The sequence below is a fragment of the Sphingobacterium sp. UBA865 genome, assembly GCF_002295765.1.
Classification (GTDB): domain Bacteria; phylum Bacteroidota; class Bacteroidia; order Sphingobacteriales; family Sphingobacteriaceae; genus Sphingobacterium; species Sphingobacterium multivorum.
Genome location: NZ_DBGB01000035.1, coordinates 1 through 57,671 on the forward strand (window position 1 = coordinate 1; position 57,671 = coordinate 57,671).

The following is a 57,671-nucleotide window of genomic DNA, read 5'->3' on the forward strand; positions in this document are numbered from 1 at the left end:
CCTTTTTGAGACAGCCTCTTTTGATTGCGATATGATCCACATGCTATTGCATTTGTATGCCTTCCATTGAATTCTGGTTTTTGTTTTTCTTAAACATGTTCATATCCATTTTTCCGAAACGGTAGGAAAGATTCAATTTGATCAACTGCGGATTGGAAAGTCGATAATAGGTTTGAGAGAATCCGTCACCCGATGAAACAATGGTATTGCCACGTGTTCTGAAGATATCATTGATGGCCAATGTTGCGGAGGCAGCCTGATTTTTCAAGAAGCTTTTCTTGATGGCAAAGTCGATACCATAGAATGGTTTGATATAGCCTTGGGAAGAGCTTTGTGCCTGGTTCATTGGTGGGCCGAATGTCTGGCCCTGTGTAACTGGCATATTTGTTTTGCCTTGATATTCAAAAGCAAGCTGTAGGTTCCAGTTTTTCTGTAAGTTGAATGTATTGTTCAATTTTCCAAATACTGTCCATATACCTTCCGACGGTGTTTTCTCATCAACTTCAATTTTAGAATTGTAGAAGTTGAGGTCTGCTGTCAGATCCCACCATTTTTTGAGATTATTGGTATACGTGAATTCGGCCCCATAATTTTTGCTGGAATTGGCATTGATATAGGTATTAATGAAGTCCATTTTGTTCGTCACCGGATTGAGTTCCTGTGTCAGGTAACGTGTAATTAGGTTGTTTGTAGATTTATAGTATACCGTTGCCAAAAATGTACCTTTTCCATGTGTACGACTGTAAGAAAGTTCGCCCGAAGTGGTGAATTCTGGTACAAGATCGGGGTTTCCACGTGTAATATTTAAGCTGTCTGTGTAGTCAACAAAAGGGATAAGCTGAAAGAAGTTCGGACGGTTGACACGACGGGTTACGCTCATCTGTATTTGGTCTTTTTCGGTTAGCTTTTTGCTCAGGAACAAAGAAGGAAATAAGCTAAGGGGGTACTTGTTGTGAAACTTTTCATTTGTATTCAAAAGTTCGCCGTCGTACGTTGAGCTTTCTGCGCGCAACCCAACTTTATAGGATACCCAGTCTTTGAGATTTCCTCCAAGTGAGGCATAAGCTGCATAGACGCTGTTTTTGTTATTATAGTTTGCTGAAGCTGCGGTGATATTTTCAAAATCCTCCTTATCCACTGCTTTTAAGGAATTCGTGTTGAGGTTTTTGAGTTTATTGATCTGGGCACGCACACCGGTCTCGAGTTTCATGCCATTTTTGAACGGTTTGACATAATCTGCCTGCACAGTCATAAATTTATTGTTGCCGGAGCCGTTGTTTTTTTGGATCTGCGTTCCGCTGACCTCATCGCTGGCATTGCGATAATTGGTCGTATATAGACCATTTGAGGTGTTATTACCGCCAAAGTAATTGAAATCGACAGACAATTCTTCGCCTTCAGTTTTGAATTTTTGGACGAGACCAGCTTGCAGGCCACGTGGTTTAAAGCTTCTTTCAGATTCGGAAATGCGATCGCTCATTGAAGTATTGCCCCCTGAAGTGGTGGAAATTGCTGAATTTTCATTAGGCTTAAATTTACCCTGAACCAACACTCCGGCGACAGATAGCGTTGTTTTGGGACTTAAGTCGTAATCTACGCCAAGCCGGCCAAAGGTAATCATACCTTTTGTTTTGCCCTCGATATCTTGATCTACTGTCGATTCTATGCCATTAATTGTACTGGTACGGTGGCTGTCGCCCTCGGTGTTGGTCCGCATGCGCATATTCATTCCCGTCAGTGAGATGTTGAATTTATTCTGACGCAGATTTAAACTACCCATAAAGTTGGTCCCGCCAAAGCGGTCAGCTCCTAAGGTGACCATACCATTGTATCCAGCTTTCTTATTTTTTTTCAGAATAATATTGAGGATACCGGCCATACTTCCAGAAGCGTCGTATTTGGCAGATGGATTTGTGATGATCTCGATTTTATCAATGACATCAGCCGGAATTTGATCCGGTGTAAGCGTGGTCGGTTTTCCGTCAACAAAAATCGTTGGCGCTGCATTTCTCAATTTTACATTACCGTCGATATCTACTTGTACAGAAGGCATATTGCGGAGTACATCGATTGCTGTACCGCCAGCCGCGACGATATTTTTCTCTACGTTGAAGACCTTTTTGTCGATGTCCATTTCGAGTAATGCCTTACGGCCAGTCACGGTGACTTCATCGAGCTTACGGTTGTCATTTTCCAGTTTGATCGCGCCGATATCTTTGGTTGTTTTTCCATCGGTATAGTCTACAGCTAGATCAATCGGTGCATAGCCTACAGAGCTAATTTTTAGCTTCCATTTTTCTTTTGGTGAAATGGCTGCGAAATTGAATTTTCCATTTTCTGAAGAACTGGTACTTTTTACGAGAATTTCCCTTTCTTTACCAGTAGCTTGATCCTTGATGACCTTCAATAAATTCACGGAAGCTTGCGCGATCGGTTTCCCGGTGTTGTCCACAATTTGGCCGGAGAGCTGGCCTTCGGACATGGCGAAAGTAGGACGACCGCCTGCAGGGGCTTGAGCGTGTACAGAAGCAACCGCAGTTGCCATTAGTGCTATTGCTATAAATCTTTTCATTTTTTCTTTGCTATGCTATCGGCTACGCGGATTAGGCTGTTCGATAGTACGCAAATTTGAAAAGGATTTTTTAGCTATGCAATCATCTGTAGACCGAAGCGGCGAATGTGTAGACGAACGGATAATTGTATCGATTCAATTTGTACCTGTAGCATTAGATAAACTGTTCGATATTTTTAATATATTTTTTACCGATAGGAAGGGCAGTTTCGGGTAAGGTGAGTTTGCTTTGACCGACCTGTTCAATACGATTTTTGTTGACAATAAAGGAATTATGTATGCGTAGAAAATCGACTGTAGGTAATATTTTTTCCATCCCTCGGAGGTTGCTGCGCGTAAGAAGTGGCGATTCACGGTCGACCAGGTATATTTTCACATAGTCTTTCAAGCCTTCGATGTAGCTGATTTCATGGAGAAAAATTTTCGTCTTTTTGTATTCTACATTGACGATAATATGATCCTGTTCGGGTAGCTGTTTTGCACGGAGCAGCATACTTTCTTCCACTTTTCGGACTGCGGCTGCGAGTCGTTCTTTTGAAATGGGTTTAAGCAGATAATCTACGGCATTTAGCTCGAAACCTTCAACAGCATATTGGTGATAGGCCGTGGTGAAGATAACTAAGGGGCGTGGAGTGAGTTCGCGAATAAACTGCGTACCCAATTGATCGGGCATTTCAATATCCAGAAAAATCAGATCGATAGCGTGATCTTTTAAATAGTCTTCAGCTTCGGCCGTCGCATTAAATTTACGGGCGACTTCGATTTGCTCAAAATTCAATAAGTCGTCTTCTAAAATGTTGAGCGCGAAGGGTTCATCATCGATTAGTATACATTTAATCTTCATCGGTCATCAGTTTTAAAGTCACTTCGAAATCTCCAGCATCGGTTTTTCCGATCCTGAGGTCATGTCGGTTGGGATACAATAATTGTAATCGTCTGCGTACATTGGTCAGTCCTATCCCTTCGTTTGGACGCGGTTCCGTATGTTGTAAAATGCTATTTCGGGATATAAAGATAATGCCACCTGGAGTATCCTGAAATTGAAACTGTATCTGTGGTTCAGTTTTGCTATCCACACCATACTTGAATGCATTTTCCACAAAATGGATGAAGAGTAATGGGGGGATCATTCTGTTTTTGACTCTGTCTTCGATATCCAGTGCTACATTTCCTTGAATAGGAAGACGAAGGGTCTGTAAGGCGATAAAATTGCGCATATGGTCGATCTCTTTAAAAAGTTCGACTTTGGGGCCGTCTACTTCGTAAAGTATGTAGCGTAGCATTTCGGACAACTTAACAATAGTGTCTTCGGAATCTGATGATTGTTTACGAATGAGCCAACGGATATTATTGAGCGTATTGAATAGGAAATGTGGGCTGATCTGAAGTTTTAACATCGTTAGTTCTGCCGTTGTTTTTTCAAGCGCAATCTGTTTGTTGAGCTCCTTTTGTCGGGCTTGCTCATTGTAGAGAAAGATCATCGAAGAGGTGATCATACAGAGTGAGTAAATAATGCCCGGGCCGATAACTAATCGTACGAAAAGAATATTTTCCTTGGTCAGATGAGCTAGCTCCCCATCTGGATTAAAATAGACTATACAGTAGTTCAGTGCTACATAGGTGGCAAATCCAAGTGCCATTAATAGTACAAAGATCTTTCTGCGACCAAAAAAATAGGTGGGTGCAACAACGTAGCAGTGCAAGTAGAAATGAGTAGCCAGGAATACAATATTTACTAAATGCGATAATGCCGAATAAGGCTTGAAATCAGCGATTTTATCCGGCTGGTAGAGGTACGTAATAAAGGGCAAAAGCAGTAATATGGTCCAGATGACAATATGTAAATAGAATTTTCTGAAGAATCTGCCAATCATGTTATATCTAATTAATCCCCTTACTTTTGGATAAGACCAAACTTAGATAAATTGCTTTTTATATGCAATATAAATACGTTTATAGGTAAAAACAATTCTTCATCAAAGCTGTTCTCCGATGCTTATCATGGTCTGTTGTCAATCGATATGGTGTTATAAACATGAGCAGCTATTAAATGAAATGATGTTAAAAAGAGGTTCAGGAAAGAACACGAAAACGGGAAATAGGCTGGACTGTTGGAAATAGTTTTGTATTTTGCAGGTATAAACTTTGTAACGTGACGTTCAATCCAAACCGATATCAGCATATGCCCTACAGACGCTGTGGGAAGAGTGGCATTCTCTTGCCAGCCATTTCATTGGGGCTTTGGCAAAATTTTGGTGAAACCGATATTCAAGCGGTGTTCCGCAAAACTTTGGTGACCGCTTTTGATCACGGGATTACCCATTTTGACCTTGCCAATAATTATGGTCCGCCTCCGGGAAGTGCAGAAGAGAACTTTGGACATATATTGCGTAGCGATTTTGTGGGCTATCGTGATGAACTTTTAATTTCCACTAAAGCGGGATATACCATGTGGCCGGGTCCGTATGGTGACTGGGGAAGTCGTAAATATTTGATGGCCAGCTTACATCAGAGCTTAAAACGGATGAAGCTCGATTATGTGGATATATTTTACCATCATCGACCGGATCCGAATACACCGTTGGAAGAGACGATGGTCGCATTGCGAGATATTGTTCATCAAGGAAAGGCCTGCTATGTGGGTTTGTCCAATTATCCTCCTGATCTTGCTCAGAAAGCTGCTGCGTTATTGCGTGCAATGGGGACACCATGCCTTATTCATCAGCCTAAATATTCGATGTTGGTGCGGACACCTGAGGAGGGGCTTTTGGATGTGCTGCAGGCAGAAGGAATCGGAGCGATCGCTTTCTCTCCTTTGGCACAGGGACTGTTGACCAATAAATACTTAGGTGGCATTCCGGCAGATTCGCGCGCTTCGAAAGAGCATTTTTTGAAAAGTGACATGATCACTGCTGAATTGATGGAGAAAATAGACCGGTTGAATAATCTGGCGATACAAAGAGGCCAAACATTGGCTCAAATGGCAATTGCATGGTTGTTGAAAGATGAACGTGTAAGCTCCGTTTTGGTAGGGGCGAGAAATAGTGAGCAACTGGTTGATTCACTCAAGGTCCTGGACAGGCTGGACTTTACGGCGGATGAATTGGCACTTATTGATGCTATTCTGAAGTATAATTAATCACCTAATTGATCGTGTCATGTTTGCCTTTGAAGCACAATTGGAAATTATCGGTATCAATCCTTTTGTTTTTGTTCCTGCTGATATTCTGGAAAACCTATTTAAGGATGCGGGAATGAACAAAGGTTATATTCCTGTGAAGGGAAAAGTTAATGAAAAAGATTATGTTCAGACCTTGCTGCGATTTCAGGGGGAGTGGAGACTGTACATTAACACGGTTATATTGGCGAACTCGCCGAAACGAATCGGCGAGACGTTAACCATAACAATCGCTTTTGATCCGGAAGACCGGACTATTTTGCCTCATCCAGAACTCGAAGCAGCATTTGCGCTAAATAAGGATGCACTAAAGGTGTTTGATGGATTGTCTTCATCAAAGCAAAAGGAAATTATCCGTTATATTTCTAACTTAAAAACTGCGGATAGTCGAAGAAAAAACATCCAAAGGGCGATCGGTTTTCTATTGGGTAAAAATCGATTTGTGGGGCGTGAAAAGCCCTAAGAACTCAGACGAGTACTTCCATGTATGTCCTGTAATTACGGCCAGATATAGGGAGGATTGGTTAGAATTTTAGTGATAATTTGAATATACTTATGGACAATCCTAAAATAGTATGGGGTATCATCGGCTGTGGTGATGTCACAGAAAAAAAAAGTGGACCTGCGTTTAATCGGATAAATAATAGTCAGCTAATGGCTGTCATGCGAAGGGATGCGGCGAAAGCTGCTGATTATGCTAAGCGACATCAGGTACCCCTATGGTATTCAGACGCTGACGATTTACTTGATAATATCGATCTCAATTCGATTTATGTCGCAACGCCACCGTCCTCTCATCTCGCGTATGCACTATCAGCCCTTCGTAAAGGGAAATCTGTTTACGTTGAAAAGCCCGTTACGTTAAATGCGATAGAGGCTGAATCATTATTGGCGGAAGTAAAAAGCAGTAACGGGAAATTGGTTGTTGCGCATTACCGTAGACAATTGCCTTTGTTTCTAAAGGTTAAAGAGCTTGTTGAAAACGGTGAAATTGGCCAGCTAAGGACGGTGCAACTCCGTTTATGGCAAAGAAGAACCCCCGACCTGGTAACTAAAAGTGGCGGAGATTGGCGTACTGATCCTGCTGTTTCGGGCGGCGGCTACTTTTTTGATTTAGCCCCTCATCAATTGGATTTGATGCTTTACTTTTTTGGAATGCCGATTTCATACGATGGTTTTAGCTTAATTCAGGATAGGGACAGTGCTGTTGCCGATCAAACCACAGGGACCATTTTATTTAATAATCAGCTTGTTTTTCATGGAAGTTGGTGTTTTAATGTTGCCAAAGAAAATCAGGTAGACAGTTGTGAAATTGTTGGAAGCCTTGGTCGTATTTGTTTTTCCATTTTTGGAAATTCAGTTGTTATCGAAACAGGGGATGGAGAGCAGGAATTCAGATTTGACCATCCCGAAAATATTCAATTGCCGATGATTTCGCGTGCGGTAGAGTATTTCAGCGGCATTGGGCCAAATCCATCTCCGATTGAGGAAGCCTTGGTCCTGATGCAGATCATCGATAACTTTTCGACAATAAGGCAATAATATTTTGCTTTGCTGATAAGCTGTAGTCTTTAAGGATGAAGCAGGTACAATGGAAAGCCTATTTGGAAGATAGGTATGATTTCGGTCTTCCAAATAGGCTTAATTTTTCTGACAGTGTCTGATCTTATTAGCCACAAAGAACCTTCAGTTTGCTTTCATTGCTGTTGGTGTCGGCGAAGTTAAGAAGGTTTTATTAAGTATTCTTTCTTTTGAATGGACCCATTGGAGCAATGAGTTCTAAGTTGGTGCCATAAAGAGGTGCACCGAACTGATCTTAAAAGCAATTAATAGATCGCTACTGGATTGACATTGACCTGTGTGGATCCTACATATAAGGGCTGTCCAAGGACAAATAGAAATTCCCAGACTTTTTCTTTTACCAAGGGGCGTGTATCGATTAATTCAAGATTGTATATGCCACGTTTGGCCAATAAAAACTGATTGATTGGAAATTCCTCGTTGGTATTGGGGTTTGGATATACTTCGGATGCCCACGTGTCACCACCAAAAGCAACGATACCTTGATCTGCTAGCCATTTTGCTGCATCCATGCCGATACCGGGTTCAGTTTCCAGGAACTGTTGGTTGTTGTTGCCGATCAATTCCAACCAGCCCGTGTTGAATAAGACGATGTCACCTTTTTTGATCGTGATCCCTTGTTTTTTTAACACCGATTGAATGGCTTCAACGGTAAATTCTGTACCACCGGGAACGATATCTTTTCCATAATAGGCTGTCATATCCAAGACAATAGCACGGGTTACCAGTGGTGGGACTTTTTCTATTCCAAGTTTTTTAACGCCTTCTACCGTAACGAAATCCTGCGCTTTGTTGCCATTGTAGTAGATATTGTTGATTCCGATATGTCCAATACCGTTCAATTGGGTGCCGACACCGGTCCAGGCATTTACCAATTCGTCGTTGAAAGTGAATTTATTGGGACCAAGTGTTGCACCAGCCTGTTCTCCGGGTTGTATATTATACAAGTTAAAACTACGGTGGCGGAAAGCTGGGAGCTGTTTGTTTACAGGGACAGCAAGAGGGACAGTTTTTCCCTTTTTGACAAGTTTTAATGACTGTAGCACCAATTTTGGTGATATTAAATTGGCAGCTCCGATCTCGTCGTTCTTACCATAAGCAGCATGATGCCATGTACTATCTGTTGGGTCTACCAACAGTGTTTTATTTTGCGCATTGCTTTGCAATGCTGTGAGTGACAGTACCCCCATGAGGAGTACTGTCAACTGATTGAATTTTTTCATCGTTGAATATTAAATTTTTGCTAATGCAAGATTGATAAAGGATAGTTCTTCTGCGGTAAGCGTGATGTCGATGGCCTGCGCATTTGCGATGGCCTGCTCTGCATTTCGGGCACCTGCCAAGACCACAGTGATCGCCGGCTGCAAACTAGTCCAGCGTAATACCAATTGGGAAAGCGTGACACCTTTGTTTGCGGCAATTGGACTGATGGTATCCAAGAAAGTCTTTACCTTGGCCAGATCAAATTGTTGGAAATAACCATTGCGGTGATCGTTTTCTTTTAATTTACCAGTATTGAAATATTTACCGGTTAACAAACCACGCTCCATAGGGCTATATACAATGATACCCAGATCATTTTCCTTTGCGTAAGGAACAAGGTCCTGTTCGATACCTCGGTTCAGCATGCTGTAACCAACTTGATTACTCGCTATATTGAGGGTTTTTCGTGCTTCTGAAACTTGATCAACGCTATAATTGCTGACGCCGGCAGCACGGATCTTACCTTGTTGTAAAAGAAGATCCAAGGCTTCCATCGTTTCGGAAATCGGAGTTGTACTATCTGGCCAGTGAATCTGTAGTAGATCGATATAGTCGGTGCGTAAGCGTTTTAGGCTATTCTCTACTTCCTTAATTACACTAGCTTTTGATGCATATTTATAAACTGGAATAGTTTTACCAGCTTCTTCTGCGTCAAAGAAAAATTCACCTTTTCCTTGGTTACTACCGTCCCATACCAAACCAAATTTGGTCAATACCTGTATTTTGGTCCGATCATAACCTTGAATTGCCGCACCGATCATTTCTTCACTCAAACCAAAGCCATAAAACGGGGCTGTATCTAATGTAGTGACACCGTTGTCGATCGATGCTTTCACAGAATCAATAGAATCTTTCTTTTCATTTCCGCCCCACATGTTGCCGCCAATTGCAAAAGCTCCGTACGTAATTGCTGATAATTCTAAATCTGTTTTTCCTAATTTTCTGTATTCCATTTTTTATTTTTTATGTCTCTTGTTAAATTTTATTTGTCGTTCTGATGCACCTTTTTTTACTAAATAAATCTGTTCGAAAGGATGCTTACTATTATCTGAATGATTGATGGCACAAAGTTATAACGCTATTTTTTATTATTAAAATAATTTAAATTAGGTTATTCTATTATTTTTGTGATATAACACTAGCGTCTTTTTTTGAAAAGCGCCAGCAGGTTTCTGTTAACTTTTTCTTGTACATTCCTACACAAACTAGTAGATTTATATAGTGTGGTAGGTCTTGTTAGTACTTACATTTTTATTGGGATAACCGTTCAGTAAAAGAATATCTATGCAAACAGTTGAACAATTTAAACCTGATGTGATTATTATCGGAGCGGGTTTAGCAGGGCTTACAGCAGCAATGGAGGTTACCAATGCTGGTAAGAAAGTGCTTCTTGTGGATCAGGAGACAGCTGAAAATCTTGGTGGTCAGGCCTATTGGTCCTTTGGTGGGCTTTTTCTTGTCAATTCATCTCAACAACGTCGTATGGGCATCAAGGATTCTTTTGAACTGGCTCGGCAGGACTGGATGGGAACTGCAGGATTTGACCGCGAGGAGGATTATTGGCCGCGACAATGGGCAGAGGCCTACCTGAAATTTGCGACGGAAGAGAAGGCTGCTTACGTCGCTCAGCTCGGTATTAAGCTGATGTTTATGGTCGGTTGGGCTGAGCGCGGTGACGGATCGGCCTCGGGGCATGGTAATTCCGTTCCTAGATTTCATGTTAGTTGGGGGACTGGAACTGGCGTTGTGAAACCTTTTGTGGATAAAGCTTTTGCTGCGCAGGAAAAAGGTCTGCTGCGGTTTTGCTTTCGACATCGCGTGACAAAATTGCTAACGCAAGATGGCGCGGTCTTCGGAATTGCGGGCGATGTTTTGGAAGATGATAACAAAGCAAGGGGTGTTGCTACCAACAGAAATATTCTTGCATCGTTTGAATATTATGCAGATCAGGTCGTTATTGCTTCGGGAGGGATTGGAGCAAATCATCAATTGGTACGCGAAAATTGGCCTGAACGATTAGGGAAAGCACCAGTGCAAATGATTTCAGGTGTTCCCGCCTATGTCGATGGAAAAATGATTGGAATTGCCGAAGAGGTTGGGGCTCATATGATAAACCGCGATCGCATGTGGCATTATACGGAAGGGATTGAAAATTGGAATCCAATATGGCCTATGCACGGCATCCGTATTTTACCTGGGCCGTCTTCATTGTGGTTTGATGCCCGCGGTAATAGGCTTCCAGCTCCTTATTTACCTGGATTTGATACCTTGGGTACACTCAGACACCTGCAAGAAACAGGCTTTTCTTATTCCTGGTTTATCCTGACACAGAAGATTATCAAAAAGGAGTTTGCTCTTTCAGGTTCAGAACAGAATCCAGATATTACCGACAAGGATTATCGGTTATTTTTGAAACGCATTTTTGGGAAAAATGCACCTGGACCAGTTGAGGCTTTTAAGGAAAAGGGACCTGATTTTATTGTTTCGGACAATCTAAAGGATCTGGTCGCTCGTATGAATCGTTTGACAGGCGAAGATCTTTTGGATTATGAAACGATTAAAACGCAAATTGAAGCGCGTGACCGGGAGGTCGATAATAAGTTTTCAAAGGACACGCAAGTAAATTACATTCGAAATACACGAAACTACCTTGGTGATAAATTAGGTCGAGTGGCAGCCCTCCATAAAATCCTGGCGCCGGAAAATGGACCGCTCATTGCGGTACGTCTCCATGTGTTGACGCGTAAAACCTTAGGCGGTCTCAAAACGAATCTCCATTCGCAAGTACTAACAAAGGATAACAAGGTGGTAGCGGGTTTGTATGCAGCGGGTGAGGTGGCTGGATTTGGTGGTGGCGGCATGCATGGTTATCGAGCGTTAGAAGGTACTTTCTTGGGCGGTTGTATATTCTCAGGCATGAAAGCCGGACAACATATTGCGCGTTTGGCAAAGGCAGCATCTACCTAAAAAATGTTATGAAAGACGATTCTTTTCTTTATAATGCCAGTTTTTCCACCCGATGTTGTTGCCGGATAGCGTCGGCCCAAGCCATCGGTGGTTACATTTAACGTTAAAACAACATTTCTAGTAGGCAATCAATGCGATGTTTGCCTATTGAAAAAGAAATTATTAAGTTTTATTCCGGATAGAGCGCAGCGTTTGAAGAAGAACAGAAACAAGTACAAAAGCGAGCCCCACATAGAAAGAAGCATTGACTTGTTTGCCTTCGTTGAAGAATAAAAAAGCAATGATAATCGAATAGATGGGCTCAAGATTGAAACTCAAATTGACCGTAAATGCAGATAGCTTCTTGAGTGATTCGGCAAAAAGAACATAAAGACCAACCGTACAAAATAAAGACAGCAAGATTAAATAGATCCCATCAGAAAAGCTTGGTATAAAACGTTCGGTGGGAAATAAATAATAGAAAATAGGCAGTCCAAGTCCCAATACAATGGTTCCACTAAGCATTTGATAATAGTTGAGTAATTTACTATCATATTGTTTGACCAATCGCTCATTGTAGATGGTATATAGGGCCGCGAAAATAGTTGAAATTACACCCAAAATAATGCCCACTTGATAAGAGCTATCAAAATGAAAGATTAAACTGATTCCGATCAAGGTCAACATGCTTAACATCAGCTGCGCCGCACTAAATCTTTTTTTATTGATGATAGGTTCTAGAATGGCTGTGAAAAAACTGGTCAGGCAATAGCACACTACGCCAATGGAAATATTGGAAAACTTGATACTTCCATAGAAAAATATCCAATGGATGGTGAGCAATAATCCACCTCTTGCAATATTCAGTATATCTTTTGTCGATTTTAATCGCTCAATCTTGAATAATTTGAGGACAACGAAAAGAATAAGTGTTGAAAGTAAAACCCTAAACCACACGAGTGGTATCTGATTGAGGGTAATGAGTTTGCCGAAAACTCCGGTGAAGCCTGCGAGCAGTACCGCGGTATGAAGTACTAAATATGATTTTTTCATAAAAAAAATGTCTTTCCCATAAAGGGAAATTTAAAAGCTAAATAAATAGTTAATCCTTGTATCATCCGAATTTGCTCCTGATCAGATATCATTATTCGTTTGACATTGCGCTATGTTATTTTGCTGGTGGAGAAAGACAAGTTCTTCGGTCCATGGTTTTATGCTAGTTTTTAACAAATATAGAAATTATCTACGGTATTCAAAGTCCTTTATTTCAGCCATTTTGTTGGATTAATATTCTTCATCCTAAAGACTAAATCTTATATTAGTGATCTCACTAGGGGGATGCCCAAGATAATCGTCTTCCTAGTATTGAATATGCAATATCAATATAAACCAAACTAAACAATGAAGAGGAAAGAATTTATTCGAAATACGAGTCTGTTGGCGGCATCGGCACTTTTTGCACAGACGAAAGTATTCGGTTTTCAAGCTGATACGGTCCGTGTGGGGCTGATCGGTACCAACGGTATGGGTTGGTCTAATCTGAACGCTATCTTGAAAGTACCAGGCGTGCAGTGTACGGCATTATGTGATGTCGATGAAAATGTTTTGAAGAATCGCGCTGAGGAATTAAAGAAACGCAATATTGATGTGAAGACTTACATCGATTATAAAGATCTTCTGAAAGCAAATGACGTTGATGTTGTTATTGTCGCTACGCCCGATCATTGGCATTGCATGCAAATGGTTGATGCTGTTGCGGCAGGAAAAGATGTATATGTCGAAAAACCAATTGGCAACTCCATTCGGGAATGTGAAATTATGGTTGCAGCTGCTAAAAAGTATAAACGTGTTGTACAGGTAGGGCAGTGGCAACGAAGCCAACAACATTTTAGAGATGCGTTGGATTTTGTTCATAGCGGAAAATTGGGAAAGATACGCCTTGTTAAGGCTTGGGCTTATCAAGGTTGGATGAAGAGTATTCCGGTTCAGGCAGACGCTCCTGTTCCTACTGGAGTACATTATGATAAATGGTTGGGGCCAGCCCCAAAACGTGCATTTAATCCCAATCGTTTTCACTTCAATTTCAGGTGGTATTGGGATTATGCGGGTGGCCTAATGACCGATTGGGGTGTACATATGTTGGATTATGCGCTGATCGGAATGAAAGTGTCAGATCCTGTTTCGGTAATGGCTGCTGGTGGTAAATTTGCTTATCCCGACGACGCCGCTGAAACACCAGATAGTCTAACAACGGTGTATGAGTTTGATGGATTTAATGTTCAATGGGAACAGGCGACAGGTATAGATTTGGGCCCTTATCAGAAGACTCACGGCGTTGCTTTCATTGGTAATAATGGTACCTTGGTCGTTAATCGTGAAGGCTGGGAAGTTATTCCCGAGAAAGGACGAATGGACGCTGTCTCTTTCCAACGTTCGCAGGACAATGGACTGGACAAGCATATGGTTAATTTCGTTGAAGCTGTTAGAAAGAAATCAGTAGAAGGTCTTCATGCTCCGATAGAAGCGGGGGCTCATATTGCGATATTCTCACAGATGGGAAATATTGCATACCGTTCTAAAAAGAAATTGTTTTGGGACAAACAAAAGCGCAGTTTCAATGATAAAGATGCGGACGGGTACTTAGCGAAAGTTTATCATAATGGCTATAATCTGCCCAAAGTCTAGGGAAATATGGGTATGAAAGGTATCGTATTGGGGCTCGCTCTGGCGACATTGTCTGCAAAGCAAGTTTCGGCGCAACAGATGGAAAAAATGTGGGATGGTCAAGGAGGAAAAAATTCCATTTCCCAAAATAGAGGGAAATTGTTCCGTGACGGCAAATATGCGATGTTTATCCATTGGGGAATCTATTCGCAGCTGGCAAATACCTGGAAGGGGAAAACGTTTTATGGCATAGGGGAATGGCTCATGAACAAGAGCATGGCCAATATCCCCGTCGCTGACTACATGGCCGCGGCGGCGTCATTTCATCCAGATCATTTTGACGCTAAGGCGATTGTACAGCTTGCAAAAGATGCGGGGATGCGCTATATCGTGATTACAAGCAAACATCACGATGGATTTTCGATGTTTCATTCGAAAGTGAATTCGTTTAATATTGTTGAGGCGACCGATTTTAAACGTGATCCGATGATTGAGCTCGCGAAAGCCTGTAAGGAAGCGGGGATCGGTTTTGGCTTCTATTATTCGCAAAATCAGGATTGGACTTATCCCGGCGGAAATGGAGGTCCCAAGGTGGACGCAGCCGGTCATTCGAAAACATTTGACGATTATTTTTGGGAGAAATGCTATCCTGAGGTGAACCAGATTACGACGCAGTATGGGCCGATAGAATTGGTCTGGTTCGATACGCCTGGTGGGATGGATAAGAAATACGCCCAAAAACTTGTCGAATTGGTTCATAAAAATCAACCTGGGGCTTACGTGTCGGGACGTGTTGGACACGGACTTGGTGATTATTCTACTTTGGGGGATATGGAAGTACCACGGCAGAATGTTCCAGGTCTTTGGGAGGCAGTCGATGTAACCAATGACTCTTGGGGGTATGCTTGGTACGACAATAATTGGAAGAGTGCCCGTGAAATCTTGTCTCGTACATTGTCGACTATTAGCCGGGGCGGGACTTACATGTTAAATGTTGGGCCTAAACCAGATGGGACTATTCCTGAGCCAGCGAGCTTAGCTTTGCGTGGTGCTGGTGCGTGGATCCGAAAGTATCCAGCGGCCGTTTATGGTGCGCAAGCTTCACCTTGGGGGCACGCTTTGCCTTGGGGGGATGCTACTGTACAAGGGCGTAAAATTTCATTATTGGTCTATCACTGGCCAACTAATGGAAAGTTGTTTGTTCCGGGCCTAACAAAGGGGATAACGTCGATCAATCTTTTAAACGCAGATGGGAAGAAAAAGTTAAATTATACGACCGATGGAAAATGGTTGGAGATCAATATCCCATCGATAGCTCCAGATCCACTGGTTTCTGTGATTGAGGTCGTTATGCAGGGGACACCTGTTATTGATAAAATGTTGGGGGTCGATCCGGCGATGGAGACAATTCTTCCTGTAGACTTTGCCGAAGTTGAAGGATGCCATAAAACCGGGAAATCCTGGATGGAGAAATTCGGTGAATGGAAACATGTCGTTCAAGTAGGGCAATGGACTGGTCAAAGTAAACTAACGTATGCTATAGACATTGTTAAGCCAGGCTATTATCAAGTTGGCCTAAATTATACAGGGCAGGGGAGAGTGGTGTGGAAGATCGAAAACTCGGCTGGAGAGATCGTGCAGAATCAACAAGCCGCTGCTTCAGTGTATAATTGGTACCCATGGGGATGGATGAAATTTAAAGCCCCAGGAAGATACAGCGTTACTGTTTCATTTCTTGAAGGTGATGGTGACAAGGTCAGTCTCAGTGCACTTCGATTTAAACCTGTAGAATAGGCTGTTGCTGTCTATTCTACAGGTTTTTCAATCATCAATTTCTGTGCTTTCTGCCTTAATTGATGATATTCCCAAAAAATCAAACAGGGATTTTTAGGCAGGCATTCGATTCAGCTAGTCTTGCATAAGAGTCTGTATTTTCTCAATAGAATCCTCATTCTCCAAAAACTCAAGATACGGTAACAAAGGTTCGATATCTTTTTTGTCCATTGTTTCTATGTCTTCAAATAAAGCATTTACAAAATCACTGCAAAAAGATTTGCCAAAGCTATACGTGATGATTCTCGCAAGATCATCACAATCGATTTCCGTGGCATTCAGATTAAATACAAGTTCAGGTATTTCGTAGTCGCCTTCTGCCGGATAGCCGATATACCTAAACATGCTTTCCTTCCATACACGAAATAGAATTTGATGCGAGACATGTTTTCCAAAGTATTCGAACACCTTGGAAAGTAGATCGCAAGCTGCCTCCTTCTCAAAAACACCGGCAATGCTTTTGTCTATCAATTCAGCATAAGGAATGAAAATTGAGCTATCGAAATGAACATCAAAATTAGCGGTAAGCATAGCCAATATATGTTCTTTGGGCTGCATTCTTAGAAGTTGTCTTGCTGTTAATGAGGTTAAGTTGTGCTTTTGTTCTCGACCGTGGCTATCGGGGAGGAGCACGGTGTGTTCTTTGTCGAGGAGCGAGATGACGAATTTCCAATCTTCGGGCCTTTTGAGAATCCTGCAGTTCTGAGCGAGATAACCGCGTCTTTTTGGGTCAGGTTTCTTGTCTCCGACAATAACTTCTCCAGGTTGAATAACATGTTCTGGAGGAACTTTAAACCTGCGTATATGCACAAAGAGTTCTTCTCCGGAAGGTAACGCAAGAGTACCAAATCCTTTGTTATTGTCGAACCATTTGACAGCGCCGATAAACATGGCTGGAGTTGAGTTTTGTTTCAATAGCATAAAGGTAATGAATAAATGCATTTATTATGCATTGAAAATGAAATATTTGTAATTATTTGCCGTGAAAGACTTTTAACGGATCCGATGGATTCTTAGTCTACATGGTTAAGAACGCTTTCTAAACAGCCAAAATGTTCGTAATTTCAATAGAAAGCGACAATCAAATTAGTGGGACGGAATTGGACAGGAGTCAAAAGGCGTTTTGAAAAATCGATTGAGAGAATAATTTCATAGCATTTTTTGTCGCCTAGGCGTAATTTTGAGTTAACTTAGTCTGTTGAAATCTGTTCTATAAAATCGTTCATTAATATAACGTACCCTATGCAGTCTGTAATTGTCAAATCTATTCTCAATAAAACAAAACAAAGAGATCCTTGGTTTCTTGACGATTACACCGTCAATCCTTATAGCGGATGCTCGTTCAATTGTTTATATTGTTATATCAGAGGTAGTAAATATGGTATTAATATGGCCGAAAAGCTAGGTGTAAAGCGCAATGCGGTGGATTTGTTGGACCGAGCCTTAGCGCTCCGTGCCCGTAAAAAACAATATGGAATAATTGTATTGTCGTCTGCAACGGATCCTTATTTGCAATTTGAGCAAACGGAGCTACTGACGCGCCAATTATTGGAAATTATAGTACATTATCGCTTCCCAGTGCATATTATCACCAAATCGGATCTAGTAAGTCGGGAATTTGATTTGTTGAAGCAGATCGATGCTGAAGCGATACTTCCATTGGATCTGCAGGGTAAATTGACACATCGCGCTTTTATTACTTTTTCCTTTTCAACCATCGATATGGAAATTGCCAGCATATTTGAACCAGGTGCACCATCGCCTGAGCTTCGTTTGAATACATTGAGTGAAGCACGTAAGATGGGATTGTGTAGTGGCGTAAGTTTAATGCCTTTGTTGCCCTTTATTTCGGATACCGGAACTCATCTTGATCAGATGTTTGGGACTTTTCGATCCATTGATGCAAATTATATTTTTCCAGCAACCTTGGCCTTGTATGGTTCTGATCCTGGTGACAATCGGACGTTGGTTATGCGTGCGGTTGAAAAACACTATCCACAACTCGTGGAAAAATATCAACGATTGTTTGGTGCGGACGGCAAACTTCCTAGCTATTATCGACAGGCATTTGCGGAAAAGGCTAAGGGACTATGTCTGCAATATGGACTTAGGGACCGGCTGACGAATAATGATCCCTTATAAATTCCTGGGTATTTTTGGCGGTTGATCAATACCAAAGTAGCTTTTTCTCCTTCTCTGTGATGTGTGTTAAGTTGAGCCTTTTGCATTTTTTCCTTATTGATAGGCCATTTAAGTTGAATGTGACGATCTTGATTCTAATCTTTTTAATAAGCAATCTTATTCCGTAGTAAATACAGGTTTTTAGGTATGCTAACTGTTTGAATTTTAGCTTTTAATTGTATGTTTTCGCCCTGACTAAAACCGGTAGAAAACAGATGTATTGGATAAAGGATTTTTTATGACGAAGTTTTACGTTAAAACGAAGAAAATAATTAACCTAATTGTTTAAGTGTTTTGTGAAATAAGTGATCCCTCTCTTTGTTGTTTTTTGTATTGTATTGTTTCAAATATGTTACATTTTATTTCGTATAAGGTTTTTGTGAATATTATTTGTTTAATATTATTTAACATGTTGATTGATAGTGTTTTGATTCATTATGTCAAACTGATTGGTTCTTTGTTTTATTAAAAAATTAAAAAAGACATTCTGTTTCGTGTTAAAATTGTATTATCTTAATATTGATTTAACCAATTGTCGTTTAATTGTTTAGTAATGCTTTGTTAATAATTTACAAATATTAAATAACCTTTCTTTGTAACCGAAGAAAAACAAAACCAAATTCATGAAAACGAAACACGTATTACTTCCTGTAATGATCGGGATGTCTCTCGGCGCGTGGGCCAAGAGCAAACCTGTCTTTCTGACATCTATTCCGGATGTTGAAATTTCCGCCAAATTTCAGGGGCCTATTCGAGGCATTGTAAAAACAGCAACCGGTGAACCTATCTCGGGTGTGTCAATTTTTAATTCAACTACTGGCAAAACTACGCAAACTGACCAAGAAGGTGCTTTTGTCATCGAAGGGAAAACTGGGCATACATTGCGCTTGTCGATGATCGGTTTTGAAACACAGCACGTAAAAGTAGAGGCAATACCTTTAACCATTCAGTTAGTTTCGACAGATCAATCCCTTGATGAAGTAATTGTTGTCGGGTATGGTAAGCAAAAAAAGGTAAACTTAACAGGTGCTGTTACACAGATTGATGCGAAGATACTTGAAAATCGCCCAGTTGCCAATGCAACTCAAGCTTTGCAGGGAGCAATACCAAATTTGAATATTACATTTACCAATGGCAGGCCAGGAGGGGAAGGAAACGTTAATATCCGGGGTTTCGCTTCGATAAACTCAGCTAATGCTCAACCTCTTATTCTCATAGATGGAGTTCCAGGAAATATCAATACGATCAATCCCCGTGATATTGAATCGATATCCGTTTTAAAGGATGCTTCGGCAGCAGCGATTTATGGCGCTCGGGGGGCATTTGGTGTTATGCTCGTAACAACTAAAAAAGGAAAGGCCGGAAAAATGAACATTAATTATAGTAATAATTTTGGTTGGTCTGGACTGACGGTGCGGACAGATTTTATGACGAGCGGTTATGATGCTGCTAAACTAAATGATGAAGCTTTTATTCGTGCCACCGGTAATAGTTATACGGGATATACAGAAGATGACTATGCTGAACTATTGAAACGAAAAACAGATCCTAGTCTGCCTTCCGTAGTGGTTCAGAATAGAAATGGAAAAGATCAATATGTATATTATGGCAATACAGATTGGTGGAATGAGATGTATCGAAAAACACAGACCTCAATGGAACATTCGTTAAATTTCTCTGGCGGTAGTGAAAAAATTGATTACTATGTGTCGGGGCGACTTTATGAAAAAGGGGGGCTAATGAAAATTAACCAAGATAAATTCGATGCTTATAATGTTCGATCGCGCATAAATGCGCAGGTGACCCCTTGGTTGAAGGTAAGTGCAAATACCCAGCTGAATTACCAAAACTACACCTATCCAGGATGGGCGACAAGTCCAGATAATAACAATAATTTTATTTCAACAACGGTACACGCTTTACCATCTTATGTGCCCATGAATCCCGATGGTACCGCAACCTATAGGACGGAACTGAACAATTATAATATTGGCGATGGTATATATGCAGATTTGTTGCATGGAAAGTCAAAAGGTGGCGAGGATAAATATGAGTTTATCAATATGTTTGAGACTGTATTTCAGTTGGCGCCAAACTTGACCTTAACGGGTAATTATACCTTTACTTATAATCCGATCCATAACTGGAATAGAAGAACGGCCGCTCCTTGGTCTGTTTTTCCTGGTGTGATCAATTACTTGGGAAATGATACATATACCGAAACGATCATCAATAGGCCAAAACATTCACTCAACCTATTCGCCAATTATAGCAAGCAATTTGGAGATCATCAGTTTGCCGCCACGGTAGGCTTTAACCAGGAAACCACAGGATACAAACGAATCGGCGGTACGCATACTAATTTGCTGTCGGAGGATTTGAATGATTTTGCGCTGGGGACTGGTCAAATGCAGTTACTCGGGAATGCAAATACCTGGGCATTACGAGGCTATTTTGGAAGGTTGAATTACAATTATAAAGGGAAGTACCTGTTGGAGGTGAATGGTCGCTACGATGGAACGTCTAAATTTCCATCCAGTCAGCGATATGGTTTTTTCCCCTCTTTCTCGGGCGGATGGCGGATTTCGGAAGAGTCGTTTATGGCTAATCTGAAACCAGTTTTAAATGAAGCTAAATTTAGAGTCTCCTATGGGGCGTTGGGTAACGCACAGGAAGCTACTGAGTATGGTTACATCCAATTGTTGAATGCGGGATTGTCCAATTACATAACCAATGGTACAAAAACACAATATCTGAGTGCACCAACTCCAATTTCGGCTGATTTAACCTGGGAGAGAACGAATACATTAAATTTCGGAACAGATCTCGAATTTTTTAGAACTCGATTGAGTGTATCTGCTGACTATTTTATTCGAAATACGCTCGATATGTTGATCCCGGGCAAAACCTTGCCAGCGGTTTTTGGTTCGGCGTCGCCTCGGACAAACGCTGGAGACCTAAGAAATAAAGGCTGGGAGATTTCTGTGGCTTGGCGTGATCAATTTGACTTGGATGGAAAATCTTTTGGCTATAATATTGGGCTGGGATTGTCAGATTCTAAAGCGAAGATCACACGTTTTGACAATAAGGAAATGTTGCTAAGTAACTATTATGTCGGCCAGACTTTGGGCGAAATTTGGGGGTATAAGGCTGATGGTTTTTTTCAGTCCCAGACGGAAATCGACAATTGGAAAGTTAACCAGGATTATGTGGATAAACAACGGTTGGCAGCACCGGGAGACTGGTCCAAACTTCATCCTGGAGATTTGAAATTTGTTGACATTGGTGGAAAGGATGGCGTTCCGGATGGAAAGGTTGATGCTGGAGACAATACATTGATGAACCCTGGGGATCAAGTGATCATTGGGAACAACAGAGCCCGTTATACATTTGGTTTTAATTTGGGGGCAAATTGGCAAGGATTCGATATTTCGGCCTTCTTTCAGGGGATAGGTCGACAACATTGGTGGCCTGGAGCAAATGCAGATAAGTTTTGGGGACCATACTCAAGACCGTACTATTCGTTTGTGCCGAAGGATTTTGAACAGGATATTTGGACGCCAGAAAATACAGATGCCTATTATCCATTGTTAAGAGGCTATATTGCCTTGAATGATCGTGGATCTTTGAACGTCAAATCGGATCGTTACTTACAGGATTTGGCCTATATACGACTAAAAAATCTAACCGTAGGCTATACGGTTCCTCAGGCCTGGCTAAAGCGCGTGAAATTGGCCAATGCGCGGATTTATGTGTCTGGTGAAAATATTTGGACGGCGACTAAGCTCCGTTCCAAATATATTGATCCCGAACAGTCGGCTCAAGAGGTCAACGGAAGATCATATCCAATCTCTAAAACATTTTCATTTGGTCTAGATTTAACATTTTAATAGTATGAAAAAGATAGTATATATATATGCATTGTTGAGCTGTGGCATGATGGCTTGTAGCAAAGATTATTTGGAACGTTTGCCTGAATCGTCGGTTACTCCTGAGGCTTCCTTTAAAACAGAAAAGGATTTGGCGTTATTTACAAAGTCATTTTACGATGCCGCACTACCTTCGGCCGAAGGAGTTTATAACGAATCGGTCGATAATATCGTTAAGACAACATTGGATGATGAATTGACCGGAAAAAGACAGGTTCCGATAAGTGGCGGTGGATGGACTTGGGCAAATCTTCGTAATATCAATTACTTTTTGGCGAATTGCTTTAATACAGTTTCAGAAACGACTGCTGCGCCCTATGCTGCCGAGGCGCGCTTTTTTAGGGCATATTTTTATTTCGATAAACTGAAACGTTTTGGAGATGTGCCCTGGTATGACAAGGTCATTGATCAAAATGACGAAGAACAACTTAAGAAGGCGAGGGATCCGAGAACTTTGGTTGTATCAAACATTCTCGCTGATCTGGACTATGCGATTGCCAATCTACCGGCTACCAAAAGTGATGAAAAAGTGACCAAATGGACTGCATTGGCCTTAAAGTCCCGGGTCGCACTTTTTGAAGGAACATTTCGTAAATATCATACAGAATTTAATTTACCCGATGCAAACGGCCTGTTGGAGAAGGCGGCCGATGCAGCCAGCAAGCTTATGGAGGGAGCGCAATACAGCGTATACAATGCCGCGGGAACAGACTCTTATGGTGCATTGTTTTATAGTGTTAATAGTTTGCCACAAGAGGTTATTTTAGCGCGGAAATTCTCGGATGCTTTGCAAATCTGGCACAATGTAAATTATTATACGATTACAGCTTCCTACGGAAAACCCGGATTGGATAAAAATTTGGTGGATTCTTACCTGATGAAAGATGGAACGAGATTTACCGATAAATCAAATTACCAAACAATGACGTTTAAGGAGGAGGTCCTAAATCGCGATCCACGTCTAAGCCAGACGATTCGTACGCCGGGCTATAAGCGTATTGGAGGTGCCGCTGCTGTTGCTCCGAACTTTGGGAATTCAGTGACGGGATATCAATTGATCAAATTTGTGGGAGATGTAAAGTATGATAACTTCAATCGTTCTGAAAATGATATGCCGATTTTTAGGTATGCCGAGGTTTTATTAAATTATGCTGAAGCGAAAGCAGAGTTAGGCACATTGAGCCAGGCCGATTTGGACAAATCAATTAAGTTGTTGCGCGATCGTGTAGGCATGCCAAATCTAAATCTGCAGGCGGCTAAATCAAATCCAGATGCATTTTTAGCGAAAGACTATCCGAATGTAGTTGGTGATATGAAGGGGGTACTATTGGAAATAAGAAGAGAACGCCGTATTGAATTGGTGATGGAATCTTTCCGTTGGGATGATATCTTAAGATGGAAAAGCGGCCAGTTGGTCACGAGACAATTTAAAGGGATGTATTTTCCGGGTACAGGCAAGTTTGATTTAGATAATGATGGTAAAGATGACGTTTGGATTTATGAAGGTGACAAGCCGAGTGCCTCGGGAATTCAGCTATTGAAATTGGGCTCGGAAATCTTATTGGAAAATGGGAATAAAGGAAATGTGATTATTAATGCGCATATCAAAAAAGTTTTCGATGAAAAGAAAGATTATTTATATCCAATTCCTGTCCAAGAACGACAATTAAATCCTAACCTTACCCAAAATCCAAACTGGGGAGAATAATACACCTTAAAAAATGCGATCAGTGGTCGAGTGCTTCTCCCGCTGATCGTATTTTTAATATTACTATATGTTTTTTTTAACTAGCTGTATTTTAACTATATAGGTTGTGAAAAATGCGTTTAATTTATTTTTCGTACCTTTGTATCGTCAAAAGACAGAATGGCGTGAGTTTATTCCGCTATGGCTTTGTGCCTTTGGCACAGCCTAGGTTGTTCGTTATACTTGTTGAAGTATATTTTGGAGATGCTTTATAAATGGAGCATTTCGTCTTTAAAAGATTAGTTTCTTTTTCATCATTGCTCTTACCGAACCGAGAGTAAAGTATGTTAGTTAATAAGTTGATTGAACTGTACGAGTAAGATTTCGATCAAACGGACTCAACTGTAGGGATATTTTTTATTTGTAAGAAAATAGCGTAGGCGTATGGCCTTAGTGGATCACTTATGCCCTTTTGGTTTATTTATGTTTAAAAAAATTAAAGAATGGATAAAACAAGCAAGGTAAAAGTAAAAGTTGAAGACTTGGTACTTGTTTTCGGAAAGCAAAAGAAACAAGCTCTGCACTTACTGAACGAGGGTTTCTCGAAGAAGGATATTTTAGCGAAAACGGGCTGTACTATTGGGATTAACAAAGCTAATTTTGAAATCTTCGAGGGGGAATTTTTCGTTATAATGGGGCTTTCGGGAAGTGGGAAATCTACCCTGCTCCGTTGTCTGAATCGATTGAACGAACCGACATCAGGAAAGGTTTATATCAATGGTGAGGATATAACAGGGAAAAATAATAAAGATCTTCTTGAAGTCCGTCGAACAGAAATGAGTATGGTCTTTCAAAAGTTTGGTCTGTTGCCACATCATACCGTGTTGAGCAATGCTGCTTTCGGTTTAGAACTACGAGGGGAAGAACGGGACAAACGGGAATCTAAAGCGCAGCAAGCGCTTGATGTCGTCGGGCTCAGTGGATTTGAACAACAGCTACCTTCTCAGTTATCGGGTGGTATGCAACAGCGGGTTGGACTGGCTCGGGCACTTGCAAATGATCCTGAAGTACTACTGATGGATGAGGCATTTTCAGCTCTGGATCCCCTGATTAAAACAGAAATGCAAGATCAGTTACTGGAGTTGCAGGATAATCTACAAAAAACAATCGTATTTATTACCCATGATCTCGATGAAGCGATCAAATTGGGCGATCGTATTGCTATTATGAAAGATGGTGTCATCGAACAGATCGGTACTGCGGAAGATATCTTGACAAATCCAGCAAGTGAGTATGTTAAAGCCTTTGTTGAAAAAGTGGATCGCAAGTCGATCATTTCGGCAGGTTCACTGATGTTTGAGAAACCTACTGTTGTACGTTTCAAAAAAGATGGCCCTGAGGGGGCGCTGCGGAAAATGCGGGCGACAGGAATTGAAATTCTCCCTGTAGTCGATGCGCATGATACTTTCCTTGGTTTTGTTCATATGAGTGAAGTCATTCAATCGGCAAAGCGTAGGGAACCCACCGTAGAATCCATTATACATGCCAACGTTCCAACCGTATCAAAAGAGGTGACCGTTGAAGAAATGTTGCCCCTGATATCGGAGATCCGGTCGCCAATCGCTGTGGTGAACGAACATAATCGTTTATTGGGGATCGTAACACAGACGTCGTTGATTATTGAAGCGACAAAGTATAATGAAGAGGAAATTATTGAATTAAAAGAGAAAGCAAATAATCAGTAGAAATGAATAAAGTAATCGATATAGGACAATACATCACTGTAGCCGTCAATTGGCTGACAGATCATTTAGAGCCATTTTTTAACCTGATAAAAAATACAGGGAATGCATCCATTATTGGACTGGAATGGGTGTTAACAACGATACCTTTTTTTATTATCATCGCATTATTTACAGCATTAGCCTGGTGGAAATCTGGGAAAGGGGTCGCACTGACGACATTGTTGGGATTAACATTGATCTATCTGATGGGATTTTGGATTGCAACAATGGAGACTTTGGCGCTGGTATTGGTCGCTACCTTGACAGCCTTGGTTATATCAGTTCCTTTGGGTGTGTGGGCTGCAAAAAATAAGCTAGCGGCCAAGATCATTCGTCCCTTGCTTGACTTGATGCAGACAATGCCGGCCTTTGTCTATTTGATTCCGGCAGTGTTATTTTTTAGTATTGGTAAAGTCCCAGGAGCTTTTGCGACCATTATTTTTGCTATGCCACCTGCTGTACGTTTGACGACCCTAGGGATTGATGCGGTTCCAAAAGATATCGTGGAAGCTGCACGTTCATTTGGAGCAACCAATAGCCAGATCTTATTTAAAGTAGAATTGCCCTTGGCTACCAAAACAATTTTAGCAGGGATCAATCAAACCATATTACTGTCTTTATCGATGGTTGTTATTGCCGGAATGATTGCTGCCGGTGGTTTGGGAGAAAAAGTACTTGAAGGTATAAACAACTTGGATATTGGTCTTGGTTTTGAAAGCGGTTTGTCCGTTGTGATTCTCGCTATTATTTTGGATCGGATCACACAGGGCTTTGTAAAAAAGAAAGCATAGTATGAGGAAAATAAAAAGTATGGTATTGTGCCTGATGGTGTTATTACTTGGGGCATGCAGCAAGGGCCGGAATAAAAATATTATTCATATCGGCATGGTCGATGGCTGGGCAGAAGGAGTTGCAATGACAGAGGTCGCAAAAGTAATTATGGAAGAAAAGGGGTATCATGTCGTTATCCAACGAGCTACGCCCGATATGATCTTAGCCTCTATGAACAATGGCGATACAGATCTATATATGGATGTTTGGCTGCCATTGACCCATGGAAGTAAAGTGGCTAAATTTCCAAATATTGAAGAGCTCGGAACGAGTTATAGCCATGCGCGAAATGGACTTGTTGTGCCAGATTATGTAACAATTGATCGGATTGAAGAGTTGAGAAAACATGAACGAGAATTTGATAAAAGGATTATCGGTATAGAAAAGGGTGCTGGAATAACACGTGCTGTAGATCAAGTGATCAAAGAATATGAACTCGATTATAAACATGTGAATTCATCTACGGTTGCCATGATTACGGAATTGCAAAACGCGATTAAAGCAAAACGATGGATTGTGGTAGCTGGCTGGCAACCACATTGGATGTTTGCTAAAATGAAATTGAAGTTTTTGGAGGATCCTAAAAAGACATTGGGTGATGCCGAGCAAATCAAAATTTTTGCACGAGGAGACTTTCGCATGGAGCAACCGGAGCTTGCCCAATTTTTTTCCAAAGTCTACTTTGATGAATCGACAATGGCTGATTTGTTGTCACAAATGCAAGGAAGCCAAAACAAAACAGATACGGCAAAAGAATGGATCAAGAAACATAACGATCTCGTAAAGGGCTGGTTAGAGTAAACTGCGGCAATTCATAGTTATGGATGAACACAGCGCTTTTGCTTTTGCAAAATAGCGCAAGATTCTTTTCGTGTGGATTTTGGCAAAAATGGGATTTGTGTCTCTTGAGTCAAAACGTTATTTTTATGGTTTGGATCGTAGTTCCTTACTGCGAACTACACATCATGACGAATATGGAGGAGCAAAAAATTATTTTGGTTGAAGATGAGCAGGATGTTGCCGATTTGATCGTACAAGGCTTAGGCGAGGATGGTTATAGGGTTATTCATCTGGGGCGTTCGGAAGGTCTGGAACAGCTCTTGGCGAAGCAAGATGTCTCCCTTGTGTTACTGGACATTCTTTTGCCAGGAACTAACGGGCTGGATATCTGTAAGCAGATCCGGCAATGGGGCTATACAGATTTACCTGTTATGATGTTGACCGCACTTGGTACTCCTGAGAATGTGGTGCTCGGACTCGATAATGGTGCTGATGACTATCTTTCCAAACCCTTTAAGCTCATTGAATTGAAGGCTCGGATACGTTCATTGATCCGCAGACAACAGTCTATCGTACAGGCAACGCAACGTGAATTGCTACCTTCGAAAGACACATTTAGTTATGGTTTTCTGCGTATCGATGATTATAAAAAAATAGCCTATTGTGACGGGCAGGAACTCAATTTGACAAGTACCGAGTATCGTTTGCTTTTGTTGTTTATTCAGAGCCCCAAAAAGGTATTTGAGCGCACGGAGCTTTTGGACAAAATATGGGGTATAAATTTCGATATCGGATCAAATGTTGTCGATGTTTATGTGAATTATCTGAGAAAAAAGATTGAAAAAGTAACGAGCAAAAAAGCGATCCATACGGTTATTGGTATGGGATATGTTTTAAAAATAGAAGACTGAATATTTAAACATGCACAATTATAACCGAAAGCTTACTTATCTCATTGCAATTCTAGTCATTTATGTGAGTTGTTTTGTTGGCTTTATTTTTTATTCCATTACGAATTTTGCTTTTACAGATTTTTATAAGCGGCTGGACCTGCGGCGAAATATTGCTGCAGAGAAATTTCTGAATAGTAAATCTGCCTCCCAAACTGATCAGTGGAGCCTTGATTTTATTGAAAATCTCAATAATCAGCATGAATTTTTGGTGGAATTTGATAGCAATGGTGCTATTGTAAGAAGCCAGGGATTCCATCAAGAGCTTTGGGATAAAATCAATAAAAAGGGAAGCTCAAATTTCAAGTCGGGCAATCAATTCTATTCAACTAAATACTTTTCGCAAAATGGTCGAAAGTATATCGTGGGCGCTTCTGCTGAAAATTACTTTTATACACACCATTTGGCCTATCTTCGTAATCTCCTTATTATAAGTCTAATTTTGGGAATTCTCTTTATATTCGTTGTTTCGGTTTTTATGAAGCGCTCGTTTTTAAAGCCCATATTGACCATGATGAAAGAGGTGCAGGAGATTGGTTCTGAAAATCTCTATAAACGATTGGATGAGGATAAATATAAAGGGGAGCTTCATGGTCTGGCACTCACCTTTAATCGGATGTTGACGCGCTTGGAAACCTCTTTCGAAACACAAAAGAACTTTATCAGCAATGCATCACATGAACTGAATACGCCATTGACATCCATCATAGGACAGGCAGATCTTGCTTTATCAAAAGAACGCACAACGGAGGAGTACCAACGAACATTATTTAAGATCATTGAGTCGGCAGAGCATTTGGAAAAGAAAACAAAAGCACTTTTATTGCTGGCGCGTACAGGTTTTGTTAATAATGCGACTGCATTTAGCCCCGTTCGTATTGATCAGATTGTGATGGATGCCGAACTAACAGTTAAGGCCATCAATGACAAGTTTAAGATTATTACAGATTTCAGTCTATTACCAGATGATAGTATGCGACTTAAGGTGAATGGAAATGCAATTTTGCTACAGCTTGCGCTATCCAATATTATCAGCAATGCATGTAAGTATTCATCGGATAGAACAGCATACATTGCTTTGGGTGCATTGGACAATAAAGTCTTTATTCTAATAAAAGACAAAGGTATCGGAATACCTTCCCGTGAATTGGACCATATTTACGATCCCTATTTTAGAGCTTCCAATACGAGTGGGATAGATGGTTATGGTATAGGACTTCCCTTAGCCAGAAATATTATTAAGCTGCATGGTGGGACATTGAAAGTCAATTCTGTTGTGAGTGAAGGCACCACTGTAGAAATTGAACTACCCACTTACCTTCGATTCTAATGTAGTTTTAATTTAGATGGCATTTCTAATCTCATTTTAATACAGTTGCGAGCTTTCTAATGGAAAGCTAATTTTAGATTCATTCCGTTGCCATATGTGCGTTTTAACTTTGCTAAAAAAAAGCATGGCTAAAACAACGCGTATATTAATACCCAGTGATTTTACAGTCGACTCCCTTCATTTTGTGCGTCAAAGTATTGAAGAGTCAACGGCAGATTCTATCGATATTATCCTTGTGTATGGCAATAAAAGCAGTACTTCTGCGAGTGAATTACTCGGAATTGGATTGGAAGATCAACTGGAGACACTTCAATCGGATTCTTTTTTAAAAGGCTGCAGCGTAATCTATCAGCGCTATAAAAACCGTGGGCTCAGTATTTTTGCAGATATCTTGGGTACCGATAACAGTCATTATTTGCAGCATTATCTTAGGGGACAGTCTGTTGATGAGATCATAATACCGCGAGATTATACCTATAAAAAGAAAACACGCAATTTTTTTAATGTCGCTAATGCACTCCGTAAGGTTGAGGGCCAAATTTGTTCTACGATTATATTTAAAGAGCAATCAAGTATCGGAAACAGAGCAACCGGACTAGTTGAATGATCGCTCGGAGTTTTTTACTATTGTTTTAGCTGAAATTATCATTTCTAACTTATCTTCTATCTATTTTTATGGGGCATATACAAGGCGGACCATCCCCCTTACAGCGGTTGGCAAGCCTATTACATACTGAACGGAAAACGATCAATTATATATTTATTTATGCTATTGTGATCGGTATTTTTAGTTTGACTATTCCAATAGGGATAACAGCAATATTTAATTTTTTAAGCAATGGAGCGATGTATAGCTCTACCTATATCTTAATTGCTTTTGTGTTATTTGGCGTGATCGTAGGTGGAGTATTATTGATCGGACAATTGACCTTGGTCGAGTATTTGGAGCAGAAAATCTTTCTAAAATCAGCGATTGAATTTTCGTATCGACTGCCAAGAATTAAACCTAAAAAGTTACTTGGAAAAAACCTAGTGGAGTTGGTCAACCGATTTTTTGATGTCATCATTATTCAAAAGGGAATTATCAAACTTTTGATTGATATCATCGCCGCGGTCGTGACAATTTTCTTCAGCGTGGTTTTATTATCTTTTTATCATCCCGCATTTTTGGCCTTTGGCCTTATTGTCATTTTTTCTGTCATTACGATACTTGTTTTATATTATAAAAGAGGCTTGAAAACAAGTATTGAAGAGTCTGAATACAAATATGAGACGGTAGCCTATTTGGAAGCTGTTGCCGGACAAATCGACCATTATCGTGGAGATGAGATGAAAATGAACGAAGTGACGAGAACAACAGATTCCATTGTCAGTAAATATTTATCGGCGCGAAACGATCATTTTAAAGTTTTAAAGCGTTTTTTTCTAGGGTCTGTCCTGCTTCGGACCCTGTTGTTTGGAGCGATGCTCTTGCTTGGATCCTATTTTGTTGTCGAGCGGCAAATGACTTTTGGTCAATTTGTAGCTGCTGAAGTTGTGATCGTTCAAATTGGTTATGCCATTGAAAAACTGATGACTAACTTAAATACGATTTTTGATATGCTTACGGGAGTTGTCAAACTGGCTGCTGTAACCGATCTTGCGTTGGAGGAGGACGCTGCGGTTTATGTTGATTAATAAGGATCATTCGAATCGGACAACGCTCTCTTGGAGAGATCTTTCTCATGATGCTGTTGATAGCTTATTGAAAGAGCGGGGATCCTTAGTTTTGGGGCGGATCCTTGTGTTATCTGGGATTGTTTTTGTACTGGCACTTTTTCTCCCCTGGCGGCAAACAATTCTTGGAGTAGGAACGGTTACCGCTTTACGTCCACAAGATAGACCGCAGACTATCCAAAATCAGATTGGTGGCCGCATCGAGTATTGGGCAGTTACCGAAGGGCAGGAAGTGAAGAAAGGTGACACAATTTTGGTCCTTTCGGAGACTGCACAATCCTATTTTGATCCCATGCTACCTGTAAGATTAGAAGAACAATTGCATGCCAAAAGGAGTGGAGAAGATGCCGCTAATCAAAAGATGCAAGCTACCCAAGCACAGATTGAAGCATTGAAAAATGGGCTGGATTTTCAGCTTGCATCAGCTAAAAATAAGGTGGTTCAAGCACAAAATGTGGTAAAAATAGATAGTGCAGAACTTGTCGCTGTCATGAGCTTTTTTGAGACCAGTGAAAAGCGGCTTAAACGGTACGAAGAAGGGTATCGTGATGGCTTATTTTCGTTAACGGATATTGAAACCAGGCGCTTAAACCTACAAAATGATCGAGCTAAAGTAGTAAGTGCAGATAACAAATTATCAAATTCAAGACAATCACTAACAAATGCGAGCATCGAATTAAACAACATCCGTGCAAAGTATAATGAGTCATTAGCGAAAGCGCAGTCTGATTTAAGTTCCGCTTTTTCTTCCAAGGCCTCAGTACAGGGCGATATCGCTAAACTGAGAAATGAGATCTCCAATATCGATGTCCGACGAGGATTATATGTCGTGAGGGCTCCACAAGATGGTTTTATTGTAAAAACCTTTAAAGCTGGAATCGGTGAAAATATGAAGGAAGGGGAGTCCGTTGCGACATTGCAACCTAAAAAACCACTGCTGGCCGTAGAGCTTTATGTAAATGCAATGGATGTACCATTGATAGCGCCGGAGAGTGATGTAAGGCTGCAATTTGATGGCTGGCCATCAATCCAATTTTCCGGATGGCCTTCTGTCGCGGTGGGTACCTTTGCCGGAAAAGTTTCAGTCATCGATAAAGTGAGCAGTACGAATGGTCGATTTAGGATTTTAATACGCGCGACCGATCCGGTTCCTGAGGGTGACGAGCCTTGGCCAATCCAGTTAAACCAAGGTTCAGGTGCTTATGGAAGGGTTATTTTAAACAAAGTTCCTTTGTGGTATGAGATATGGCGACAGTTGAATGGTTTTCCCCCGAGTTTGGAACGAGAACCAAAAGAAAGTGAGAAAAAGTAATTGTTATATGAATAAATTGAATTTTATTTTTATTGTGTTCTGCTTTTTTTTCTATTCTCATCTTTTGGCTCAGGAAAAGGAATATGGAGCACCGAAGACTTTTACAGTTGATGACATGGAAGAGCTTTTAATGGCTAATCATCCCATTGTTAAACAAGTAAATCTACTGAGTGAAACTGCAAAAGCCCAAGTAACACAAGCGTTAGGGAAGTTTGATCCAACACTAAATTCGAGCTTTAAAAATAAGCATTTCGGTCATACGGATTATTACAATGAGTGGAATAGCGAGTTGAAAATCCCACTTTGGTTAGCAGGAGCAGATCTGAAAATAGCTTATGATCGAAATGTAGGTGAATATACAAACCCACAATCCCGAACGAATAATGCGGGGCTCTCTGCAATCGGTTTAAGTATTCCTTTGGGGCAAGGTTTAATCGTCGATAGCCGAAGGAATACGTTACAGCAGGCAAAGGCGATGATCAGCTATCTGGAAGGCGAAAAGATCAAGCAAATTAATGCCATTTGGTTTCAGGCACTTTCAGATTATTGGAACTGGTATTTTGCTTACCAGCAATACCAACTTTTATTAGAGGGCGTTAAATTAGCGGATCAGCGGTTTAGCGCAATCAGTGAGCAGACTATGCTGGGGGACAAACCTGCAATCGATTCTATCGAAGCTTCGGTCGTCGTAAAAGAACGACGGATAGAACTTTCAAAGTATGAAGTAGAACTTAAAAATGCGAAAATTGTATTGTCCAATCATTTGTGGAATGATCAACAATTTCCGGTTGAACTTCCCGATCACGCCATACCACATAAGCTCGAAGACCAAGTTATTTTGCCGGATAATCGTGTGATCGAGGCACTACTGGATTCGGCAAAAATTGCTCATCCCGAAATGATCAAGTTGGCTAGTAAAAATCAGCAACTGCTATTTGAAGAACGTTATCGAAAAGAAATGCTTAAACCTAAATTGAATGTGTCGGGTACGCTCATTTCTAGCCGTCGCGGTTTAAATGATTTTGTACCACCGCAGTATGATTTTAATTGGCAGAACTATAAGCTAGGTTTTGAATTTGCATTTCCACTTTTTATTCGCGCCGAACGTGGGAAGCTCAAAGAGGTACGGATTAAGCAAGATCAACTACGATTTGAGCAGGTAGCGACTGAAAGAAATATTTACAATGACGTCGTTAAAAAGTACAATGATTTAAATGCTTACAGTAAACAGATTGAACTTCAATCGATCAATATAAGTAACCAGGAATTGCTCCTTAAGGGTGAATTAAATAAGTTTGAGCTGGGTGAATCAACCTTGTTTGTTGTCAATAGCAGGGAAAACAAGCTGATTGAAATGCGTATCAAGCAAGAGAAGCTTTTTACGGACTATCGGAAGGCACTGGCAGAGTTATACTACAAGGCCGGAACTAAATTTTAATCCCATTTTAATCTACATTTTATTTTTAATCTCATTTTAATACAAGTCCTAAAATTCTAATAGAAAGTTAATTTCAGATTCATTCGGTTGCCATGATGACCTGTTAATTTTGTATAAAAATAATTGGATATGGCAAAGGCAACGCGTGTATTGATTCCAAGTGATTTTACGATTGATTCGCTCTTTTTTGTGATTCATAGTATAGAACAATCGTCAGCTGAAGAGCTAGACATTATTTTGGTCTATGGCAATAAGAGCAGTACTTCGATTAGTGAGTTATTAGGGATTACACTGGAAGATCAGCTTAATAAGCTGCAATCAGAAGATTTTTTGAAAGCCTGCCAGATGATCTGTCATCGTTATGAAAATCGTAAGCTAAATATCTATACAGATATTATCGGCTCTGACAATCTCAATTATTTACAACATTATTTGCGCGGAGCTCGGATTGATGAAGTCAAGGTTCCCACAGATTATGAATTTGAAAAAAGAACAAGGCATTTTTTTGACGTCGGACGGGCTTTGCTTCACTTGAGTAAAAGTAAGCAGAAGAATGTCTCGATCGTAGAAAAACCCGGGACAAACAAAACCGGCAGAAATGTCTTGGCGGATTTATTTTTTAACAAGAAATGGGATGTTAATTATTAAGAGAAAAATATTGGCACAATTCAACTTTGTCTTGTTGTCCTTTTTGCTTTTAGGGGCTAGTTCAATGGTTATGTTTTATGAAAACCCTGAGCGGCTTTTAGAAGGGGAGTGGGAAGAGCAGGGTTGGTACTTTGAGAAAGTGGAGAAGTCTCCAACATTCAAAAAACAGGCGGTTATCCATGAAGGAATAAAAGATGCTGCAATCGCGCACCTTCCACCCCTGCAGGATGGATTATGGCATTTTGAAAAAATGGGTGATAAAAATTTTATTGCCCATCATGAGGACAAACAATACAATTGGTTTTTGAAGGGACGAGGCCATATTCTTGAGCTTCGTAAGAATGACGAGCTAATAGAGAGTTTCGTTATCCAAAAGTTGAATAAAAACCAGTTGGTGCTGCATCTTAATTTGGATATGCAGACGAAAGGAATTGCACGTATCGTGCTGAAAAAAGGAGGAAAGGAAAAGTATGCTGAGAAAATATAGTAACCATAGGACGATTCAAGATAACATTAGGCTGGGGGGAATTACCGCGTTTTCTGCAGGAATGGTCAATGTCGCATCTGTCATTGTCTTTTTCTCGTTTACCTCGAATGTAACGGGTTATTATGCTGTTTTTGCACAGGAGATAGCGAAAGGGAATTGGTACCAAGGTGCTGTGGTGCTTTTTTGGATTTTACTTTTTCTAGTAGGGAGTATGCTTTCTAATCTGATCATCATTCATGGTAAAGGACGTTTTAGCTCCTATTTGACACATTCCATTCCCTTGGTATTGGAAATATTGAGTATATTATTTGTTGGGATATATCTTGATGTATTTTATGAGGATTCTTTGAAAGAAACTGAGATACTTGTCGGTGCATTGCTCTTTGCGATGGGGCTACAAAACGGTTTGACTGCGAGCATATCGAATTCTGTTGTGAAAACAACACATTTGACCGGGCTAACGACAGATTTGGCCATATTGATTTCGATGTTCACCAAGGAGTCTAACCGGAGCAATAAGGCATTGGTCGACAAATTCCATTTGCTATTGAGCATCGTGAGCGCGTATGTCGTTGGCGGACTTGTGAGCGGTATTTCATTCACTTACCTATCAAATAAAACATTTTACGTGGTTTGTTTTGTTCTTTTAGTCATCGGTTTATACGATCACTACAAATTGTATCTGTTGAAAAAGCAATTTGTGAATCGTCATCGTCAACCAGTGGCAGCTTAGTTGACTGAGCAAGTTCTTGGTTAGCTAAGCAAAAGGGCAAATAGTTTAATCGCATTTCAAAAAATGCGATTTTTTTTGTCCAAAAAATGCTTATCTTCATACACAGTTATCACGCTCTACCGAAGCGAATGAAAGACTACTTAATCAATTTAAAACCGTATCATGATCAAATTCTTTTCCAACCGGCCTTTTTGGGCACTTTCTCTAATTTCGCTGTCAGTATCACCCCTCTGCGTAAAACAGGCTTATGCGCAAGAATTGCACACCCAAAGATCAGTACATGATCAAAATAAAAGCCAGCAGAATCTTTTACGGGCAATCCAATTGATTGATCGATCAATGGACGTCTATTTTTCCGGTGAAGATTTCAAAATGCATCGTTTTTATAACCCATTTACGAAGGTTCGATCCGAAGAAACAGCTAGTGTATGGATGTATTCTGCTTCCATAGAAGCTGTAAACGCTGTGTTGAGTGGCTTGAAAAAACAACAGAAGGTAGATAACGGCAAGCTTTATAAAATGTATTATTCCCGCTATGTAGATTTATTGGCTAAGCTTCATGCAAATGCAGCCTATTATTTAGGGACCTTTACGCTAACGTCGTTTACGCAGCATAAAGAATGGACAGTGTATGCTGTCGATCGCGTTCGAGAAAAAGGAAAAGCAAATGTAACGGGCGTATTGAACGTCTATGATGATCAGATGTGGTTGGTACGGGAATTATTGGAAGCTTATCATTTGACCGGGCAAGATCGCTATTTGCAAGAAGCGGAGTACCTTACGGCTTATGTTCTTGATGGTTGGGATTGTACTTTGGATGAGAAAGGGAAAGAGCATGGCGGAATTCCATGGGGACCAGGATATGTAACGAAGCATGCCTGTAGTAATGCACCGATCATTAGTCCGCTTGTTACATTGTATGAAATCTATAAAAACAAAGGAGACCAAATAATTGCACATTCGATCGATCAGAAAGATAAACTAACCCGTATTGCTAAAAAAGAGCGGAAGGCCGATTTTTATCTCCGTTTTGCTAAAAGGATTTATGACTGGCAAAAAGCAAATCTTCTTAATGAAAAAGGTGTCTATGCGGATATGATGGGTGATTGTTATCCAGATTGTTCGATAGCTTATGAAACGGTCAACGGTGTGCGATACCGAAAAAATACCGAACTCAGAAAAGCCGTCGGAACTGCATTTTCCTATAATAGTGGAACGATGATTTCCGGAGCAGCAGACTTATATCGTGTTACGAAAGCTAAAAGCTATTTAGAAGATGGCAAGAAACTGGCCGATGCGACTTTTACTTATTTTGGAAAGTTAGGGCAGCAGATTCCTGAGCATTATACGTATGCGACAGACGGTTTTAATAACTGGTTTAACGGTGTTTTGTTAAGAGGCTATACCACTATATTACCGAATTATAGTAAGGCTGGGATGTATGTGAAGTCTTTTCAGGAAAACTTGGATTATGGCTATACGCATTTCTTGAGCGAAGGATTTTTGCCAAATGATTTGCTCGGAGGTTGGGCAAAAGATAAAAGCAAGAATGATCTGGAGGGAATGTTTATGTTCACTTTTGCGGCACAGTATGCTACACTTGCGCAAGTTGAACAACCAAAATAGATGCTCCCCTAATGAGGCACTTATTTTGGTTGGGATAGAATTGTCTGCATCGTTATGATTTAGATAAAGCAGTTTGGGCGTCTTGAAATTCAGTAGGGCTCTGTCCAAACTGCTTCTGAAAATTACGAGAGAAATGAGTCGCGGAGCTATAGCCTAGTAAATTAGAAATTTCGTAGACTTTATGCTGCTTTTGGATGAGCAGTTCTGCTGCTTTTCGGAGCCGCGTTAAATTAATCAGTTCATTGGGCGATAGGCTCGATACCACATTAATTTTGCGATAGAGGGTAGGTCTACTCATGCAGAGAATATCGGCCATCCGATCGACATTAAACTGTGGGTCATCGAGGTGTTGCATGATGATTTCTTCAATCTTCAACAAAAACTCTTGTTCACTTTGATTTTGACCGATTTGCTGTATTTGCGACATCGGATTTTTAATAAAAAATTCCTTGACTTTAACTCTATTCTTTAATAAACTCGCGATTTGTGCTCTTAAAAAGGCAGGTGAAAAAGGTTTTTCAATATAAGCGTCGGCACCATACTCCAAACCCTGAATTTTTGATTCAATACTATTTTTTGCCGTTAAGAGTATAACTGGAATGTGTGCATATGCGATATCTTCTTTAATTTTTTGACAGAGTTCAAAACCATCCATTTCTGGCATCATCACATCGCTGACGATCAGATCAAAATATTCAGTGGCTAATAAATCCAGCGCTTCCCTACCATTGGAACTCGTTGTTATCTGATAATCCTCATTGAGATCATCCGCAATGAATTCAAGTAGTTCAGTATGATCATCTACTAATAATAAATTGGATTTGGCATTCATAATTATGGGTTTGTATTGTGATTCAAAGGCAATGTCAAACTAAATACGTTCAATTGGAGGTCGTTTGTACTGTATAACAGGGTACCTTGGTGTTTTAACGTTAAGGACCTTGTCAATGCCAAGCCTAGGCCGCTTCCAGGAACATTCTTATTTTGTTTTAAGCGATTGAATGGTTCAAAAATTCTTTCCCTTTCTTCTGAAGGAATTAAAGCTCCGTCGTTTTTCACGGTCAATATAAAGATATTTTTCTGTTTATCCATATTCAAATTCACTTCAATATAGGATGAAGAATATTTCAGGGCATTATTCAAGAGGTTGTAACATATCTTGTCGAATGCGTCGATATCGACTTGACCTATGATATCTGGCATAATGTGCGATACCATCTGCTTGTCCTGCGCCTGCAATGTGACTGTAAAATTGTTGATAATTTCCTGGACCGTTTGGCTTATGTTTTCTGATTCAAAGTGTAATTTGAATCCTTCCGTTTCGACCTGTCTAAAATCCAATAGCTGATTGCTAAGGGCAATCAACTTCTCCGTGTTGTTTTGCATGGTCAATAGTAGCTTGTCGGTTACAGGATTGTGATCGACTTTGTCCATAAGCTTCTCTAAGGGGGCCTTGATCAATGTCAACGGTGTGCGTATTTCGTGCGCAACATCGGTGTAAAAATTGATTTTTGAGCGATAGAGTTCTTGCTCGCGTAGATTTTGTACGGTTAAAAGATGTTGTCGATTGCGTTGTTTGATCTTTTCATTGAAATGATGAATAACAAATATAATCAGCCCCACAAGGATTAGAGCATAGCAAACAAAGGCCGGTATACTTGCCCAGATCGGAGGAAGAATAGTGATTTTAAGACTAGCAAAAGTGGGGATTGTATTGCCATTTGGATCTTCTGCTTTTACAGTAAAAACATAGTTTCCGGGCGCTAGCTTGGTGAAGTAAGCTCGTTGATTGCTTGTAATGTCTATCCAATTGTCGTCGAGACCATCCATTTTGTAGCTATAGTGAATGGAATGGGGGGCTTGGTAGTGTAATGCCGCAAAATCAAGACTGAAGGATGACTCGTCGTGTTTCAGTTTGATTTTATCCGTGAACAGAATTGATTTGGACAGAATATTTGTATCGGTGTACTGATTGATCGCCCTATTGTTGATGTAAAAATTAGTGATGTAAATCGGAATTTGATTCTTGTAGTTGATTTGGTTGAGCCTTTCGGGATTGAAACGTATCAGTCCATTGATGGTGCCGAAATAAAAGTTTCCATTGTCATCATTAAAGGATGAATTGTAATTGAACTGAATAGTCGGTAGGCCAGACTCCAAGTTGAAGATGCGTTTTTTTCCACTGGGAAGATGGTAGCGTACCAGGCCCTTGGAAGTACTCACCCAAAGGTTATTTTGTTTATCTTCTAAAAAGGCGAGTGTCACATTACTGGGCATTCCTTCTTCCAGGCCAATGTTTTCAAAGCCATCCTGATTTGATTTCTTTTTAGCCATCCCACCTTCGGTAGCTATCCAAATTTGATTTTTTGAGTCCTCAAATATACTGTTGACCCTATTGTTGGGCAAGGAATTGAGATCGTTCTGATGATGCGTATAGTGTTTGAAATAACGTGTGGTCGGATGATAACAGAATAGTCCATCACGCCACGTTCCGACCCAGATATTCCCCTTTTTATCTTCCAAAATGCTTGTATAAAACATGTATTCTGGGACATTATCAATAAGGTGGAAAGATTTTTTTTCTAGATCAAAGCGGTATAGGCCGCGTGTGGATGCAGCCATGATTTCTCCTTTTCGAGTTTTATAGAGATAAAAAAGAAAATTACTTTGGAGATCGGATGTTGATACATTGCTGTTACGATCGATGTGATAGATAACTTTTTGAAGCTTTGGCGAAAAAATGTCCAGACCATTGACGAAAGTACCAATCAATAGTTTGTCGCCAATAGGGAGAATACCGTGAATATTGTTATTTGCCAGATTCCCCTGTTTATCGGAGAAGTTCTGGATATAACCCGATTTAGGATCCAATTTAGATAGACCTCCGTTTTCGGTGCCTATCCATATATCTTGGTTGATGTCTTTTTTGATAATCCGAACGACAGAGCCTTTTAAGCTCCCGGGGCGATCTTGTGGGAGGAATTTTTCGATTATACTATTATTCTTGTGATAATAGTTAATCCCACCAAAGTAGGTTCCCAGCCAAATACCCTCATCCTTATCTTGTAGGATATTATAAATGGCATTGTCAGATATCCCCCAAGGGTTTTCTTGTTCTTTCTGAATGTTGATGTAATTTCCGCTCGCTATTTGGTAAATGAAGAGGCCAGATTCCGTTGCAAACCAATATTCATGATCGTTTGGCTGTATAATATCTCTTACATAGAGAAATTGATGCAGCCTGTCAGGACCAAGAATTGACTTGAGGGACTTGTTTTTAAAATTGTAGCTATAAACCCCAGTTTTCGACGTGCCAATCAATAAGTCTCCATCGCGGTTTTCCATTATTTTCTCAATACTAAACCAGTCTTTAGGACCATATTTTGCTTGAAAGTCAAGCATGAGTGCGGGTTTTCCAGAAGAACCTATCTGGAAGATCTTACCTTCAGGAGTTCCAAAAAATACAGTTCCATTTTTTGTGCAGCTGATAGACGTAATATAGAGGTCCGATTTTGTAAATTGTTGAATTGCGTGACTAACCAAATCATGGCAATAGAGCATTCCATTGGATATAAACCAGATCCTTTTGCGTTGATCGGTAACAATGACGGGTACGTCCGCATTTTCAAATTGTTTGCTCAGTAATCTAAATTGCTCGTCGACGGGATCGTAGCAATAGATTCCCTGATCTGTTCCAATCCAAATTCTTTTTCGAAAGTCCTCTTTCAAGGAGATGATATTATTACCACCCAAGCTGTTTTTCCCAGATTGGGTGGCATCAAAATGTTTGAAATTGTTACCGTCAAAGCGATTTAATCCATCCTTTGTACCGAACCAAAGAAAACCCTGACTATCTTGCATGCTACAAATGACAGCATTGTTTGACAAACCTTCATTGATTTGATAATGATTGAAATAGTAGGGCTGCGCATATAGCATGGAAGGGAGTAACAGGATAAATAGCAATCGTAAAGGCTTCAGGTTGATCATGATCATTTTTTGGTTATTGATACAAAATAGAGCTAAAATGAAACAATTTAATCTTAAAATTTCTAAAAAATTTAAGACTTTAGCTTATAGATTGTAATCGTTAAAATTATAAAAAATCTAGAAAAGGACGTAAGTTCTATCTAAACAAAGATTATAAACCCTTTAAAATATTACGAATGAGAGGAAAATTGACCTTGCTGGGTCTTTCTGCAATACTTGCTTTTAGTGTGTCTTGCCAGCAGCCGACTGGTTCTAAAACTCCCAAAGCAGATTCTTTATCGGCCTTCATGGATACCGCGCAGTTCAGCGGAACTATTGATCAAAAACAGGCGTATCTATATGAACTGAGCAATAAAAATGGCGTACAAGCTTATTTTACCAATTTTGGTGCACGTTTAGTGGGATTATGGGTGCCTGACAATAAGGGTGAGTTATGCGATGTGGTTTTGGGTTTTTCTAAAGCGGCTGATTATAATAATCCCAAAGAACCATTTTTTGGTACTATTGTAGGGCCTTTTGGTAATCGGATCGCCAAAGGCAAATTTAAGTTGGATGATAAAACCTATACATTGGCGGTAAATAACGGTCCTAATACCCTGCATGGCGGTTTTAAAGGTGTGCATTTTGCCAATTGGACATTAAAATCGTCAGATAAATCATCCCTTACATTTGCTTACACCTTACCTGACGGACACGAGGGTTTTCCAGGAAACATCCAAATGGAGGTGACTTATACGCTGAACGATAATAATGAATTGATGATAGCTTATCGTGCTACTTCCGATAAAAAGACGGTGATCAATTTGACCAACCATGCTTACTTTAATTTAAACGGTGAAGGAAGTGGTACCATTCTGGATCATCAACTTCAATTGTTTGCCAATGAATACACACCAGTAGATAGTACACTAATACCCACAGGGCAATTAGCACCGGTAAAGGGAACAGCTTTTGATTTTACAACCTTGAAACCGATAGGAAAAGATATTAATGCCAATGACCAGCAGCTTAGTTTTGGAAAGGGCTATGACCACAATTTTGTCTTAAGTAAAGAGAAAGATGGCGACTGGTTTAAAGCGGCACATGTGATCGGTGATAAATCAGGGGTGGTCATGGATATTCTGACAACCGAACCTGGTATTCAATTTTATAGCGGCAACTTTATGAACGAACAAGTACAATTGAAGAATGGTAAAAAAGATTCCTTCCGTACGGCTTTTTGCCTTGAACCGCAGCATTTTCCGGACGCTCCGAATCAGCCAGCTTTTCCAACAACAGTCCTGAACCCGGGGCAAGTATATCAAACGAAATCCCTGTATCGTTTTTCGGTAAAATAATACATATTTAATAATGATTGGTTTGAAAGTACATCACTGAAAAGAGGTGTACTTTCTCTGTTTAAAAGACTTTAAAACGTTTTAGGTTGTTTTAATTATTTGATACAAATAGGCAGTTTTTTGAGAAAAAACGAAAGCCTGTCCGATTGAATATACCTTAATTTTGGACAAATCAATTATACAAACTAATCAATCTAGGTATGTTTAAGGGTCTTAAATGTCTGCCAATTTCTGCTACTTTGCTCTGCTGTGCGAGCAGTTTTATTCCTTTAGCAAAGGGAGCAAATTTATTCCCAGTTTCTTCTGATGGGATCGAGTTGCAAAAAGCAATTAAAGGGGTTGTTAAGGATAAAGAGGGCAATCCGATCGTGGGAGCGACAGTCGCATTGAAATCCAAACCCAGTCTCGCAGTCTCAACAGATGCGAAAGGTAATTTTAATCTGACGGGTGTCAATGCCGGTGAACTTTTGACCGTAAGATCTGTAGGCTACCTCTCCAAAGAAGTCGTAGCGAGTGCTGATTTAGCCATTACATTGGACGATGAAAATTCACGTATCGGCGAAGTGGTTGTGGTCGGGTACGGTACACAAAAGAAGGAATCTGTTACTGGTGCAATCACGGCAATTTCTTCGCAGGATATTTCCAGATCTGTTGCGACTACAACCTCAGGAGCTTTGGTCGGGAAGATTGCAGGGGTCAATAGCCGGATGTCAGATGGACGCCCCGGCGCATGGACGGGGATCAGCATCCGGAATATGGGCACTCCCTTGTATGTGATCGATGGTGTTCAAAAAGATGAAGGCCAATTCAATAATTTGGACTTCAATGACATCGAATCTGTTTCGGTTTTGAAGGATGCGTCCGCAGCGATTTATGGTGTACGCGCAGCCAACGGAGTGGTGGTTGTAACGACAAAGAAGGGGAAGCGGGGCGACAACAATACCTTTAATATCAATTCGTATTATGGCTGGCAAAGTATGTTTCGCTTTCCCAAGCCTGCAGATGCAAGTACCTATGTAAAGAGCTACATTCAATCGGATGCCATTCTTGGTGTGAAGGATCCCAAGTATTCATTAAGCGATCTTGAAAAATGGCAGCAGGGGACGGAAAAAGGTTACCGCCCATTTGATTGGTACGATTATATCTTAAAAACTAGTCCGCAAACCTATGTTTCTGGAAATGTGAGCGGTGGGTCCGAAAAAATCAATTATTACTTAAGTGCCGGGCATCTCGACCAACAATCCATTATCCGTAATTATGGTGGTTTCAAACGTACTAATGTTCAGATGAACATTGATGCGAGCGTATCTAAACGATTAAAAATCGGGGCCAATTTGAACGGACGGATCGAACAGCGCAAACAACCTGGGGTACCCGGTGCTGACGATACTTGGCAAGCCTTATTTGCCATTTACCGCAACTTACCTACTGCGCGGCCATTTGCCAACGACAATCCGCTCTATCCAACACAAACTGCCGCCAATACCGAGACGAATTTTGCGATGCTGAATTATGATCTATCGGGTACATATCAGGAAAAATGGCGGGTGATGCAACTAAATTTTAATGCCGAGTATAAGATTACAGATGATTTGGTTGCCAAAGGAACGGTAGGGTACTATTTGGCTAATAAGTGGATGGATAATCAGGAGTTCACTTACAAATTGTATGGCTATGATGAAAAAACGGATACCTATCCAGTTATATTTAGCATGGATAACCCTTGGCGGGAGCGGTCTATCGCTCAAATCGAAGAAATTTCAACACAATTCACTTTAAATTATAACAAACGTTTTGGAAAGCATGGTGTGAATGCTGTATTAGCCGCGGAGTCAATAAAACGAGATAACCCCGATATTTATGTCCACGACAGACCAGCATCAAATGCATTGAGTTTGATCTATTTTCAAACGATGGATACCTATAATGATACTGGAGTAAATACGCAAGCAAGAGCCGGCTTTGCAGGTCGGGTCAATTATGACTACGATCAAAAATATCTTTTAGAACTTTCATCGCGTTATGATGGATCCTGGAAGTTTGCTCCTGGAAGTCGATGGGGATTTTTTCCTTCAGCATCCGCGGGATGGCGGATCTCTTCTGAAAAGTTTTGGACAGATGGCATGCGGAAGGTACTTGATGATGTTAAGCTTCGGGGATCTTACGGGATATTGGGGGATGACAATTTGGATGATTGGAAATATTATGCTTTTGGTTACCTGAGCGGATATACCTATAATTCCAAAGGTTCGACGATTGACGGAAAATATGTTATTGGCACCCAACCCCGTGGACTTCCTGTCAAAACGCTTTCCTGGATTGAGGCGCACATGTTGAATGTGGGGCTTGATTTTAGCACATTAAAGGGAAGATTGACTGGTAGCTTGGATTTCTTTCGACGGAAAAGAAGCGGTCTACCGGCCTCCAGAAATGATGTATTGATACCAAATGAGGTTGGTTTTAGTCTGCCTTATGAAAACCTAAACTCCGATATGCATAAGGGTATCGATGGCTCAATTATGTGGCGGAGTAAGGCTGGCGATTTCAATTACTTTGTCGGTGGTAATTTTACATTTGCCCGTCAGATTGATGGTGAACAATATAAACCCCGGTTTGGGAATTCCTGGGATCAATATCGGAACTCCATTTTTGACCGCTACGCCTATCTAAATTGGGGCTTACATGCTACTGGACAGTTTCAGTCCTGGGAAGAAATTGCCAATTACGATGTAGACAATGACCGTCAAGGTAATTCTACCTTGAGACCAGGAGATATAAAATATGAAGACATCAATGGGGATAAAGTGATCAATGAGCTGGATCAGCGGCCAATAGGATATCGGCAAGGCGGACTTCCATATTTCAATTTTGGAATTAATCTGGGCGGACAATTCAAGGGATTTGATCTGGCCATGGATTTGACAGGAGCAGCATTTGCATCCTATCGTCCCAATTACGAAGCGATGAACCCTTTCCACGATGGTGGAAATAATCCGCAATATTACATGGAGAATCAATGGATGCTCAGTGATATTACCAACCCGAATAGTACATTGATTCCCGGCAAGTATCCAACATTGATTCGCGGAAATCAAAACCATAGTAATTATTGGCATAGCGATTTTTGGCTCACCAATGTCAATTATATAAAACTAAGAAATCTTCAGATTGGATATACCTTGCCAGATAAGTGGATGAAAGCTCGTGGAATCCAAAAATTACGAATATATACGATGATGCAGAATCTCTTCAGTATAGATAATTTGGGTGATATGAAGATCGATCCGGAAATCACAAGTGATTCAGGTGTTCAATACCCAACAAACCGGGTTATAAATGTGGGTGTTAATTTAACTTTTTAATAACATGATAAAGAGGAAGGTTATTTTATGGAGTGTATGTTTAGTATGTACATTTTCAAGCTGTAATAAGTTCTTGGACCGGGAATCACAGGCAATTTTTACCGATGATCAGATATTTTCAGATCAAAATATGGTGAAGTCAGTGTTGGCCAATTATTACGGAAGAGTCAGCTGGGGCCAGCAGTTTGGCGACAACGGCTCCTTTGCAATGCTAGATGAAGCCGGATTTTCCAGTGGTTCTCCTAACAATATGCAGGAGTTTCCAAATGATTTTTGGCGGATGTATGATTACGAATTGATCCGCAATTTAAACCAATTTATTGTGGGTGTCCGTCAATCGACACTGGACGATAATAATAAGAAGAGCATAGAAGGGGAGGCTCGTTTTATTCGTGCTTGGACGTATTTCAATATGATCAAGCGTTTGGGGGGAGTGCCATTGGTGGGAGATAAGGTATATGATTATACAAGCGGGATGGATCCGGCCGAACTGCAGTTATCGAGAGCCACGGAAGCTGAGAGCTATAATTATGTCATCAGTGAATGTACTGAAGCGGCTAAAATGCTCGGTACAGAGAAAACCATCAATTCGGCGAGAGCCAATAAATGGACAGCTTTGGCGTTAAAAGCCCGCGCAAGTTTATATGCTGCTTCCATAGCCAAGTATAACTATAAAACTCCAGACGTGAAGACTGCAGGAAATGAGGTGGGTATCCCTGCATCTGAAGCAACTAAATATTATCAAATAGCTTATGAAACCGCTTTGGATATAATAAATAATAGTCCTTATGCGCTGTATAATGCAAATCCGGATAAGGGCAAAAACTTCTATCTTGCCGTAACCTCAAAATCAAGCAATGAAGTAATTTGGGCAAAAGACTATGCTTATCCTGGTGAGACCCATTCTTTTACCAATAATAATATAGCATCATCAGTCCGCGGTGATATTGATGCCAATTTCGTAACCCCAGTACTCAATTTGGTGGAAGCATTTGAATATACAAATGATCGAAAAGGGGATCTGAAAACGAAGACTGCTGCTGGTGACTATGTTTATTATACAAATCCCGAAGATCTTTTTGCCAATAAGGATGCACGCTTGTATGGTACGGTAATTTACCCCGGAGCAGATTTTGCTGGAACGAAAATAACTTATCAGGCGGGGGTTCGGTATAAAGAAAATGGTACATGGAAGACAGTAACAGGTTCGCCTGGTTCCTCAAATGATAAATTTGGCGGACTTGTTACGAGTGAGGATGGCCCTACGACTTCCAACGATATGTATGTCAATAAAACTGGATTTAATATCCGGAAGTTTATTGACGAAAATAAAGATGCCTCTACACGCGGGCGCGGTTCGGATATTTGGTTTGTCCGTTTTCGTTATGCTGAATTTCTGTTGATCGCTGCAGAGTCGGGGCTTGAACTTGGTAAACCGCAAGCTGAGTTGACTGGATATATCAATAAGATCAGGGAGCGCGCGGGAATACAAGCATTGACGACTATTTCTTTAAATGATATCATTCAGGAGCGTCGCGTTGAATTTGCTTTCGAAGATCATCGTTATTGGGATTTGAAACGTTTGCGCATCGCCCATGAAATCTGGAACGGAAGTGCTGATAATTACAATGCGGTGCACTATGCCCTATTTCCGTATAAAATATACGCTCCTGGGGATCCTAACAATGGTAAGTGGGTTTTCGAGAAACAGAAATCTAGCCATACGCTCTATCCGCGAAATTTTAAATATCAGAACTATTATAATTTCATTGACCAAAATTGGATTAACAACAATCCGAAGCTAGTCCGAAATCCTTATCAATAGCATTATTCTTATGAAAACTTTTTTTTGTAAATTAATAGTCGGTTTGTGTTTACTCTTGGGTGTTTTTGCTTGTGGCAAAGATAATTATGATGCACCACAAAGCACATTAAGCGGACATGTAACCTATAATTCCAAACCTTTGGGGCTGAGAGGATCCAATCAATCGGTCTATCTTCAACTCTGGCAGGATGGTTATCAATTTCGGTCTCCTATTAATGTTTATTTAACTCAAGATGGTTCGTTTTCTACGAAACTTTTCGATGGAAAGTACAAATTGGTGACAACCAGTGGAAATGGACCATGGGTGAGCAGCGCCGATACGTTGCTAGTTGATGTGAAGGGCAATACCACAGTGGATTATCAGGTGAAACCCTACTACATGATGAGTAATATAACCTATAACACACAAGGAAATATCCTTAAAGCATCTTTTGATATCGAAACGATAGATGCTTCAAGAACGATTGATTTAGTCACCTTATTGGTCAATGATACAAAATTTGTGGATTTGGGCCAATATACATATAAGATGGAAAAAACTGGATTAAATGCCGGCCATGTCGAATTGGAACTGGATATCAAAGATATTTTGACCAAGAGCGCAGCGGTGTATGCGCGCGTAGGGTTACGGGTAAATGGGATTACCGAGGCGCTGTACGATAGTGAACCAAAGAAACTAAAATAAAAATGATTAAAAGAATTGGCTTTTTAAGCTTATTGTTGGGGTTTGGCTTAGCTACGTCGGCTCAATCAAGAATAGCAACTTCCGTAAACCAATTGCCGTTGACAGGTAAGAATACACAATACGTGAACAATAGGGCTCCACTGAGACAAAATGCCTTGCTGAAATTGCCGGTAGGCAGTATAGTGCCTGAAGGCTGGTTAGGGAAGTACCTAGCGTTGCAAAAAGATGGTCTCACAGGTCATTTGGGCGAAATTAGCGCTTGGATATCCAAAAAAAATAATGCTTGGTTAAGTACGGATGGGAAAGGAGATTATGGCTGGGAAGAAGTTCCTTATTGGCTAAAAGGTTATGCTAATCTGGGCTACATCTTAAAAGATCCTACAATCCTAGCGGAGTCAAAGATATGGTTGGAAGCCGCACTAAAAAGCCAGCGTCCTGATGGATACTTTGGGCCATTGATGCTGCGTAACAACAAACCAGATCTTTGGGGGAATATGTTGATGTTGTGGTGCCTGCAATCTTATTATGAATATAGCGGTGACCAACGTGTCTTAACCTTGATGACCAATTATTTTAAATGGCAGGCCAATTTGCCGGATAGTTTTTTTCTTAAAGACTATTGGGAAAATAGTCGGGGTGGTGACAATCTGCTCTCGGTTTATTGGCTCTATAATAGAACACAGGGGAATGAATGGCTGATGGATTTAGCAGATAAAATCCATCGGAATACCGCCAATTGGCGCCAGAAAGATGATTTGCCGAATTGGCATAATGTTAATGTAGCGCAGTGTTTCAGAGAGCCGGCAACCTATTATCTGAAAAGCCAATCGAGTGAAGACCTGAATGCGACCTACGCTAATTTTCATTTTGTCAGGCAGGTATTTGGTCAGGTTCCAGGCGGTATGTTCGGTGCCGATGAAAATGCACGTCCAGGATATACCGATCCCCGTCAAGGGGTGGAAACCTGTGGTATGGTCGAACAGATGGCGTCCAATGAAATCCTTCTTGGGATAACAGGCGACCCATTTTGGGCAGATCATGCGGAGGAAGTCGCTTTCAATACCTATCCAGCAGCCGTAACAGCAGATTTCAAGGCCTTAAGGTATATTACAAGTCCAAATATGACCATCAGCGACAGCCATAATCATGCTCCTGGAATTGATAATAACGGGCCATTTTTAATGATGAATCCCTTCAGTTCACGCTGTTGTCAACATAATCACAGTCAGGGCTGGCCATATTATGCTGAGCATTTGTATATGGCAACGAATGATAATGGTGTTGCGGCAGTACTATATGCCGCATCAAAGGCTGAAATCAACGTCGGAAACAAGCAGGCTATTCAGATCCGGCAAGAGTCCAATTATCCTTTTGAAGAATCGCTACGATTTGAAATAGGAACACAGGGTAAAACGGTTGATTTTCCCTTTTATCTCCGTATTCCAGCCTGGGCGAAACAAGCGAAAGTAACGGTTAATGGTAAAAGCCAAGCTGTGGAAGCTGGTGCAAAATATATTCGGATTCAACGGCAGTGGAAAGACGGCGACAAGGTCGAACTTTCCTTACCAATGACCATAGATCTGAAAACATGGACAGCCAATAAAAATTCAGTGAGTATCCAGCGTGGACCATTGACCTATGCCCTTAAAATCAAAGAGAATTATGTGAAAAAAGATAGTAAGGCTTCGGCAATAGGAGATTCCAAATGGCAGGAGACTGCAGATCCATCCAAGTGGCCATCCTATGAAATCCTTCCTGCAAGTGATTGGAATTACGGACTTGTACAAAATCAATTGCAAGCTGTTGACCACCTAAAAGTGGTCAAACGACCATGGCCTAAAGATGCATTTCCTTTCGACGCAGAAGCAGTACCTATTTCGATTCTTGTGAAAGCGAAACGTATCGATGGGTGGAAAATTGATGAAAACGGGTTAACGGGGGTATTGCCTCTGAGCCCCGTGGAAAGCAAAAGCGAGGTACAGGAAGTTGAACTAATTCCAATGGGAGCAGCACGTTTGCGCATTGCTGCTTTTCCCACGGTGAAATAATATAAATACGATATAAATAAATGACTTAACGATTTTTTATGATGAAGAAAACCTTATTTTTTGCCAGTTTGATGATGGCAGCACAATTGAACTTTGCTCAGGATTGGAAACCCGCCGGATCACATATATTAACCCCCTGGGGCGAGAAAGTAACGGCCCAAAAGCCACATCCTGAATACCCTAGGCCACAATTAATCAGAACCAATAACTGGCAGAATTTAAATGGACTATGGAAATATGCTGTCACTCCGGTAGGTACTAAAGAGATTCCTCGGCAATGGGACGGCAACATCCTTGTTCCTTTTGCTATTGAATCGGCATTGTCCGGTGTTGGTAAAGAGGTTGGAAAAGATAAAGCCTTATGGTATAATAATACCATAACATTGGACAAGTCTGTCCATAAAAATAAGGTCCTGTTGCATTTCGGTGCCGTAGATTGGCAATGTGATGTGTATGTAAATAATCAATTGGTCGGAAGACATGAAGGTGGTTTTGATCCATTTTCGATGGATGTGACAAGCTTCCTAAAGAAAGGAGCGAAACAGGAAATAGCCATTCGGGTATGGGATCCGACTGATGATGGTCCACAACCACGGGGTAAACAGGTGAACAAGCCGAATGGAATATGGTATACACCAGTGACGGGAATTTGGCAGACCGTTTGGTTAGAAAGTGTTCCACAAGCTTATATTGTAAGTACCAAACAGACGCCGCGATTGGACGATGCTGTCTTGGCCTTTCAAGCTTCCGTAGAGGGAAGCCAAGCCGGCGACGAAATAAAGGTGCGTGCATTGGATGGCGGAAAGCTTATTAAAGAACAAATAGGACAACCCAATACATCTTTTGATCTTTCGGTACCCAATCTGGAGCCCTGGTCGCCGAGTACCCCTAAACTCTATGATCTGGAAATTCAGCTGATTCGAAAAGGAAAAATCGTAGACCAGGCGAAAAGCTACTTCGCCATGCGGAAGATAGCCATGCAGAAAGATGAAAACGGCGTTCAACGTTTAATGTTAAACAATAAGTTTACTTTCCAATATGGTCCATTGGATCAAGGCTGGTGGCCGGATGGTCTACATACCGCACCGACGGATGAAGCGCTGAAGTTTGATGTCGTCAAAACAAAGGAAATGGGATTCAATATGATCCGTAAGCATATCAAGGTAGAACCGGCACGTTGGTATCGGTACTGTGATAGTATAGGTATGCTTGTCTGGCAAGATATGCCTAGCGGCGATCTTGGTGGAAATCATTGGGATATGCAACCGGGAAAGATTTCAGGTGGCAATCGGGATAAAGTACGTTCACAGGAATCTGAGAATTACTACCGGAAAGAGTGGAAAACCATTATGGAGGTATTGCACAACTATCCAAGTATTGTCATCTGGGTGCCTTTCAATGAGGCTTGGGGGCAATTCAAAACGAAGGAAATTACGGAATGGACCGTGGCTAATGACCCGTCAAGACTCGTAAATAGCGCCAGTGGTGGTAACTTTATGGAAACTGGACATATCTTGGATATCCATAATTATCCGGATGCAGCCATGCCTGATCCAAATTTGTTTGGTGCTAAACAAGTGCTTGCATTGGGTGAATTCGGTGGTCTGGGATTACCGATAGACGGACATTCTTGGCAACAGAAAGACAACTGGGGATACCAAAGTTTTAAAAATAAAACGGAATTATTGGAGCGTTACAAACGTCTTATCCATGATTTGACACGTCTAATTCCGATGGGATTGTCGGCCGCTGTTTATACACAGACAACAGATGTGGAAGTAGAAACAAATGGTTTGATGACTTATGATCGAAAAGTTGTAAAAATGCCTGAAGCAGAATTGAAGGCTGCACATCAGGCGCTTTATAATGCACCTACCAAATAATTGATAGCGATATGGCCGCAACCCGTGTTGCGGCCTAAATTTATAGCTGAAAGTATACCTGTCAACCTAAACCTATTTTATACGAAATCAATGAAATTAAAATTACTAATTGCAACGGCTATTGTATGTCAATCGGTATCGTCGTTTGCACAAAAACAAGTCCTTAAGAATGATCTTCGCGCGCCTGCCTATCCTTTAGTAACAATTGACCCGAATACAAGTGCCTGGTCCTATAGCAACGAATTGAATGCAGATGTTGTGCGCCATTGGACCGGAAAATCCTTTCCCTTATTGGGCGTCCTTAAAGTGGATGGAAAACCCTATCGCTTCCTGGGCAAAGAAGAGGCTGAACTCTTGCCTTTGGCCCGGATGGGCGAACATGCGGCTTGGACGGGAAGTTACGTTGTCAGCGAACCTGCCTCAGACTGGATGAAACCTTCATTTGATGCACGGCAATGGAAAATGGGAGCAGCGCCATTCGGTACCAAGGACAAAGAACCCAATGTGGAGACTGATTGGCAGGAACCTAAAATTTGGGTTAGAAGGGAAGTTGAACTGACTGAGGATCTTACGGGCAAATCCGTATATATCGAATTTACACATGACGATGACGCTATTTTGTACGTCAACGGTATTGAGGTTGCTAATACAGGCAATTCGACAGGTAAAAATAGTCGGGTCAAGCTGCCCGAACATGTCGTAAAAACATTGAAGAAAGGAAAAAATATACTCGCGGGTTATTGCTATAATAGGGTAGCGAATGGATATTTTGATTTTGGACTCTTTACAGAAAAAGAAGGTAGTATTCAATTCGACAATGAAGCGAATCAGATCACTTCCAATGTGCAGGCAACACAAACACATTATTCGTTTAACTGCGGGCCCGTGGACTTAAATATTACATTTACTGCGCCGATGTTTTTGGATAAATTGGACTTAATGGCTAGACCCGTAAATTATCTTTCCTATACAGTCCATGCGAAGGATGGCAAGAAACACCAGGTACAACTTTATTTGGAGGCGGCACCAAATTGGGCACTGAATTCTCCTCTTCAAGATGCGACAAGCAGTTCCTTTATTTCCGGAAATCTCCAATTTGTAAAGACAGGAAGCAAAAGCCAGCAGGTTCTAGGAAAGAAAGGTGACGACCTACGGATAGATTGGGGGTATTTCTATATGGCAGGTGCAAAATCAAAGACAAAGTCAGCGGTCGGAAGTAGCCATCAATTACGCTCTAATTTTCTGAAGAGTGAAAATAGCTCTTCTCCAAATGGAGGGCAACAATTGGCACTGATGCAAACTTTTGATGTCTCATCAAGCTACCAGGATAAGATCTTGTTGGGCTATGATGACCTGTACTCGATCCAATATTTTGGACAAAATTTACGACCTTATTGGAATACCAATGGAAATAGTTCCATTGAGAAACAATTTGAACTGGCCGACAAAGAGTATACTGTTCTCAAAAAGGCTGCTGATAAATTTGATGCCGAATTATGGGGTACAGCTTTGCGCAACGGCGGTGAGGACTATGCTGCATTATGTGCCTTGGCCTATAGACAGGCAATCGCCGCTCATAAACTTGTAAAAGCACCCAATGGCGATCTGCTTTTACTGTCCAAGGAAAATGATAGCAATGGGTCAATAGGAACTGTTGATGTAACCTATCCTTCGGCTCCGATTTTCCTTTACTATAATCCAGAACTGGCAAAAGCACTAATGAACGCCATTTTTTATTATAGTGAAAGCAATAAGTGGACAAAACCTTTTGCTGCGCATGATGTTGGGACCTATCCTTTAGCGAATGGCCAAACTTACGGTGGAGATATGCCTGTCGAAGAATCGGGAAATATGCTGCTATTAACTTATGCTTTAGCGAAGGTGGAAGGCAATGCCGCTTATGCCAAAAAACATTGGAAAGTGTTGTCTACCTGGGTAGATTATCTAGTCGATAAAGGTCTTGACCCCGAAAATCAGTTGTGTACAGATGATTTTGCAGGCCATTTTGCGCATAATGCCAATTTATCCATTAAAGCTATTTTGGGTATTGCATCTTACGGTTATCTGGCCCAAATGCTTGGTGAAGAGGCTACGGCGAAAAAGTATTTGACCGAAGCAAAAGCAATGGCGATGAAATGGAAAAAGATGGCCGAAGATGGGGATCACTACAAGTTAACTTTTGATAAAAGTGGAACCTGGAGTCAAAAGTATAATATGGTCTGGGATAAATTGCTTAAGATGGATATTTTCGACCCTTCTATCCGTGAAACTGAAATTAAATACTATCTCGGCAAACAAAATAAATACGGACTTCCCCTGGACAACCGTCAGCCTTATACCAAAACCGATTGGATTATTTGGACGGCGACTATGGCAGATGATAAGCCTACCTTTGAGGCATTTTTGAAGCCAGTCTACCGTTTTATGAACGAAACAACCGATCGCGTTCCCATGTCGGATTGGACTTATACAGACCGTCCTAAAAGAGCAGGATTTAAAGCACGATCTGTTGTTGGCGGGTATTTTATCAAAATGTTGGAAGAGAAATTGGGAAAAGCAAAATAGCTTTTCCTATGATATAGAAAATAATATAAATAGAATAATAAGATGTTGAATGCAATGTTGTTCAGATATTGGATTGGCGGAGTTGTCGTACTGAACCTGTTGAGCTCCTGTGGAAGCGCTACAGGTTCAGTGAAGCCGTCGGAACAAATAGCAAATGCCACGGCTCAGCATAAAACCTATAGCAATCCGGTTTTTGAGCCCATACTTGCTGATCCTACAGTCGTTAGAGATCCACAGCGCAAAATGTTCTATGCATATGGGACAGCCGACAATTGGGGCGACGGAAAGGGACAACGTCTGGTGTCTATTCTACAATCCACCGATCTTGTAAACTGGACATGGATCGGAACCGCCTTCCCAACTAAACCGGGTTGGAAAGCAGAAGGCGGAATCTGGGCCCCCGATGTGGTGAGGTTAAGTGATAAGTATCTCTTATATTATGCCTATTCCACATGGGGTGATCCCAATCCCGGCATCGGTGTAGCCCTAGCAGCTAGACCGGAAGGCCCCTTTATCGATCAAGGTAAACTTTTTGATAGCAAGGAGATCGATGTGCCGAATTCAATAGACCCTTATTTTTTTACGGAAAATGGGCAGAACTATCTATTCTGGGGCAGTTTTAGCGATGCGAGCACGCAGGGTACATATGGTGTTGAACTGGATAAAAATGGGACAGTGGTACTCGATTTAAATAAAAAATTTAAAGTTGCCGCAGGAGATTTTGAAGCCGTTGTGATTCATAAACGGAAAGGGTACTATTACTTTGTCGGGTCCAAAGGCTCCTGTTGTGAAGGAGAAAAAAGCAGTTATCATGTTCTTGTGGGGCGCTCTCGCCATCTGAAAGGACCCTATGTGGATCAAGAAGGCCGCAACCTTACACAGCGGGGGAGTGGAACACTGTTGTTAAAAGGAAATGATCAATTTGTGGGGACGGGCCATACTTCGCGCATTATTACAGACGACAAGGGGAAAAGATTGGATACTCTATCATGGTATCGATCCAAAACAGCCTCGTGTTGCTACGGGGGGAAATCGCCGGATGCTATTGTTGGATCAGATCGTCTGGGATAAGGACTGGCCAAAAATTGAAGGGACAACCAGCAGTGTTGCGCCACAACCAGCACCAACGTTTAATTTTAAATAGCATTTGCAATAGCTAGCAGCGGATCTTCGATCTTCGTCGGTCTTAATTTTCGCTGCCGATAAAAAATATGGTACATCAAACGAAGAAACATTTTGAACTTCTTGACGCCATGCGTGGGGTAGCCGCAATCGCAGTCGTCCTGTTTCACTTTATGGAAATTGCACAACCGGATTATCGCAATAGTTTTATTCCACATAGCTATTTAGCCGTTGATTTTTTCTTTTGTTTATCGGGTTTTGTCATTGCCTATGCCTACGATCAGAAGCTGGCCACAATCGGTCTAAAACGATTCTTTCTCTTGCGTTTGCTGCGATTGCACCCATTGGTTATCATCGGTACGTTGATTGGTTTATTCGCATTTATTTACGATCCATTCAGCAGTTTGGCTGGCTCATTTTCTGTTTTGCAAAAGATGGGGATGTTTATTAGTGGGATAACGTTGATTCCATACCCGGTTGTACCAGAACGCTATTTTAATCTTTTTCATTTAAACCCACCTACATGGTCGCTATTTTGGGAGTATATCGCCAATATAGCCTATGCTTTGGTACTGGTACGGATTCCAAAAAAGTTTCTTTGGGGGATAGTGCTCCTTGGTGCAGCAGCGCTATGTGCCGAATCATTTCGTTCGGGCTATTTAGCTGTCGGTTTTGGAGCAGACAACTTTTGGGCTGGTGGAATTCGTTTATGGTTTTCATTTTCAATGGGACTACTTATTTTTAGATCGAACTGGACCATTTCCAACAAGCTTCCTTTTTTCGGTGTTCTAGGTCTACTTGCCGCCGTATTTTTTATTCCATTTTCTGAAGCTTATGGTAAATACATTGATCCTATTGTCGTTATCTTCTATTTTCCTTTATTACTCTTACTGGGGATAGGAGGGCAGCCTGTGTTTGGAGGGGTCAAGAAGTTATGCAAGTTTTTAGGTGATATCTCCTATCCGCTCTATATCATTCATTATCCATTTATCTGGATTTTTATGAGCTATGTAGAACTTAATCACCCATCGAATAAGCAAATGGCTGTGATTATTGTTATTGGAATGCTGTTGTTGATTTTTTTATCTTTATTAGTCTTTAACTATTTAGATGAGCCTATTCGGAAATATTACAGTCGGAAATTAAAGTAAATGGCGATGAAGCCAGCTACTGATGAACTGGAATACCTCCATTTTGCAGTCTTCATTAAGAATTTCATGCCGCATGCCTGCATATAATTTAAGGGTTATATCGGTCTGTCCCTGTGCCCTTAACTGTGCCGCACTTTTTTCAACGTCTATTCCAAAATCTCCAATTGGATCATCCTGTCCGCTGATAAATACAATTGGTAGGTTTTTTGGGATATTCTTGGTAGCCTCGATAGC

General features: G+C 40.8%; 41 protein-coding genes (1 of these 41 running past the window's edge). 31 read left to right on the plus strand and 10 right to left on the minus strand.

The annotated features are described in order from the left end of the window. Positions 1-43 precede the first annotated feature (43 nt). From B2O97_RS19055 to B2O97_RS19065, 3 genes are all read right to left on the minus strand, one after another. Complete coding sequence (locus tag B2O97_RS19055; RefSeq protein ID WP_070567986.1) at positions 44-2,572, minus strand: outer membrane beta-barrel family protein; 2,529 nt, start codon at positions 2,570-2,572, stop codon at positions 44-46. Between the two features lie 154 nt (positions 2,573-2,726). Next, positions 2,727-3,416: a LytR/AlgR family response regulator transcription factor gene (locus B2O97_RS19060; protein ID WP_046675364.1), complete on the minus strand. Its 690-nt coding sequence runs from the start codon at positions 3,414-3,416 to the stop codon at positions 2,727-2,729. After that, on the minus strand, positions 3,406-4,446 hold the full coding sequence (locus B2O97_RS19065) for a sensor histidine kinase (protein ID WP_070567984.1): 1,041 nt from the start codon (positions 4,444-4,446) through the stop codon (positions 3,406-3,408). Before B2O97_RS19065 ends, B2O97_RS19060 begins: the two co-directional genes overlap by 11 nt. Positions 4,447-4,754: 308 nt before the next feature. On the opposite strand from B2O97_RS19065, the gene B2O97_RS19070 reads away from it, so the two are divergent. From B2O97_RS19070 to B2O97_RS19080, 3 genes are all read left to right on the plus strand, one after another. After that, positions 4,755-5,711 carry an aldo/keto reductase gene (locus B2O97_RS19070; protein WP_070567982.1) on the plus strand — a complete coding sequence of 319 codons (957 nt, stop codon included), beginning with the start codon at positions 4,755-4,757 and terminating at the stop codon, positions 5,709-5,711. 19 nt (positions 5,712-5,730) lie between these two features. Continuing rightward, positions 5,731-6,213, plus strand: coding sequence for a YdeI/OmpD-associated family protein (locus tag B2O97_RS19075; protein WP_070567979.1), 483 nt, complete (start codon positions 5,731-5,733; stop codon positions 6,211-6,213). 92 nt (positions 6,214-6,305) lie between these two features. After that, the gene (locus tag B2O97_RS19080) at positions 6,306-7,292 is read left to right on the plus strand and encodes a Gfo/Idh/MocA family protein (protein WP_070567977.1); all 987 of its coding nucleotides are present in this window, start codon (positions 6,306-6,308) and stop codon (positions 7,290-7,292) included. Positions 7,293-7,576: 284 nt separating this feature from the next. Here the strand turns inward: B2O97_RS19080 and B2O97_RS19085 are convergent, their stop codons facing one another. Both B2O97_RS19085 and B2O97_RS19090 read right to left on the minus strand, forming a co-directional pair. After that, positions 7,577-8,554, minus strand: coding sequence for a cyclase family protein (locus B2O97_RS19085; RefSeq protein ID WP_083296044.1), 978 nt, complete (start codon positions 8,552-8,554; stop codon positions 7,577-7,579). Between the two features lie 9 nt (positions 8,555-8,563). Continuing rightward, positions 8,564-9,547 carry an aldo/keto reductase gene (locus B2O97_RS19090; RefSeq protein WP_159333104.1) on the minus strand — a complete coding sequence of 328 codons (984 nt, stop codon included), beginning with the start codon at positions 9,545-9,547 and terminating at the stop codon, positions 8,564-8,566. Positions 9,548-9,878: 331 nt separating this feature from the next. Here B2O97_RS19090 and B2O97_RS19095 point away from each other — a divergent pair, with 331 nt between their 5' ends. Then, complete coding sequence (locus tag B2O97_RS19095) at positions 9,879-11,561, plus strand: FAD-binding dehydrogenase (RefSeq protein ID WP_159333103.1); 1,683 nt, start codon at positions 9,879-9,881, stop codon at positions 11,559-11,561. 162 nt (positions 11,562-11,723) lie between these two features. Here B2O97_RS19095 and B2O97_RS19100 read toward each other — a convergent pair whose 3' ends face one another. Continuing rightward, positions 11,724-12,593, minus strand: coding sequence for a DMT family transporter (locus B2O97_RS19100; protein WP_159333102.1), 870 nt, complete (start codon positions 12,591-12,593; stop codon positions 11,724-11,726). 348 nt (positions 12,594-12,941) lie between these two features. Here B2O97_RS19100 and B2O97_RS19105 point away from each other — a divergent pair, with 348 nt between their 5' ends. Both B2O97_RS19105 and B2O97_RS19110 read left to right on the plus strand, forming a co-directional pair. Then, complete coding sequence (locus tag B2O97_RS19105) at positions 12,942-14,225, plus strand: Gfo/Idh/MocA family protein (protein WP_286767924.1); 1,284 nt, start codon at positions 12,942-12,944, stop codon at positions 14,223-14,225. Positions 14,226-14,231: 6 nt separating this feature from the next. Continuing rightward, complete coding sequence (locus B2O97_RS19110) at positions 14,232-15,998, plus strand: alpha-L-fucosidase (protein ID WP_286767925.1); 1,767 nt, start codon at positions 14,232-14,234, stop codon at positions 15,996-15,998. Positions 15,999-16,112: 114 nt separating this feature from the next. On the opposite strand, the gene B2O97_RS19115 is transcribed toward B2O97_RS19110, so the two are convergent. Beyond that, positions 16,113-16,979, minus strand: a complete 867-nt coding sequence (locus B2O97_RS19115) for a cold-shock protein (RefSeq protein ID WP_159333099.1) — start codon at positions 16,977-16,979, stop codon at positions 16,113-16,115. 300 nt (positions 16,980-17,279) lie between these two features. On the opposite strand from B2O97_RS19115, the gene B2O97_RS19120 reads away from it, so the two are divergent. The 16 genes from B2O97_RS19120 (at position 17,280) to B2O97_RS19195 (ending at position 37,469) form a co-directional block, all read left to right on the plus strand. After that, entirely contained in the window at positions 17,280-18,179 is a 900-nt protein-coding gene (locus B2O97_RS19120; RefSeq protein WP_286767926.1) for an SPL family radical SAM protein, read from the plus strand. Between the two features lie 662 nt (positions 18,180-18,841). Next, positions 18,842-22,108 carry a SusC/RagA family TonB-linked outer membrane protein gene (locus tag B2O97_RS19125; RefSeq protein ID WP_201638956.1) on the plus strand — a complete coding sequence of 1,089 codons (3,267 nt, stop codon included), beginning with the start codon at positions 18,842-18,844 and terminating at the stop codon, positions 22,106-22,108. A gap of 4 nt (positions 22,109-22,112) precedes the next feature. Further along, on the plus strand, positions 22,113-23,855 hold the full coding sequence (locus B2O97_RS19130; RefSeq protein ID WP_070567962.1) for a RagB/SusD family nutrient uptake outer membrane protein: 1,743 nt from the start codon (positions 22,113-22,115) through the stop codon (positions 23,853-23,855). 482 nt (positions 23,856-24,337) lie between these two features. Beyond that, complete coding sequence (locus B2O97_RS19135) at positions 24,338-25,579, plus strand: quaternary amine ABC transporter ATP-binding protein (RefSeq protein WP_046675375.1); 1,242 nt, start codon at positions 24,338-24,340, stop codon at positions 25,577-25,579. Between the two features lie 2 nt (positions 25,580-25,581). Then, positions 25,582-26,409: an ABC transporter permease gene (locus tag B2O97_RS19140; protein ID WP_159333096.1), complete on the plus strand. Its 828-nt coding sequence runs from the start codon at positions 25,582-25,584 to the stop codon at positions 26,407-26,409. 1 nt (position 26,410) lies between these two features. Beyond that, positions 26,411-27,250 carry a glycine betaine ABC transporter substrate-binding protein gene (locus tag B2O97_RS19145; protein ID WP_159333095.1) on the plus strand — a complete coding sequence of 280 codons (840 nt, stop codon included), beginning with the start codon at positions 26,411-26,413 and terminating at the stop codon, positions 27,248-27,250. A 125-nt stretch (positions 27,251-27,375) separates the two neighbouring features. Continuing rightward, entirely contained in the window at positions 27,376-28,140 is a 765-nt protein-coding gene (locus tag B2O97_RS19150) for a response regulator transcription factor (protein WP_236560243.1), read from the plus strand. Positions 28,141-28,150: 10 nt separating this feature from the next. Continuing rightward, positions 28,151-29,509: a HAMP domain-containing sensor histidine kinase gene (locus tag B2O97_RS19155; protein ID WP_159333094.1), complete on the plus strand. Its 1,359-nt coding sequence runs from the start codon at positions 28,151-28,153 to the stop codon at positions 29,507-29,509. Between the two features lie 124 nt (positions 29,510-29,633). Further along, on the plus strand, positions 29,634-30,116 hold the full coding sequence (locus tag B2O97_RS19160; RefSeq protein WP_159333093.1) for a hypothetical protein: 483 nt from the start codon (positions 29,634-29,636) through the stop codon (positions 30,114-30,116). A gap of 68 nt (positions 30,117-30,184) precedes the next feature. Further along, the gene (locus B2O97_RS19165) at positions 30,185-31,186 is read left to right on the plus strand and encodes an ABC transporter transmembrane domain-containing protein (RefSeq protein ID WP_201638959.1); all 1,002 of its coding nucleotides are present in this window, start codon (positions 30,185-30,187) and stop codon (positions 31,184-31,186) included. Beyond that, a complete protein-coding gene (locus B2O97_RS19170) occupies positions 31,176-32,537 on the plus strand; it encodes an HlyD family secretion protein (RefSeq protein WP_070567940.1) in 1,362 nt (453 codons plus the stop codon). Before B2O97_RS19165 ends, B2O97_RS19170 begins: the two co-directional genes overlap by 11 nt. 7 nt (positions 32,538-32,544) lie before the next feature. Beyond that, on the plus strand, positions 32,545-33,975 hold the full coding sequence (locus tag B2O97_RS19175) for a TolC family protein (protein WP_159333091.1): 1,431 nt from the start codon (positions 32,545-32,547) through the stop codon (positions 33,973-33,975). A 129-nt stretch (positions 33,976-34,104) separates the two neighbouring features. Next, complete coding sequence (locus tag B2O97_RS19180; RefSeq protein ID WP_112376064.1) at positions 34,105-34,623, plus strand: hypothetical protein; 519 nt, start codon at positions 34,105-34,107, stop codon at positions 34,621-34,623. Next, entirely contained in the window at positions 34,610-35,110 is a 501-nt protein-coding gene (locus tag B2O97_RS19185; RefSeq protein ID WP_046675389.1) for a hypothetical protein, read from the plus strand. Before B2O97_RS19180 ends, B2O97_RS19185 begins: the two co-directional genes overlap by 14 nt. Beyond that, the gene (locus tag B2O97_RS19190; protein ID WP_046675390.1) at positions 35,094-35,843 is read left to right on the plus strand and encodes a YoaK family protein; all 750 of its coding nucleotides are present in this window, start codon (positions 35,094-35,096) and stop codon (positions 35,841-35,843) included. The genes B2O97_RS19185 and B2O97_RS19190 overlap by 17 nt, the downstream gene beginning before the upstream one ends. A gap of 162 nt (positions 35,844-36,005) precedes the next feature. Next, a complete protein-coding gene (locus tag B2O97_RS19195; protein WP_286767927.1) occupies positions 36,006-37,469 on the plus strand; it encodes a glycoside hydrolase family 76 protein in 1,464 nt (487 codons plus the stop codon). A 52-nt stretch (positions 37,470-37,521) separates the two neighbouring features. On the opposite strand, the gene B2O97_RS19200 is transcribed toward B2O97_RS19195, so the two are convergent. Continuing rightward, positions 37,522-38,301 (minus strand): response regulator transcription factor, encoded by a 780-nt coding sequence (locus B2O97_RS19200; RefSeq protein WP_046675391.1) that lies wholly within the window; start codon positions 38,299-38,301, stop codon positions 37,522-37,524. Between the two features lie 2 nt (positions 38,302-38,303). Next, entirely contained in the window at positions 38,304-41,459 is a 3,156-nt protein-coding gene (locus B2O97_RS19205) for a sensor histidine kinase (protein ID WP_286767928.1), read from the minus strand. 176 nt (positions 41,460-41,635) lie between these two features. Here B2O97_RS19205 and B2O97_RS19210 point away from each other — a divergent pair, with 176 nt between their 5' ends. From B2O97_RS19210 to B2O97_RS19250, 9 genes are all read left to right on the plus strand, one after another. Beyond that, positions 41,636-42,796, plus strand: coding sequence for an aldose epimerase family protein (locus tag B2O97_RS19210; RefSeq protein WP_046675393.1), 1,161 nt, complete (start codon positions 41,636-41,638; stop codon positions 42,794-42,796). 200 nt (positions 42,797-42,996) lie between these two features. Continuing rightward, positions 42,997-46,158 (plus strand): SusC/RagA family TonB-linked outer membrane protein, encoded by a 3,162-nt coding sequence (locus B2O97_RS19215; protein ID WP_159333087.1) that lies wholly within the window; start codon positions 42,997-42,999, stop codon positions 46,156-46,158. A 4-nt stretch (positions 46,159-46,162) separates the two neighbouring features. Next, positions 46,163-47,983 carry a RagB/SusD family nutrient uptake outer membrane protein gene (locus B2O97_RS19220; protein ID WP_159333086.1) on the plus strand — a complete coding sequence of 607 codons (1,821 nt, stop codon included), beginning with the start codon at positions 46,163-46,165 and terminating at the stop codon, positions 47,981-47,983. 10 nt (positions 47,984-47,993) lie between these two features. Then, a complete protein-coding gene (locus B2O97_RS19225; RefSeq protein WP_046675395.1) occupies positions 47,994-48,668 on the plus strand; it encodes a DUF3823 domain-containing protein in 675 nt (224 codons plus the stop codon). Between the two features lie 2 nt (positions 48,669-48,670). Beyond that, positions 48,671-50,716 (plus strand): beta-L-arabinofuranosidase domain-containing protein, encoded by a 2,046-nt coding sequence (locus B2O97_RS19230; protein ID WP_286767929.1) that lies wholly within the window; start codon positions 48,671-48,673, stop codon positions 50,714-50,716. Between the two features lie 38 nt (positions 50,717-50,754). Next, positions 50,755-52,599: a glycoside hydrolase family 2 protein gene (locus B2O97_RS19235; RefSeq protein WP_286767930.1), complete on the plus strand. Its 1,845-nt coding sequence runs from the start codon at positions 50,755-50,757 to the stop codon at positions 52,597-52,599. A 90-nt stretch (positions 52,600-52,689) separates the two neighbouring features. Then, complete coding sequence (locus B2O97_RS19240; protein ID WP_286753715.1) at positions 52,690-55,164, plus strand: glutaminase family protein; 2,475 nt, start codon at positions 52,690-52,692, stop codon at positions 55,162-55,164. Between the two features lie 54 nt (positions 55,165-55,218). After that, positions 55,219-56,235 carry a family 43 glycosylhydrolase gene (locus tag B2O97_RS19245; protein ID WP_286767931.1) on the plus strand — a complete coding sequence of 339 codons (1,017 nt, stop codon included), beginning with the start codon at positions 55,219-55,221 and terminating at the stop codon, positions 56,233-56,235. A 140-nt stretch (positions 56,236-56,375) separates the two neighbouring features. After that, a complete protein-coding gene (locus B2O97_RS19250; protein ID WP_070567918.1) occupies positions 56,376-57,437 on the plus strand; it encodes an acyltransferase family protein in 1,062 nt (353 codons plus the stop codon). Here the strand turns inward: B2O97_RS19250 and B2O97_RS19255 are convergent. Next, on the minus strand, positions 57,429-57,671 hold the end of the coding sequence (locus tag B2O97_RS19255; RefSeq protein WP_286767932.1) for an alpha/beta fold hydrolase. The gene runs 702 nt beyond the window's last position; 243 of the gene's 945 nt are visible here — the last part of the coding sequence; the start codon falls outside the window, past its right edge; the stop codon is at positions 57,429-57,431. The two genes, B2O97_RS19250 and B2O97_RS19255, sit on opposite strands and share 9 nt — an antisense overlap.

What these genes read in the sequence shown, in the direction of transcription:
- B2O97_RS19095 (WP_159333103.1), top strand. Translation starts at nt 9,879, where the DNA reads ATGCAAACAGTTGAACAATTTAAACCTGATGTGATTATTATCGGAGCG.
- B2O97_RS19065 (WP_070567984.1), bottom strand. Translation starts at nt 4,446, where the DNA reads ATGATTGGCAGATTCTTCAGAAAATTCTATTTACATATTGTCATCTGG.
- B2O97_RS19170 (WP_070567940.1), top strand. Translation starts at nt 31,176, where the DNA reads ATGTTGATTAATAAGGATCATTCGAATCGGACAACGCTCTCTTGGAGA.
- B2O97_RS19100 (WP_159333102.1), bottom strand. Translation starts at nt 12,593, where the DNA reads ATGAAAAAATCATATTTAGTACTTCATACCGCGGTACTGCTCGCAGGC.
- B2O97_RS19090 (WP_159333104.1), bottom strand. Translation starts at nt 9,547, where the DNA reads ATGGAATACAGAAAATTAGGAAAAACAGATTTAGAATTATCAGCAATT.
- B2O97_RS19220 (WP_159333086.1), top strand. Translation starts at nt 46,163, where the DNA reads ATGATAAAGAGGAAGGTTATTTTATGGAGTGTATGTTTAGTATGTACA.
- B2O97_RS19250 (WP_070567918.1), top strand. Translation starts at nt 56,376, where the DNA reads ATGGTACATCAAACGAAGAAACATTTTGAACTTCTTGACGCCATGCGT.
- B2O97_RS19175 (WP_159333091.1), top strand. Translation starts at nt 32,545, where the DNA reads ATGAATAAATTGAATTTTATTTTTATTGTGTTCTGCTTTTTTTTCTAT.
- B2O97_RS19115 (WP_159333099.1), bottom strand. Translation starts at nt 16,979, where the DNA reads ATGCATTTATTCATTACCTTTATGCTATTGAAACAAAACTCAACTCCA.
- B2O97_RS19225 (WP_046675395.1), top strand. Translation starts at nt 47,994, where the DNA reads ATGAAAACTTTTTTTTGTAAATTAATAGTCGGTTTGTGTTTACTCTTG.
- B2O97_RS19165 (WP_201638959.1), top strand. Translation starts at nt 30,185, where the DNA reads ATGGGGCATATACAAGGCGGACCATCCCCCTTACAGCGGTTGGCAAGC.
- B2O97_RS19195 (WP_286767927.1), top strand. Translation starts at nt 36,006, where the DNA reads ATGATCAAATTCTTTTCCAACCGGCCTTTTTGGGCACTTTCTCTAATT.
- B2O97_RS19150 (WP_236560243.1), top strand. Translation starts at nt 27,376, where the DNA reads ATGGTTTGGATCGTAGTTCCTTACTGCGAACTACACATCATGACGAAT.
- B2O97_RS19125 (WP_201638956.1), top strand. Translation starts at nt 18,842, where the DNA reads ATGAAAACGAAACACGTATTACTTCCTGTAATGATCGGGATGTCTCTC.
- B2O97_RS19055 (WP_070567986.1), bottom strand. Translation starts at nt 2,572, where the DNA reads ATGAAAAGATTTATAGCAATAGCACTAATGGCAACTGCGGTTGCTTCT.
- B2O97_RS19135 (WP_046675375.1), top strand. Translation starts at nt 24,338, where the DNA reads ATGGATAAAACAAGCAAGGTAAAAGTAAAAGTTGAAGACTTGGTACTT.
- B2O97_RS19230 (WP_286767929.1), top strand. Translation starts at nt 48,671, where the DNA reads ATGATTAAAAGAATTGGCTTTTTAAGCTTATTGTTGGGGTTTGGCTTA.
- B2O97_RS19085 (WP_083296044.1), bottom strand. Translation starts at nt 8,554, where the DNA reads ATGAAAAAATTCAATCAGTTGACAGTACTCCTCATGGGGGTACTGTCA.
- B2O97_RS19185 (WP_046675389.1), top strand. Translation starts at nt 34,610, where the DNA reads ATGTTAATTATTAAGAGAAAAATATTGGCACAATTCAACTTTGTCTTG.
- B2O97_RS19190 (WP_046675390.1), top strand. Translation starts at nt 35,094, where the DNA reads ATGCTGAGAAAATATAGTAACCATAGGACGATTCAAGATAACATTAGG.
- B2O97_RS19240 (WP_286753715.1), top strand. Translation starts at nt 52,690, where the DNA reads ATGAAATTAAAATTACTAATTGCAACGGCTATTGTATGTCAATCGGTA.
- B2O97_RS19235 (WP_286767930.1), top strand. Translation starts at nt 50,755, where the DNA reads ATGATGAAGAAAACCTTATTTTTTGCCAGTTTGATGATGGCAGCACAA.
- B2O97_RS19210 (WP_046675393.1), top strand. Translation starts at nt 41,636, where the DNA reads ATGAGAGGAAAATTGACCTTGCTGGGTCTTTCTGCAATACTTGCTTTT.
- B2O97_RS19130 (WP_070567962.1), top strand. Translation starts at nt 22,113, where the DNA reads ATGAAAAAGATAGTATATATATATGCATTGTTGAGCTGTGGCATGATG.
- B2O97_RS19245 (WP_286767931.1), top strand. Translation starts at nt 55,219, where the DNA reads ATGTTGTTCAGATATTGGATTGGCGGAGTTGTCGTACTGAACCTGTTG.
- B2O97_RS19140 (WP_159333096.1), top strand. Translation starts at nt 25,582, where the DNA reads ATGAATAAAGTAATCGATATAGGACAATACATCACTGTAGCCGTCAAT.
- B2O97_RS19105 (WP_286767924.1), top strand. Translation starts at nt 12,942, where the DNA reads ATGAAGAGGAAAGAATTTATTCGAAATACGAGTCTGTTGGCGGCATCG.
- B2O97_RS19075 (WP_070567979.1), top strand. Translation starts at nt 5,731, where the DNA reads ATGTTTGCCTTTGAAGCACAATTGGAAATTATCGGTATCAATCCTTTT.
- B2O97_RS19160 (WP_159333093.1), top strand. Translation starts at nt 29,634, where the DNA reads ATGGCTAAAACAACGCGTATATTAATACCCAGTGATTTTACAGTCGAC.
- B2O97_RS19155 (WP_159333094.1), top strand. Translation starts at nt 28,151, where the DNA reads ATGCACAATTATAACCGAAAGCTTACTTATCTCATTGCAATTCTAGTC.
- B2O97_RS19200 (WP_046675391.1), bottom strand. Translation starts at nt 38,301, where the DNA reads ATGAATGCCAAATCCAATTTATTATTAGTAGATGATCATACTGAACTA.
- B2O97_RS19070 (WP_070567982.1), top strand. Translation starts at nt 4,755, where the DNA reads ATGCCCTACAGACGCTGTGGGAAGAGTGGCATTCTCTTGCCAGCCATT.
- B2O97_RS19110 (WP_286767925.1), top strand. Translation starts at nt 14,232, where the DNA reads ATGGGTATGAAAGGTATCGTATTGGGGCTCGCTCTGGCGACATTGTCT.
- B2O97_RS19080 (WP_070567977.1), top strand. Translation starts at nt 6,306, where the DNA reads ATGGACAATCCTAAAATAGTATGGGGTATCATCGGCTGTGGTGATGTC.
- B2O97_RS19060 (WP_046675364.1), bottom strand. Translation starts at nt 3,416, where the DNA reads ATGAAGATTAAATGTATACTAATCGATGATGAACCCTTCGCGCTCAAC.
- B2O97_RS19180 (WP_112376064.1), top strand. Translation starts at nt 34,105, where the DNA reads ATGGCAAAGGCAACGCGTGTATTGATTCCAAGTGATTTTACGATTGAT.
- B2O97_RS19215 (WP_159333087.1), top strand. Translation starts at nt 42,997, where the DNA reads ATGTTTAAGGGTCTTAAATGTCTGCCAATTTCTGCTACTTTGCTCTGC.
- B2O97_RS19145 (WP_159333095.1), top strand. Translation starts at nt 26,411, where the DNA reads ATGAGGAAAATAAAAAGTATGGTATTGTGCCTGATGGTGTTATTACTT.
- B2O97_RS19205 (WP_286767928.1), bottom strand. Translation starts at nt 41,459, where the DNA reads ATGATCAACCTGAAGCCTTTACGATTGCTATTTATCCTGTTACTCCCT.
- B2O97_RS19120 (WP_286767926.1), top strand. Translation starts at nt 17,280, where the DNA reads ATGCAGTCTGTAATTGTCAAATCTATTCTCAATAAAACAAAACAAAGA.